This window comes from Stenotrophomonas sp. GD03958, assembly GCF_029839005.1.
Taxonomy (GTDB): domain Bacteria; phylum Pseudomonadota; class Gammaproteobacteria; order Xanthomonadales; family Xanthomonadaceae; genus Stenotrophomonas; species Stenotrophomonas hibiscicola.
This window is the reverse complement of record NZ_JAOBZT010000005.1, coordinates 1-54,032: the sequence shown is the minus strand read 5'-3', so window position 1 is coordinate 54,032 and position 54,032 is coordinate 1. Positions and strand designations below refer to the sequence as shown.

General features: G+C 61.6%; 63 protein-coding genes and 3 pseudogenes. 14 read left to right on the top strand and 52 right to left on the bottom strand.

Annotation, left to right across the window (positions count from 1 at the left end; genetic code table 11):
* Positions 1–27: 27 nt before the first annotated feature.
* The 8 genes from N5C25_RS02840 to N5C25_RS02805 form a co-directional block, all read right to left on the bottom strand.
* Positions 28–255 carry a hypothetical protein gene (locus tag N5C25_RS02840; protein WP_005410158.1) on the bottom strand — a complete coding sequence of 76 codons (228 nt, stop codon included), beginning with the start codon at positions 253–255 and terminating at the stop codon, positions 28–30.
* Between the two features lie 227 nt (positions 256–482).
* A complete protein-coding gene (locus N5C25_RS02835) occupies positions 483–686 on the bottom strand; it encodes a hypothetical protein (protein WP_279936367.1) in 204 nt (67 codons plus the stop codon).
* Between the two features lie 137 nt (positions 687–823).
* Positions 824–1,348, bottom strand: coding sequence for a hypothetical protein (locus tag N5C25_RS02830; protein ID WP_279936366.1), 525 nt, complete (start codon positions 1,346–1,348; stop codon positions 824–826).
* An 87-nt stretch (positions 1,349–1,435) separates the two neighbouring features.
* Positions 1,436–4,474 (bottom strand): TraM recognition domain-containing protein, encoded by a 3,039-nt coding sequence (locus N5C25_RS02825; RefSeq protein ID WP_279936365.1) that lies wholly within the window; start codon positions 4,472–4,474, stop codon positions 1,436–1,438.
* Between the two features lie 24 nt (positions 4,475–4,498).
* On the bottom strand, positions 4,499–4,831 hold the full coding sequence (locus N5C25_RS02820) for a hypothetical protein (protein ID WP_006375352.1): 333 nt from the start codon (positions 4,829–4,831) through the stop codon (positions 4,499–4,501).
* A gap of 65 nt (positions 4,832–4,896) precedes the next feature.
* Positions 4,897–6,078: a hypothetical protein gene (locus tag N5C25_RS02815; protein WP_279936364.1), complete on the bottom strand. Its 1,182-nt coding sequence runs from the start codon at positions 6,076–6,078 to the stop codon at positions 4,897–4,899.
* A 61-nt stretch (positions 6,079–6,139) separates the two neighbouring features.
* Complete coding sequence (locus N5C25_RS02810; RefSeq protein ID WP_279936363.1) at positions 6,140–6,775, bottom strand: hypothetical protein; 636 nt, start codon at positions 6,773–6,775, stop codon at positions 6,140–6,142.
* A 28-nt stretch (positions 6,776–6,803) separates the two neighbouring features.
* Positions 6,804–7,205 carry a hypothetical protein gene (locus N5C25_RS02805; RefSeq protein ID WP_279936362.1) on the bottom strand — a complete coding sequence of 134 codons (402 nt, stop codon included), beginning with the start codon at positions 7,203–7,205 and terminating at the stop codon, positions 6,804–6,806.
* A 765-nt stretch (positions 7,206–7,970) separates the two neighbouring features.
* Here N5C25_RS02805 and N5C25_RS02800 point away from each other — a divergent pair.
* Both N5C25_RS02800 and N5C25_RS02795 read left to right on the top strand, forming a co-directional pair.
* The gene (locus tag N5C25_RS02800) at positions 7,971–9,062 is read left to right on the top strand and encodes a hypothetical protein (RefSeq protein ID WP_279936361.1); all 1,092 of its coding nucleotides are present in this window, start codon (positions 7,971–7,973) and stop codon (positions 9,060–9,062) included.
* Between the two features lie 5 nt (positions 9,063–9,067).
* Positions 9,068–9,964 (top strand): HNH endonuclease signature motif containing protein, encoded by an 897-nt coding sequence (locus tag N5C25_RS02795; RefSeq protein ID WP_279936360.1) that lies wholly within the window; start codon positions 9,068–9,070, stop codon positions 9,962–9,964.
* A 224-nt stretch (positions 9,965–10,188) separates the two neighbouring features.
* Here N5C25_RS02795 and N5C25_RS02790 read toward each other — a convergent pair whose 3' ends face one another.
* The 3 genes from N5C25_RS02790 to N5C25_RS02780 form a co-directional block, all read right to left on the bottom strand.
* Positions 10,189–10,797, bottom strand: coding sequence for a hypothetical protein (locus tag N5C25_RS02790; protein ID WP_279936359.1), 609 nt, complete (start codon positions 10,795–10,797; stop codon positions 10,189–10,191).
* Complete coding sequence (locus N5C25_RS02785; protein ID WP_279936358.1) at positions 10,794–11,390, bottom strand: ParA family protein; 597 nt, start codon at positions 11,388–11,390, stop codon at positions 10,794–10,796. The genes N5C25_RS02790 and N5C25_RS02785 overlap by 4 nt, the downstream gene beginning before the upstream one ends.
* A 113-nt stretch (positions 11,391–11,503) precedes the next feature.
* Positions 11,504–11,968 (bottom strand): hypothetical protein, encoded by a 465-nt coding sequence (locus N5C25_RS02780; protein WP_279936357.1) that lies wholly within the window; start codon positions 11,966–11,968, stop codon positions 11,504–11,506.
* A gap of 329 nt (positions 11,969–12,297) precedes the next feature.
* Between N5C25_RS02780 and N5C25_RS02775 the strand changes: the two genes are divergently transcribed.
* Positions 12,298–14,082, top strand: a complete 1,785-nt coding sequence (locus N5C25_RS02775; protein WP_279936356.1) for a type 4 pilus major pilin — start codon at positions 12,298–12,300, stop codon at positions 14,080–14,082.
* Positions 14,083–14,244: 162 nt separating this feature from the next.
* On the opposite strand, the gene N5C25_RS02770 is transcribed toward N5C25_RS02775, so the two are convergent.
* The 13 genes and pseudogenes from N5C25_RS02770 to N5C25_RS02710 all read right to left on the bottom strand — a co-directional run bounded on the left by N5C25_RS02770 (position 14,245) and on the right by N5C25_RS02710 (position 22,039).
* Complete coding sequence (locus tag N5C25_RS02770; RefSeq protein WP_279936355.1) at positions 14,245–15,006, bottom strand: hypothetical protein; 762 nt, start codon at positions 15,004–15,006, stop codon at positions 14,245–14,247.
* The gene (locus tag N5C25_RS02765; protein WP_279936354.1) at positions 15,003–15,920 is read right to left on the bottom strand and encodes a hypothetical protein; all 918 of its coding nucleotides are present in this window, start codon (positions 15,918–15,920) and stop codon (positions 15,003–15,005) included. Before N5C25_RS02765 ends, N5C25_RS02770 begins: the two co-directional genes overlap by 4 nt.
* Before the next feature lie 87 nt (positions 15,921–16,007).
* Positions 16,008–16,447, bottom strand: a pseudogene (locus N5C25_RS02760) (DUF6573 family protein).
* 245 nt (positions 16,448–16,692) lie between these two features.
* Positions 16,693–17,256, bottom strand: coding sequence for a hypothetical protein (locus N5C25_RS02755; protein ID WP_279936352.1), 564 nt, complete (start codon positions 17,254–17,256; stop codon positions 16,693–16,695).
* Positions 17,253–17,783, bottom strand: a complete 531-nt coding sequence (locus tag N5C25_RS02750; RefSeq protein ID WP_279936351.1) for a hypothetical protein — start codon at positions 17,781–17,783, stop codon at positions 17,253–17,255. The genes N5C25_RS02755 and N5C25_RS02750 overlap by 4 nt, the downstream gene beginning before the upstream one ends.
* Positions 17,752–18,006, bottom strand: coding sequence for a hypothetical protein (locus N5C25_RS02745; RefSeq protein WP_279936350.1), 255 nt, complete (start codon positions 18,004–18,006; stop codon positions 17,752–17,754). Before N5C25_RS02745 ends, N5C25_RS02750 begins: the two co-directional genes overlap by 32 nt.
* 359 nt (positions 18,007–18,365) lie before the next feature.
* Positions 18,366–18,854: a hypothetical protein gene (locus tag N5C25_RS02740; protein ID WP_279936349.1), complete on the bottom strand. Its 489-nt coding sequence runs from the start codon at positions 18,852–18,854 to the stop codon at positions 18,366–18,368.
* Positions 18,847–19,131, bottom strand: a complete 285-nt coding sequence (locus N5C25_RS02735; protein WP_279936348.1) for a hypothetical protein — start codon at positions 19,129–19,131, stop codon at positions 18,847–18,849. The genes N5C25_RS02740 and N5C25_RS02735 overlap by 8 nt, the downstream gene beginning before the upstream one ends.
* A gap of 88 nt (positions 19,132–19,219) precedes the next feature.
* A complete protein-coding gene (locus tag N5C25_RS02730; protein ID WP_024956690.1) occupies positions 19,220–19,441 on the bottom strand; it encodes a hypothetical protein in 222 nt (73 codons plus the stop codon).
* A gap of 38 nt (positions 19,442–19,479) precedes the next feature.
* A complete protein-coding gene (locus N5C25_RS02725) occupies positions 19,480–19,983 on the bottom strand; it encodes a hypothetical protein (RefSeq protein WP_279936347.1) in 504 nt (167 codons plus the stop codon).
* A gap of 294 nt (positions 19,984–20,277) precedes the next feature.
* On the bottom strand, positions 20,278–20,760 hold the full coding sequence (locus N5C25_RS02720; protein WP_279936346.1) for an ABC transporter permease: 483 nt from the start codon (positions 20,758–20,760) through the stop codon (positions 20,278–20,280).
* Between the two features lie 59 nt (positions 20,761–20,819).
* Positions 20,820–21,182: a hypothetical protein gene (locus tag N5C25_RS02715; RefSeq protein WP_279936345.1), complete on the bottom strand. Its 363-nt coding sequence runs from the start codon at positions 21,180–21,182 to the stop codon at positions 20,820–20,822.
* A complete protein-coding gene (locus tag N5C25_RS02710) occupies positions 21,179–22,039 on the bottom strand; it encodes a hypothetical protein (protein ID WP_279936344.1) in 861 nt (286 codons plus the stop codon). The genes N5C25_RS02715 and N5C25_RS02710 overlap by 4 nt, the downstream gene beginning before the upstream one ends.
* On the opposite strand from N5C25_RS02710, the gene N5C25_RS20475 reads away from it, so the two are divergent.
* Positions 21,936–22,505: a helix-turn-helix transcriptional regulator gene (locus tag N5C25_RS20475; RefSeq protein ID WP_345781906.1), complete on the top strand. Its 570-nt coding sequence runs from the start codon at positions 21,936–21,938 to the stop codon at positions 22,503–22,505. The two genes, N5C25_RS02710 and N5C25_RS20475, sit on opposite strands and share 104 nt — an antisense overlap.
* A 46-nt stretch (positions 22,506–22,551) precedes the next feature.
* Here N5C25_RS20475 and N5C25_RS02700 read toward each other — a convergent pair whose 3' ends face one another.
* Positions 22,552–23,049, bottom strand: coding sequence for a hypothetical protein (locus N5C25_RS02700; RefSeq protein WP_141098664.1), 498 nt, complete (start codon positions 23,047–23,049; stop codon positions 22,552–22,554).
* A 118-nt stretch (positions 23,050–23,167) separates the two neighbouring features.
* Here N5C25_RS02700 and N5C25_RS02695 point away from each other — a divergent pair, with 118 nt between their 5' ends.
* A complete protein-coding gene (locus N5C25_RS02695) occupies positions 23,168–23,800 on the top strand; it encodes a hypothetical protein (protein WP_279936343.1) in 633 nt (210 codons plus the stop codon).
* Between the two features lie 162 nt (positions 23,801–23,962).
* Here the strand turns inward: N5C25_RS02695 and N5C25_RS02690 are convergent, their stop codons facing one another.
* The 3 genes from N5C25_RS02690 to N5C25_RS02680 form a co-directional block, all read right to left on the bottom strand.
* Complete coding sequence (locus tag N5C25_RS02690) at positions 23,963–24,160, bottom strand: hypothetical protein (protein ID WP_088375520.1); 198 nt, start codon at positions 24,158–24,160, stop codon at positions 23,963–23,965.
* 165 nt (positions 24,161–24,325) lie between these two features.
* A complete protein-coding gene (locus N5C25_RS02685) occupies positions 24,326–24,694 on the bottom strand; it encodes a hypothetical protein (protein ID WP_279936342.1) in 369 nt (122 codons plus the stop codon).
* A gap of 223 nt (positions 24,695–24,917) precedes the next feature.
* Complete coding sequence (locus N5C25_RS02680) at positions 24,918–25,085, bottom strand: hypothetical protein (protein WP_153643641.1); 168 nt, start codon at positions 25,083–25,085, stop codon at positions 24,918–24,920.
* Between the two features lie 241 nt (positions 25,086–25,326).
* Between N5C25_RS02680 and N5C25_RS02675 the strand changes: the two genes are divergently transcribed.
* The gene (locus N5C25_RS02675; protein WP_279936391.1) at positions 25,327–26,772 is read left to right on the top strand and encodes an EAL domain-containing protein; all 1,446 of its coding nucleotides are present in this window, start codon (positions 25,327–25,329) and stop codon (positions 26,770–26,772) included.
* 1,016 nt (positions 26,773–27,788) lie between these two features.
* On the opposite strand, the gene N5C25_RS02670 is transcribed toward N5C25_RS02675, so the two are convergent.
* The 5 genes from N5C25_RS02670 to N5C25_RS02650 form a co-directional block, all read right to left on the bottom strand.
* Positions 27,789–28,016 (bottom strand): hypothetical protein, encoded by a 228-nt coding sequence (locus N5C25_RS02670; RefSeq protein WP_279936341.1) that lies wholly within the window; start codon positions 28,014–28,016, stop codon positions 27,789–27,791.
* An 83-nt stretch (positions 28,017–28,099) separates the two neighbouring features.
* The gene (locus N5C25_RS02665; RefSeq protein WP_279936340.1) at positions 28,100–28,375 is read right to left on the bottom strand and encodes a hypothetical protein; all 276 of its coding nucleotides are present in this window, start codon (positions 28,373–28,375) and stop codon (positions 28,100–28,102) included.
* A gap of 53 nt (positions 28,376–28,428) precedes the next feature.
* Positions 28,429–28,656, bottom strand: coding sequence for a hypothetical protein (locus tag N5C25_RS02660; protein ID WP_279936339.1), 228 nt, complete (start codon positions 28,654–28,656; stop codon positions 28,429–28,431).
* 1,395 nt (positions 28,657–30,051) lie between these two features.
* Positions 30,052–30,621, bottom strand: a complete 570-nt coding sequence (locus tag N5C25_RS02655; RefSeq protein WP_279936338.1) for a response regulator — start codon at positions 30,619–30,621, stop codon at positions 30,052–30,054.
* Between the two features lie 15 nt (positions 30,622–30,636).
* Positions 30,637–31,572 (bottom strand): PAS domain-containing protein, encoded by a 936-nt coding sequence (locus N5C25_RS02650; RefSeq protein WP_279936337.1) that lies wholly within the window; start codon positions 31,570–31,572, stop codon positions 30,637–30,639.
* Between the two features lie 119 nt (positions 31,573–31,691).
* On the opposite strand from N5C25_RS02650, the gene N5C25_RS02645 reads away from it, so the two are divergent.
* The 4 genes from N5C25_RS02645 to N5C25_RS02630 all read left to right on the top strand — a co-directional run bounded on the left by N5C25_RS02645 (position 31,692) and on the right by N5C25_RS02630 (position 33,930).
* Positions 31,692–32,216 (top strand): EAL domain-containing protein, encoded by a 525-nt coding sequence (locus N5C25_RS02645; protein WP_279936336.1) that lies wholly within the window; start codon positions 31,692–31,694, stop codon positions 32,214–32,216.
* A gap of 568 nt (positions 32,217–32,784) precedes the next feature.
* A complete protein-coding gene (locus N5C25_RS02640) occupies positions 32,785–33,261 on the top strand; it encodes a chemotaxis protein CheW (protein ID WP_279936335.1) in 477 nt (158 codons plus the stop codon).
* Between the two features lie 117 nt (positions 33,262–33,378).
* Positions 33,379–33,612 (top strand): hypothetical protein, encoded by a 234-nt coding sequence (locus N5C25_RS02635; protein ID WP_125892000.1) that lies wholly within the window; start codon positions 33,379–33,381, stop codon positions 33,610–33,612.
* Between the two features lie 39 nt (positions 33,613–33,651).
* Positions 33,652–33,930, top strand: a complete 279-nt coding sequence (locus N5C25_RS02630) for a hypothetical protein (protein WP_125892001.1) — start codon at positions 33,652–33,654, stop codon at positions 33,928–33,930.
* Between the two features lie 212 nt (positions 33,931–34,142).
* On the opposite strand, the pseudogene N5C25_RS02625 reads toward N5C25_RS02630, so the two are convergent.
* The 9 genes and pseudogenes from N5C25_RS02625 to N5C25_RS02585 all read right to left on the bottom strand — a co-directional run bounded on the left by N5C25_RS02625 (position 34,143) and on the right by N5C25_RS02585 (position 41,348).
* Positions 34,143–36,346: pseudogene (locus N5C25_RS02625) on the bottom strand (methyl-accepting chemotaxis protein).
* On the bottom strand, positions 36,346–36,687 hold the full coding sequence (locus tag N5C25_RS02620; RefSeq protein ID WP_279936334.1) for a hypothetical protein: 342 nt from the start codon (positions 36,685–36,687) through the stop codon (positions 36,346–36,348). The pseudogene N5C25_RS02625 and the gene N5C25_RS02620 overlap by 1 nt, the downstream one beginning before the upstream one ends.
* Before the next feature lie 114 nt (positions 36,688–36,801).
* Positions 36,802–37,185 (bottom strand): hypothetical protein, encoded by a 384-nt coding sequence (locus tag N5C25_RS02615; RefSeq protein WP_251101718.1) that lies wholly within the window; start codon positions 37,183–37,185, stop codon positions 36,802–36,804.
* 183 nt (positions 37,186–37,368) lie between these two features.
* Positions 37,369–37,842 (bottom strand): BLUF domain-containing protein, encoded by a 474-nt coding sequence (locus tag N5C25_RS02610; RefSeq protein WP_279936333.1) that lies wholly within the window; start codon positions 37,840–37,842, stop codon positions 37,369–37,371.
* Between the two features lie 61 nt (positions 37,843–37,903).
* Positions 37,904–38,179 (bottom strand): hypothetical protein, encoded by a 276-nt coding sequence (locus N5C25_RS02605; protein ID WP_279936332.1) that lies wholly within the window; start codon positions 38,177–38,179, stop codon positions 37,904–37,906.
* 93 nt (positions 38,180–38,272) lie between these two features.
* Positions 38,273–38,707 carry a BLUF domain-containing protein gene (locus N5C25_RS02600; RefSeq protein ID WP_279936331.1) on the bottom strand — a complete coding sequence of 145 codons (435 nt, stop codon included), beginning with the start codon at positions 38,705–38,707 and terminating at the stop codon, positions 38,273–38,275.
* Between the two features lie 1,012 nt (positions 38,708–39,719).
* Positions 39,720–39,923, bottom strand: coding sequence for a hypothetical protein (locus tag N5C25_RS02595; RefSeq protein WP_049430716.1), 204 nt, complete (start codon positions 39,921–39,923; stop codon positions 39,720–39,722).
* A 203-nt stretch (positions 39,924–40,126) separates the two neighbouring features.
* A pseudogene (locus N5C25_RS02590) lies at positions 40,127–40,357 on the bottom strand (H-NS family nucleoid-associated regulatory protein); the annotation flags it as partial.
* Positions 40,358–40,670: 313 nt separating this feature from the next.
* Positions 40,671–41,348: a hypothetical protein gene (locus tag N5C25_RS02585; protein WP_279936330.1), complete on the bottom strand. Its 678-nt coding sequence runs from the start codon at positions 41,346–41,348 to the stop codon at positions 40,671–40,673.
* Positions 41,349–41,645: 297 nt separating this feature from the next.
* On the opposite strand from N5C25_RS02585, the gene N5C25_RS02580 reads away from it, so the two are divergent.
* Complete coding sequence (locus tag N5C25_RS02580; RefSeq protein ID WP_081352237.1) at positions 41,646–42,020, top strand: HNH endonuclease; 375 nt, start codon at positions 41,646–41,648, stop codon at positions 42,018–42,020.
* A 276-nt stretch (positions 42,021–42,296) separates the two neighbouring features.
* Here the strand turns inward: N5C25_RS02580 and N5C25_RS02575 are convergent, their stop codons facing one another.
* Positions 42,297–42,911 (bottom strand): relaxase domain-containing protein, encoded by a 615-nt coding sequence (locus tag N5C25_RS02575; protein ID WP_279936329.1) that lies wholly within the window; start codon positions 42,909–42,911, stop codon positions 42,297–42,299.
* 10 nt (positions 42,912–42,921) lie between these two features.
* Positions 42,922–43,647 (bottom strand): ankyrin repeat domain-containing protein, encoded by a 726-nt coding sequence (locus N5C25_RS02570; protein WP_279936328.1) that lies wholly within the window; start codon positions 43,645–43,647, stop codon positions 42,922–42,924.
* Positions 43,648–43,803: 156 nt separating this feature from the next.
* Between N5C25_RS02570 and N5C25_RS02565 the strand changes: the two genes are divergently transcribed.
* Positions 43,804–44,106: an ankyrin repeat domain-containing protein gene (locus N5C25_RS02565; RefSeq protein ID WP_279936327.1), complete on the top strand. Its 303-nt coding sequence runs from the start codon at positions 43,804–43,806 to the stop codon at positions 44,104–44,106.
* Between the two features lie 4 nt (positions 44,107–44,110).
* Positions 44,111–44,683, top strand: coding sequence for a hypothetical protein (locus N5C25_RS02560; RefSeq protein WP_279936326.1), 573 nt, complete (start codon positions 44,111–44,113; stop codon positions 44,681–44,683).
* Between the two features lie 506 nt (positions 44,684–45,189).
* Here N5C25_RS02560 and N5C25_RS02555 read toward each other — a convergent pair.
* The 8 genes from N5C25_RS02555 to radC form a co-directional block, all read right to left on the bottom strand.
* On the bottom strand, positions 45,190–45,948 hold the full coding sequence (locus tag N5C25_RS02555) for an abortive infection family protein (protein ID WP_279936325.1): 759 nt from the start codon (positions 45,946–45,948) through the stop codon (positions 45,190–45,192).
* 86 nt (positions 45,949–46,034) lie between these two features.
* Positions 46,035–47,105 carry a Shedu anti-phage system protein SduA domain-containing protein gene (locus N5C25_RS02550; RefSeq protein WP_279936324.1) on the bottom strand — a complete coding sequence of 357 codons (1,071 nt, stop codon included), beginning with the start codon at positions 47,103–47,105 and terminating at the stop codon, positions 46,035–46,037.
* Between the two features lie 242 nt (positions 47,106–47,347).
* Entirely contained in the window at positions 47,348–49,528 is a 2,181-nt protein-coding gene (locus N5C25_RS02545) for a fimbria/pilus outer membrane usher protein (RefSeq protein ID WP_279936323.1), read from the bottom strand.
* Positions 49,529–49,546: 18 nt separating this feature from the next.
* Positions 49,547–50,206 (bottom strand): fimbria/pilus periplasmic chaperone, encoded by a 660-nt coding sequence (locus N5C25_RS02540; RefSeq protein ID WP_279936322.1) that lies wholly within the window; start codon positions 50,204–50,206, stop codon positions 49,547–49,549.
* Positions 50,207–50,336: 130 nt separating this feature from the next.
* Positions 50,337–50,837, bottom strand: coding sequence for a spore coat protein U domain-containing protein (locus tag N5C25_RS02535; protein WP_279936321.1), 501 nt, complete (start codon positions 50,835–50,837; stop codon positions 50,337–50,339).
* 473 nt (positions 50,838–51,310) lie between these two features.
* Positions 51,311–51,745 carry a hypothetical protein gene (locus tag N5C25_RS02530; protein WP_279936320.1) on the bottom strand — a complete coding sequence of 145 codons (435 nt, stop codon included), beginning with the start codon at positions 51,743–51,745 and terminating at the stop codon, positions 51,311–51,313.
* Positions 51,746–51,758: 13 nt separating this feature from the next.
* Positions 51,759–52,055: a hypothetical protein gene (locus N5C25_RS02525; protein WP_279936319.1), complete on the bottom strand. Its 297-nt coding sequence runs from the start codon at positions 52,053–52,055 to the stop codon at positions 51,759–51,761.
* 258 nt (positions 52,056–52,313) lie between these two features.
* Positions 52,314–52,793 carry a DNA repair protein RadC gene (gene radC / locus N5C25_RS02520; RefSeq protein WP_252744577.1) on the bottom strand — a complete coding sequence of 160 codons (480 nt, stop codon included), beginning with the start codon at positions 52,791–52,793 and terminating at the stop codon, positions 52,314–52,316.
* A 270-nt stretch (positions 52,794–53,063) separates the two neighbouring features.
* On the opposite strand from radC, the gene N5C25_RS02515 reads away from it, so the two are divergent.
* Positions 53,064–54,032: hypothetical protein (locus N5C25_RS02515; RefSeq protein ID WP_279936318.1), on the top strand; the 969-nt coding region annotated here is incomplete at its 3' end.

Sequence of the window (54,032 nt, the reverse complement as noted above, 5' to 3'; positions counted from 1 at the left end):
CGAATCCGCGACCGTCAAGAGAACGTGTTAGCTGTTGAGGCGAGTAGCCACCGCAACACTGAAATGCCGAAGAATCTCAGTGTCATGCCAGAGCTTCTGCCCTGGGCTACTGCTGTCCAGTTCCTGAAGCACATTGTCCAAGCTTCTTCCAGCCAAAACCTGGGAATCCACATACCCCCCGACCAAGGCGAAAGAACTCAAATGCTCGGGAGCAACGTCGGGAAAACGGTGGAAGTTGGTGTTGTTGATATTCATCTGGTCCTCCTGCAGTGGTAAGCCGATGTGCCTCATCGGAAAGGTCCAGCTCGATCGCTGGTGAACTAATGGGCTAACGCGTTAAACGCTGTCGGGTGGGCCAAAGACGATCCAAACCAGCATGTAGAGAATCAGCGCGGGATAGAACCAGAAATCAAACCCCTCCCAGTCAAACCGGCGCCAACGCTTCCTGCACCTCGCGCGCAGCCTGAGCCAGCGCCGGCTACTCATAGGAAGGAACTCTGGACCACCACCCCGATGGTCACAAAGCCCACCGCCGCTATGGCCATTACCTTGAGCAGAACCGGAACGGCCGGGGGGTAGACGAGAACAGCGGCTGCGAAGGCCGCGGTCAGCAGGAACAAGCTGGTCAGCAGTGGAACCGCGTTTTCGAAAGCGAAGTCTTTGAGGGCATTGAACAACGTGGACATGGCGGCTCTCCTTTTGGTTTTTATGAGTAGGTCTCCCTACTCTTTACATAACCAGTAAAGCACCATCAAACTGGACGTCAAGACGCAAAAATGCCCGATTCTGCGAAGAACCGGGCAGATTTGAACATCGGTAAAGATCACTGTCGGAAGACGTTCGGCTGGGCCTGCTTCTGGTGCTTCTCCCAATCGTAATTGGCAGCGTAGTCCTTCATGAAAGCCGCCTCCTTCAACGAACTGCGGGCGTAATCAGCGTATCCCAGGCGACCGGGCCCGTTCTCCATCCGCTGCTCACGGGTCAACATGGGAGGGCTCTCCTCCCGCTGGCCCCCGCGTTGCTGCCGCCACTGCGCAACGGTCGCATGAACCACCTGCTCGTGCTTGTCGTCCGGCTTTGCATCACGAACGGCTTTGTCGGCCTCCTGGATCTTTGCCTGGAGCGCGGCGATCTGATCGGGCGAGGCCTTCTCTGCCCAATCCAGAACGCGCTGTCGGCGTTGCTCGATGGCGTCTTGGTCTTGGGCCACGTTCTGCTCGAAGTCGGCCCGGGCCGCGCTGTCCTTCTGGGGCGGTGGGCGATCGCCCAGAAGCCGCTCGTTGCGCTGCGCCTGGAGTGCTCGTAGCTCGGTCATTTCTTCGATGGGTTGGGAAAGGTTGTCGCTCATGTTTGTTTCCTCCGCTGGGGTGAATAGGTTCATCGTTGATCAATCCGCAGGTTTGGCAAGGGGGGTGAGCCCCCTTGCCTATCCGCATCAATCCGCATCGGGCAGGAGCTCTGCCAGGTCGAACCGCTTGATGCCAGCCCGGTTCAACGCCACAACGGCGTGACCGCGGGGCTCAAGAAGGGCGGAATACTCCTCGCGCAGGAACAGCGGCTGCACCTCGCGCTTGCCCCCGGTGGGCATGTCGATGTCGCGCGCGATCTCGTCTTGGCCGAGCGTGTCCTCCGATCCAATCCGCCAGCGGCGGCCCGTCACGGCGTCGATGCGCGAGGCCGTCAGTCGCCCAGCCCCTTCCATGCGCATCTCGTCGTAGGCGGACGCGTAGGCATGATCCGGGTCGTTGAGCACGGAGTGGCGCCAATTGTTCATGCCGCCTTGGTAGTCGATGCCCCGGGTGCGCTGTTTGAACGTGGTCAACGTTGCCTGCCCGAACCGCTTTTCCAGGTATTCGTGGGTGTTGTGCGAGCACTTCAGCGCGATCACCGACTGCATCGTATTGGCCATGAGATCCGCCTCGTTGACCGACCCAAAGGCGTTGACCAAGCTCTCAAAGCCTTGCGTTGCAAGCACGGGCATCAACCCCAGCGAGCGCGAAACGGAGAACAGGTTGATGTCATCGGCCGTCAACAGCAGGTGGGCCTCGTCCATCATCAGCATCACCTCGGTCTGGCCGGGCAGTGCTTCACGCCATTTATCACCGTATGCACCACGCCCTTTGATTCCGTTCATGACCCGCTGTTTGAGCAGACGCATCATCATTTCACCTGCCTCACCGAATTGGGTCGGGGGCAAGAAGAGGCCTACCATGGCTCCATAGAGCGCGTCGGAGACGTCCACCTCGCCCGTCTCAATCGAATGCCAGGGCATGTCCGTCTTGCTGTCACGCAGCTTTTCGCCTCGCAAGAGCTTCTCCAGCAGCCCTCGTGAGTTGAGCGTGAACGATTGCCTCTGTTCCGGATGCATCGCGGGAATCTCCAGGAACGCCCATTCCAGCGAGCTCTGCAGCTGAGACATGGGACGGAAGAGATCCGGGTGGATGGTCTGCGGAGCGCTCTCTTGACGAAGGCGGTGCTGTTGCAGGTAGGCCGCGTAGGCCAGCCGCCCTTCTTCGTCATGGCTCGTGTCCGCCTCTTCCAGGCCCAAGTATTTCACCACCTCCATCAGCTTTGCATTGGCACGAGGCGCGGGGCTGGCGGGAATCACGCGTTCCACAATGGACAACAACTTGGCGTGGTGGAATGGCGTGTATTGCCATTGCCTGTCGTCACTCACAGGGATTCGATGGATGGCGATCTGCTCGGCGATCCGCTCGAGCAAAGCCTCAGTCTCGGCCACGTCCTCGTCCAGCTTGCGCTGTTTGACCAGCTCAAGCTCCGCGTCCAACTGTGCACGCTCCAGCCCTTCCAGCTTGGCCGAACACCAAGACCTGTAAGCCATCTCGTGATCCACGAGCGCACGAAGAATGATGCCGGTGTGGTAGAGAAACGCGTCACCGCCGTCGGTCCAAAGCTTGGATTTCTCGTCCACGCGCCCACCGGCTGCACCGCGCAATGCCCGGACGATCTGATCGGGCGCCAACCCTTCGTAGGGCCCCACGCGCATTCCAGGCTTGACGACGATATCGAACAACCCTTCCAGATCCGCGATGATTGCTCCGTCTTTACCGTCGGCAATGAGAGCACCGCCAGCCAGCTTCTGCCGCGTCAAACGCTCCCTTACATTGCCTTGTTCCGACGCCACAGACGCCATTGCCAAGGCGGCTTTACGGAACCGACGAGCGATGGGTCGCAGTGCGGCATAGGATTTGCCCGAACCGATGGCCCCGAACACGAGCAGGCCCTGCTGGCAATCGCGCCATGAGAACATCATCACGGTGCCCAAGTCGGGCGAGTAGCCATAGCCCTTGTCGGAAAGGTGTCCCGTGGCGCGCCCAATGGTGATCAGCGGGGTCTTGTCCCGCAGGGCCGCCTCGGCTTGCTGCTCTCGCGCCTTGACGTGCGCATTGATCAGCGCCCCCTGGGTGGCCAGGTTGTTGTCGTTGTTCTGCAGGTAAAGCCGGGCAGCGTTTTGGACAAAGTTTCCTTCGGCGTATTGCATCGCATACATGCAGGCCAACACATAAGGCGCCGCCTCGCCCAAACCAAACGGCAGGACCTTGGCGACAACCAAGGTGGCAAAGATGAGGCCCACCCACTTCATCGCTTGAATGAAGCGCGCGGCCGTCCCGCCAATGACGCCCCGGTGCGGGCGTGAGGCCGCCGCCACAAAGCAAACCACAAACAGGATGCCGACCAAGCCAAAGGCCCACCACAGGTAGGTCTTGGCGATCTGGGCATACACAGCCATGCCGCCGGCTTGCATTGCCACCTCGGTGCCGCCATTGCTTTCCCCAACCACGAACTGAAGCGCCATCGGAACCCATTGCAGCAGCACCAGGGCTTTCAGGGCCTCCTTCATGCCCTCGCCTTGCTTGAGGGCAATGAAATAAGGAATGGTCAGCAAGAGAGCTATCACGCTTGCCCCACCAATCCGGACAAAGCTTTCCAGCGTCGAGGCGGCCTCTAGCTTGGTCCAACCCATAGAAACGATCAGGCTCACCAAGAAGGTTGCCAGAACGCCGATCATGGGGAAGGCGAGATACATCAAGGGAGTGGCCAGGCTGTCGCCGCCCTGCCCCATGTCGTTGCCCTGCAGGAAGCCCTCGGCACGCCGTCCAAGCTTCGTCGTGATGATCCGCGATTGGGTGTCACGCAAATCTTCCGGAACCTTCGGCCACCACTCCTGGAATTCGTCCTCGCTGCGTCCATCGGGCACCTTGAACACTTGGGCGTTCTCGTCCCAGACGGCGCCGCACTCCAGCGCGAAATCTCTGTCAGCGTCCGGCACATCGAGCTCTCGGCTGCGCACGCGATCGGTCACGTCAAAGCGCCCCACGAGGTTTTCATAGTCCTCGTTGGATTTGACGATGATCTCTTCTTTCACGCTCAAAGGCTCGCCGCTCTTCCGTCGGAACTTGCGGCCCAAGCCGCTCGTCCAGTCCAGAACGTTGAACAAACTGATTGCTGCCATCTCTGTTTCCCTCCCCCTGTTAAATCAACGAAGCCAATGCGCCAAGACGGCAAGCACCAAGCAAAGCGGCGCGCACGCCAGGAAGCCCGCTTTGGCCACCCAGCGCTCTGCGACCTGCTCAACCTTGCTCGCGTAGAGCCGATCCTTGGTCCATGCCTCATACGCGGCGTCGTCTCTGACCGGAGGCCTGCGATCGGCGCGCAAGTAGTAGAAAGTGCGGCGAACGCCTTCGCTCAGGTGGCCCATGCCAAACGATTCAGGGCTGCCAAGGAACAAGCGCCCGTGCAGGTTCAGCCACTTTGAGCCGAAATGAAGTTTTCCGGGTTCCCGGTATTGCGTGAACAGCCACTTGAACATGCTTCCCCCTTATTCGTGAGTAGGTCACTTCTTTCTAGATCGAATCCGCGGATGCGCAAGGGGGATCAGTCGATGCCCGACTTCTTCGCCCAGGCGTCCAGGTCAGCGTTGGCTTTTCGCTGCCAGTCGTTCCGCGGTTCGGCGGCTGGTGCGGGGGCCTTCTTCGGGGCGGTCGCACGTTTCGGCGAAGGCATTGGCTGGGGCGCAATTGGCGCTGTCGTCGTTACCGGGGGAGCGGTGACAGGTGCGGGCTTCTCGATCGTGGTTTCTGGCCTGGCCTGTTCTGAAAGCACTGCTGGAGCAGGCGCGATCAAAGGGGCTTCTACCACCACCGGCGCCTGCTCTGGAACAGCCGGGGTGGCCACCGGTGCCACGGGAGCCGGTGTGCTCGAAGGCATCTGGTTGTTCTTCCCAAGCAAGAAGTAGATCGCCCCCGCGGCCAAAGCCACCGCCACCACGCTAGCCAAGACCCAGGGCCAACGAAAGCGGGGCGTGCAATGCAATGAAGCTTGCGTTGCTTCTGGTGACTTGGCGTGGGGTGAGGGGCCAAGCTCCTCTGCAACAGTGGCGGCCAACTTTCCTTGCCCTGTCGAAACGCCATCGGTCACCTGCAGCTCCTTGACAGCATCTGCAGGCTGATACGAAGGGGCGTCCGCCTCCGGTGTAAATCTGGCGGCTTCCACGACAGGCCGCAGTTCCGTCACTCCTGGCTCAAGATTCGTTTCGCTCACGCCAACCGCTTCTGCTTCGACGGTAGTTGCCGCTGGCTCCCGGGCGGACAACGCATCGACCAGGTCCTCGGCTGCCATTTCGGCAAAGGGTGCTTTGCCCTCCCCCACCTCCCCATCAACAAGCACAAGGTCCTGAGCCATTCCGTCAACCACGAGAGAACCCGCGTCCTCTCCCTTCAAAGACTTTGTCGCCACCTCGGCTTCGCTCGGCTGGACGGTGGGTCCAGACTCGGCTTCTGTTACCTGAATTCTTTCCTCCGCGCTCCTTGCCCGCTTGGCGTCCACGGTCGCCTTGACCTCCTTCGCCTTTTCGGCAGCGGCAGCAACGCCCTTCTGGGTCAACTCGGCAGTGCGCTTGCCGAACACCCCAGCCCAGTGACTGGCCGCTTTCAGGTTCTCTTTCACGCCGTCGGAAACCAGCCGCTCTTCCTGCGTGGGCGAAGCGGTCGGGGTTGCGTTGGCACGCTTCAGCAATTCTTCGCGCTTGCGTTGCTGGATTCTTTCTTCTGGGGTCATGTCGGCTCCTGGGAATGGGGGAAGGAAGCCCGGGCATCGCAATACACCCGGGCGATTGGCGTCAGCGGACGTCAGGCACCGGGGTAACGACGATCACGGGCTCACCGCTGCCGCATCGGTCGTCCACCGTGACCTTGGACAGCGCGCCACGCTTGGCCAGCTCAACGATGGGCACCTGGCAGGCGGCCTTGTCGGCTCCCTGGAAGACCACCGTCAACCCGTTGCTGGACTTGTTCAACAGACCCGCGAACTTGTCGAGGAAGGCCCGGGTGTCGCTGCCCAACCGCTTCATGTCGGCGGGGTTGTAGTTCAACCGCAACGAATCCAGGACAGCTTCCTGCTTGCCTTCCACGGTTTGGGTCTTGGTGACCACTTCGGCCTTCATGCCAGCCGCACGGGCGGCGTCGGCGGCCTGCTCGGCGTGCTCACGCTGCTGCTTCACGTAAGACGCCGAAGCCCCCACTGCAGCACCGGCGGCGCAAGCGCCCAGGGCTTTGTCCTTCTTGCCCGTGAGCAAGGCGATGGCTCCGCCGGCCACGCAACCGATGCCACCGGCTTTGAACAGACGCTTCTTGTCGGCCTTGGGCTTGCCATCGTCCTCCGCGGCGTGGACCGCATCAGGGGCGGCCTGGGCGGAAACCTGAAGCGGCATGAACGCCGCCAGGCAGAGAGTGAGAGGAAGGGAAAAACGTTTCACGGGATGGATCTCCTGCTGTGGGGGAAAGTTAGGTGCGTGGAGCAGTCATGGGTCCGGTCGCGGGCACCTTGGCCGCACCAGAGCCTTTGGGAGAGGGTTGCGAGAGGGCCGCCGTCACGACCTTGCGAAGCGCTTCTTCGTAGCGCTGAATGGCAGTGCCCTGCTCCGCCTTCGTTTCGTCTCGCAGCCGCCGCAGGTCTTCCTGGAGCGCACTCCGGAACAGCGCGTTCTCCTCCCGCAGATCGTCGATGAGGCGCTCCAGCTGAGCGTTGGCGCTCTCCAACACGCTCACCACGGACGTGGCGGTGTTGTGTCGCTCCAGCGCCTCTCGCACGTAAGCGCTGAACCCACTGCCCGATTCACGGGCGATCCGCTGAGCAAGTTTCAGTTGCCGAGGGTCGAGGTTTACGTTTTGACGAACAAACGCCATCGGTCGAGTAACTCCGTTTCGGGATTACTCCACCGATACCGCGAATCTCGGAGTTGGCAAGGCCCCACGTCAGGAGCCTGAAAAACATGGGCCAAACGAGCTAACAAGCACTGACACTGTCTCCATTCAGTGGTGACATGGTCAGGCCTTGATTGCATTGAGGTTTCGGCAGGCGTTACACGGATTCTTGGGCGAAAAACGCACTCCCACTTCAGTGCGTCATGTGTATGACGACTCTAGGGAACCGTCAGGGCTCCTGCTTCTCTGCCACTGGCGACATTGCTTCCACCCACGTTGGGCTCTTGCAGTTGCTTTTCGGCGGCCCCTTGCGTGTTGCCCCAGGTGCGCTATTGGTGGTCTACGCCCCCTCGCCCCACAGGACCACCGCCCACGCCATGCCCACGCAACGCTCCCGCTCTTCCCCCCCTCACGCCCACCGATGCCCCACCCCGGGAATCCGTGCAAAGTTTTTCAGCCCACCGTTTCGCATTGCCCCGGATCCCCAGGACAGGTTGCCCTCGCCCACCCGCTGCACCGCCCCACGACACCCAAGCCACGTTGGTTTTAGTCAAACGTGTGCAGTGCCATTGGATGCACCGACACCGTGCTTTCCGAATCTTCCGTGGGCAGCCAAAGAACCACTGGAAGGAACCCGCAAATCCCTCGCACCAATTCGTTTTAGTCAAACGAGGGTGCGCGCCATGGCCTCCATTCACCGCCATTGGCCTTCAACGATCCGCCTGCTGTCGTTTCAGGAGTGCTCTCATGAACACCGCTGACCTGGACGCGTTTGCCCGTCGCGTGCTGGCCTTCCATGCCGTCCGTGCGCCTGCCACCCCACGCTGGGCGCTGGACGTGGCCCGCCGTTCCGAAAGCCCTGTGTGCGCTTTCTGCACCGCCCCCTTGGACTTGGACCGTAGCCATTCGTGGGGGCTCTCACCGCTCGTTCCGTTGAGCCTAGCCGGCCCAAGGGACACCGAGAACCTGCGCATGGCTTGCAAGCGCTGCATCACCGAGCGGGGCACCCGTGACCTGTTGGCCTGGCCCGAGTTGAGCCAGCGGCTGCCACCAGAACCCTTGGACGCCCTGCTGGCCGACCGGCTGCTTGTCCTCCAGCGCTCCGACAACCACCTGGTCGAGGTGGGGCGCTTTGCCAAGCCAGCCACCGTCCTTGCCCAGCTCCAAGAGCGCTGGATACACCCCCGGTTCGTCGTTCACGCCCAGAGGCATTCGGACGGCTGGATAGTGGGGTGGCCACTGGCCCACCGTGCCCATCTGACGCGAAACGACTTGGCCGCGCTCTTGCGCAATATGCACCAAGGCCAATGGCTGGAACACCCCGACGTGGTGGCCTTCCGGTTAACCGAGGATGTTTTTCAAGCGGCGGTGTGGCAGCTGATCGCCCTCCACGCGTTGGTCATTCCCCTGCCTTTGGGGACTGCTCTCCCTCCCGACCGCTCATTTGAGAACCGGTGGATGGCCCGGTATCCAAGCCTGCGCCAGATCCGACTGCGGCGACAGGGCACGCACGAAGCACCGTGGCCTAGCCAGGCCAAAGACCACATTCCGGCTTACAGCGACAGGCCCAACGCCGTTCGCATGCGGACCCAGCGTCAAGCCACACGTGAGGGGGAAACGAAGGCCCAGTGGTTGGAAGCAAGGCGGCGTTTGGCGAAGCGAGACGCGGGCGTGGCAAGTGGGACGCTGAGGGCATGGCTGCCTGGCGAACGGGCCGCGCTGCAGGCCGACGTGGACGATCTGGCGGCGGCGTGGTTGAAAGCCCGCAAGCGCCAGTCGAAAGGGCGCCCGGACACCAGGGATCCCTTACCATTGAGGCAAGCTCAGACAATCAATTGACCGACATGGACGAAAAGGATCAGGACAAGGGAAGCGACAGTAAGGCTAACCGGAACCCGTCGAAGCCTCAGCGGCGAAAGAAGAAGTGGAAGGAGCAATTCAACAAGCCTTTCAGCAGCCTGTTCACTATCCGCGCTGACGAAGATGCAAACCCACCGGAGTTGGAGGAATACCTGGTTCGCCAGCATTTGGAGAAGGGAACCAGTCAACTACGGATGACCAGCCGCGATCTCAGGTTGGCGCTGAAGGTCTTGAGCTTGGGCGAGCTGAACCAACTTTGGAGCATGCGCGAAAAGAAACTCAAGTATGTGGAGGACGCCGCACTTCTGTTGGCGCACATCCGGCACCGGTCCGGGATTGACCTTCAGTTGCGCCCTGCATCAGAGCTTTTCAGTCACGATGTGATCCAAGCCCTCCAGGGCGTCCTTGAGGAGAGCGGGCGATTGAGGCAGGAACAGCCACTGCCGCCGGCTCCTGATGCTGTCGCAGCAGAGGGAAAGCGAATGGAGCAGGTCCTCCGCGTGATCCGAGAGGGCCAGGCCGAGTTTCGCAAGCGCCTAGTCGCTCACTATGGAGCGGTGTGCATGGTCACCGGGACCGCCCTGGCCAGCGTCATCGACGCCGCTCACATCGTCCCTTACAACGGAGCTTCCACCAACGCTCTGAACAACGGTCTATTGCTACGAAAGGACATCCACGCGCTGTTCGATGCAGGCCTGTTGACCATCGGGCCGGACCTGGTCGTTTACGTCAGCGCGGGGGTGGACGATCCGTTCTACCGTTCGTTGGACGGAAAGGAGCTCTCGCTGGACGCTCCGCCCAAGATGTCCAAAGAGGCCCTGCGGCGGCGACTGGCGGGCAATGAATCGTCCGAGCTGGACAGTGCCAGCCTTTCTCAATGAGCCGACCCAAAGCTCCGGCTGATCGGACAAATCAAACCATTGCTCATGATGGGAAAGCCCTTCGCGTGGATCCGGAAATTCAATCAACGGTTCTCCGCGCCGTAGGCGTATGCCTGCTCCCGCCAGGGGACGCTTTTTCAGCTGCTTTTGCTCTGGCCACGGGACGATCCACAGCCACAAGAAGGCGGCCATAGCCGCTTTCTTCGTTCCCATGTTTGTGAGGGTCAGTAGATCTTCCCGTTCTTGCTCATCCCCAAGTTCCGCACTGCCACCCTGGCGGCCTTGCGGTCCTCCGCGTGCTCGTCCACCGGCGAGCTCACGATCAACAGCGTCTTATCCTGGATGAGCGACGCCGCGGCGTAGTCGGCCAACGCCACCATGGCGGTGGTCAACGCGACTTCACTGCCGGCGTCTTCCGAATCGTCGAAGCCAAACAGCTTGGCGATGTTCTCGCGGAGCTTTGGCGGGATCGTCACCATGGCCCGGTGGTGGCGCAGCCCGTCCTCCCGACGACGGTAGTCGTGCAGCGTGACCGATCGGGGCATGACCATGTGAACCCGCTTTCCTCCGACGCTGCCCGCCTTCTGGCTGTCGTCGTAGTCAAAGTAGGACTTGCGCTCCGGGTAGTCGCCCGGCCCGAGCAACAGGTGCTCCGGGATGCGGGCAATCGGAACGCCTGCCGCTTTGCTGGCCCGGCGGGGCTTGGCATGGGTCACGTCCTTGACGTCATCCAAGGTGCGCTTGACGGCCTTCTTCGTGCCAGCCTTCTTGGCAGGAGCTTTGCGAGTGGCCATGGGTAGGTTTGGGAGGGAAACCAAAGGAAGCTCCATCATGCCGCAGCCCTCCGGCCTGCACCAGCGGCCAAAGTATCGCGCACCCGGACAGCGAGGGAGTGGATCTCCTCCTGGGCCACCCGGGCCCAGCGGCCGTTGGCGTCGAACACGGTCTTCCCCTCCTCGTAGCAGTCCGCAAACAACGCTCGGTCCCGCACCAGGACGGCACCCGACATCTTAGGGTGCTCCAGGCGGCGTCGATGGGCTGCCCGCTTGTCGTTGGCCCGGTTGGCGATGGGCAGGTAACGCTTTCCCTTCTTTTCAAGAACATCCACGGTTCGCAGGAAGATGAGAAAGCTGGCCCCATCGAGCAACGTGGGCACCAGGTAGAGATCAGCCTCGGGGATCACTTCGTTGTCCGGCAGGCGTGGTGGAGTGTCGGTGATCTCCACGTCGAAGCCCGGGGAGCGCGAACGTCCGACACTGAACGGTGTTTCGTCCGACAGCGAGGCAAACGCACAGGCTCCGCCTTGGGGGTCCCGGTCGTTGACCAACACACGCAGGCTGGGGTCACGGGCATAGCACCCGGCAAGATTCAGGGCCAGCGTCGTGCGGCCGACGCCACCCTTGAGTGAGAAGTTGCACAGCCGCATAGGGTATCCTTTCGTGAGTAGATAGGGGTTCCTACCGAATCTACCCCGACGCCGCCATTGCGCAAGTGCATGTTTTTGCAACCTTTCGGGCCGTTCAGCCCTTTGATTCTTTTCTATTCTTCCAGCGAGGCGACTGGACGACGGCTGTCCCACCGCAGCGTGTAGGCGACGTTTGAAGGCGAGCAATGCAGATCGAATGGCTGAGAGGCCATCCATGCTTTGACAGACGGTGGCGTAGCGCCATGCAGCGCTTCAATGATCGTCCAGCGTTGCTTTGCCGGGCCGAACTCCGCAAACACGTCCGCCCCGGCTTCGGCCAGCATTCCGGCCATCTTGTCGTAGCACTGCCGCTTGTGGGGGTCATCCTGGTTCACGTGCCACCCCATGCAGGCCACGTGGAACGCGGTAATCCCGTTGGGCCCCACCGGGTGGTCCAAGGAAGGAAAAGCCGTCATGCCCCTCCACGCCTTCAGGCGTGCCTCGCGGACAGCCGCGATGGCTTCTTCGAGCTCCCAAGGGTTGCGGTGCTCGATGGCTTCCAGAAGTTGTTGAGCAAGTTTGTGGGCGGTCATTTCCATTTCAGCTCCTTGCGCAGCTGGCGCTCGAAGTGGCGTTGCTCACGCGCCAGGCGGGCTTGCCGGCGAAGCTTGCCTTCGGGCAGGAACGCGGGAGCCGTGGGAGGGATACATGCGAAAGAAGGGCCAGCAATGGGGCGGGCCAAGCGGGTGGGGTTTTCAATCATGGCGTCGGTCTCTTGGGTTTTTTAAATGACATTCATGAGTAGGTCACCCCACTCTCTTAATCCCATGCAACCAAACCACCGTGCAATGTCAAGATGAAAAATCCAACTTTTTTTGACTAAAAAACAGGGGCTTGCGGAATCCAAGGTGCATCGCATGCTGAATGCATGACGCACATGATCCGCCGCTGTTCGCCCACCCTCACCCGCCTTTCCAAGGGCGTGCGCAGCGCGCTGGGCTTCACCCTCACCGAGGCCTTGCTGGCGCTGGGCGTTGTGACCGCAGCCACGGGCGCGATGTTCCTCTTCTTTGGCCAGGTCGATGCAAAGGCGAAGGTGGCCAGCGAAACGCGCAACCTGCGTGAGCTGTCCCGACGTATCGAGAGCAGCTTTGGGATGGTGGGGACGTTCCGCGGAGTGAGCACCACCGCTGTGGTGGTCGATGGCTTGGCCCCCGAATCCCAACTCGGCGTCGGGGAAAGCGTCTTGACCAACGCATGGGGCGGCGCGGTAAACGTCCAGCCCTACACCGTCGATCGCTTCGGTGATTCGTTCTCCGTGAGCTACGCCGGACTTCCTCGCCAAGCGTGCGTGGACCTGGTCGCGGCCAACGCGAGCGGGGTGTGGGACGCGCAGGTGTCGGACGTGTCGGTGATTCGAAACACCGGCGGCCAGCTCGACGTCGGATTGCTGGGCCGCACCTGCGCTGACAAATCGCGCGTGGTCTTCGTCTACCACAGCGGCTTGTTGGGGGGCGAATGGACCGGATCGCCGCTGGTGTTGCCACCCGTCACCCCCTCGGTCACGCCTCCCGTTTCTCCACCCGTGGGAAGCCCCGTAGGACCCGTGGGACCGGTCGCGCCTTCCCCGCCGGTGTCGCCCCCAACCGCCCCGCCACCAAGCGTTCCTCCCACGACGCCCCCACCGGCCACTCCACCCTCTCCCCCGGTGACCGTGACGCCTCCGGCTCCGCCTACTTCACCGCCCGCCACGCCGCCACCGACAAGCACGGTGCTGCCGTGTCAGGAGTGGAGCGAAAACCGAACGATCAACTGCCCAGTGGGTCAGGTGGGCCAGGTGTTCCAGAACCGCCGTCACCACTGCGGAACCGACCCGAGCGTTTACGAGGCGTGGGCTGGGTCCACGACGGCCGGCAGTTGGACCACGACGAGCAGCAGCTGCGCGCCGTGCCCGGCTCCCGAGACGCGCAACGTGGGATGCCCTGCCGGTCAGTTTGGCGCGATTGGGCAGCAGCGCACCTTCACGTGCACGGGCACCGGTTCGTGGAACGCCTGGACGCAAACCAATACCACCTGTGTGGCTTGCCCAACGCCTTTCCCACAGGCGGAAACCCAGTGGATCACCACGGCGGCCGCTTGCCCGGCAGGCCAGAGTGGATCGCACACGTGGCAGGCCGAGCAGCGGCGGACGAGGATGGGGTCTTACAACTGCCCGGCCACCACGTGGTCGCTGCCAAGCCCGACGTTCACCACTTGGACAAATTGGGCGGAGACTGGGGTTCGTCGCAACGAGGCCAATACATGCACCGCCAACGCACCACCTCCGACGTTTCCCGAATACACCGGGCGATCTTGGCATTCGTGGGGAGACGGAGGGCACTACGGCTGGGCGATCTTCTGCAACGCTCCCCGGACCCTGGCCGAGCTTCAAGCCACCTCGTTGGCATGCACTTGGCAATACGAAACGAACGACACCCCCACGTTTACGCCAGAGCCACCTGGCGTGACCCGCCCAACACCGGCTTTGGAAGCCTGTGTCTACGCGCTGCGCGCCAACTTAACTCCGATGCCAGGTTACGGCTTCGTCAACCACCCCGGCACCGCGGTTTGGCCGGCGGCTTGCTCTTGCAGCGTCGTGGGTCCAGGCGCACGGTTCTACTGGCAAGACCTGGGAGCGAGCGACTGGGTGGGCTTTGAATTCAAGTGCCCCTGACGGCAAAGAAGGCGGGGGGCATCCCTCACGTTCGAAGTGGCAAAGCTTCGGATTTCCAAAACCGACCGGAGGCAATGCCCTCGCACCAAGCGTGCTTTTCAGAAGGCAGGTGGCTTGGCCACCTGCGGCGGCTTCTGGGCTCTTCGCTGTTGTGCCTCGAAGTCAAACCCCAGCCAAGGCTTTCCACATCGCCTTGCCTTGGGCTTCGTGAACCGACGCGTATTGCTGCGGATCCCAACTGGTTCCGGTCAAGAGCAGCCCCAGCTCTGCCACGGTGGCTTGGCAACGATCGCCAAAAGCCAGGACCTCATTGAAGGTCAACCCAAGCGTGTTGATGTCAAACGCGCCAGGCTCCTCGTCCAGCTTGCGCATTTCCAGGTGGGCGTGGTGCTTGTCCCGGAGCGTTTTGATCTTCTCAGCCACTGGGTCGGCCATCAAGAGCGCCATAGCAGCGGAGACCTTTTCCCAGCCACTATCGAAGCGCGAGTAGTTCTCGTCCCGATCGCTCTGTCTGAACTTCTCCTGGAAAACAGCCGAGCTTTCGGGCGGCAGGTCACTGATCGGTTCGTCGTGGAAGTGATCGAACATGCGCCCATAGCGCTCCCGGTAGTGCTCCTTGATCGCGGGATCTGCTTGAAGCTTTCGCCAGAGGTTGGTCAGGCTACCGGACCGCGAGTCGTTATCCAGAAAAAGCCGTGACTGATCGCGCACCAGGTCTTGTCCAAGAAGCGGCGCCAAGTGGTTCCAGGCATTGGCGCCCGGCGTCTTGTCCAGCTTGGCTTTCAGTCCTGCCTGAATCTCGGGATCTTGAATGAGTGGGGACAGAATGTGCCGGCGCTCGTCGAGGATGTGGCATTCCTGCGTGAGCACCCGAACGAATCCATCGATTTGGCGAATACGTTGCTCCAGTTCCTCAGGCTTCATTCTTGCTCCGCCTCCAGCGGCACTTGCTGGAACCGCACCTGCAGGCGTTTGATGAGTGCTCGAGTTTCCGTGTTCGGAGCGCGCGTGCATACCAGCACCGCCTCCCCGTTGGGCACGTGACGGATCGCCTTCTGCTCGGCCCGGAGAACGGCGCGGTATTTCACCGCTTGGTAGACGCCGCGCTGGAGCTCGTCCTCCGAGCACTTGCTGGTTTTAACTTCCACCGCCAGGCGATGTCTTCCGTTATCGAAATGCGCGTCCAGTCGGTCACCCGAGCTCAATAACTTCTCGTTGCTCCCCGTGGGGAAGCTCCCAAAGTCCACGAACTCTTCGGGATGGCTGGCCACCCACGCCTTCAACGCTTTGTGCTCATCGCTTTCTGGCCTGCCACCCTCCTGGACTTTAGGAAGGGGAAGAGGCGCATCCGCTGCCACCTTTTCAACCGCCCCGGCGGACGGGGTCAGCATGGTGGCTCCCAGAGCGCGGGCGACCTGGTCCCAATTGGGATAGGTGAAAACGTCTTCCATCGCCTCTCGCAAGTGCGCGCGGCGCTCTTCCTCGGTATCCAGCTTCTTTCCCGCGAAGTAAGCTGGCGAGATGGTGATCGCCCCCTCGCCAGGGTGTTTCGTGTTCTTGTTGACGACGATTGCGTGAAGGGGCGGGATGGGTTCCTTCCACTGCTCGCTGAGCCACTGCAGAGCCTGGGCCACTCCCCCGGCGACGGTGCCGTAGAGGTCTTTGCGGGGTTTGATCTCGTGCCCGAAGGTGTCGTGCAGCTCTTGGGCCAGGTCGCTGTAGGAATGGGCTTCGCCCTCCTGCGCCCACCGGATGAGGATGGGCAGCGCGTCAGGGATAACCCGGCTCCGCCAGGGTGTGCGTGCAAACTCCACCTTCGACCAATCGAACTCTTCCATCCCCTGCCCCTCCCTTGTCTTCCCGCTATGGTAGCGGCGGGACCAGCATGGGAAAACGATGAGGGCCGGTTTCCCGGCCCCCCTTTCTCAATCCTCGTTGGGCAGCATGATCGTCACCACCGGCTCCAGGGCGTCCCCGGGCCCACACAGTGCTTTCAAGGTAACCAGGCGGTGGGTGGACCGCATCAGGGTCGACCCGGTCTCCGGGTGGGCTTCGTTCGGCAACCAGTCGCCGGCATCGGGCAGAGCCACGTGGAGTTGGAACTGGAGCTCCGAACCGCTGCCCTGTTGCCGCTTGATGGCCACGTGGAGCATGAAAAGCACGTCCCAGAGCCGGCCGTCCACCGACTGGCCGCGCAGCTCCGACCCTCTGGGCACTTCGACGTAGCGCGCCCACCCAGCGCGCGTGATGGCCACGGCAACTTGAATCCGGCTTCTTTGGCCACGTCGGACACGTCCACCAGGACCCCGTCCTCGATCGCCTGGGCGCGGGTGTAGGAATGGATAAGGTCGAATTCGTCAAACATGGAGCGCACCTCGCTGGTGAGTAATGGCCCGGTCCAGGGCATCCGGTCCGGATGTCCTGGAATGGAAAACCCACCGCCCCACCGCTCGGCGCGGTCAGGGGAGGAAATGGAAGGGCTGGCGCGGCCCGCAGCGAAGCGAGGACCCGGGCCCTGGAATGGCCCTTGACCGGAGAAGCCGGGCGTTGGGGCCGCGCGCAGCGCAACGGGCTTGAATGGCGTGCCGCTGGCGGCACACCGACTGGCCCTCAATCGGCCCGCCTGAATCCTCCAAGGAGGCGCTGCCACCAGGACCGGGGAACCGCTTCCACGTTCTCTGGCAATGGAAACGTCCTGTCCCAGTCCAACTCGACTGGATCGCCGCCACTGGTGCGCACGAAGCCATGGGCCTTCAACGCCTCAATGGCGACGCTGGACGTCGCGTAGCACCGTGCGAAGACCCTGCCCTCCCTAGATGAACTGGCCAACGCGTGGCGCACCAATGCCTTGAAGCAACCACGCCGGATGAACTCTGGTCCCGTGCCGGCGAGATGGAGCTCGTAGCCTTCGCGATCATGCATGCAGATCAGAAACGCCGCCGGCTGACCCTCCCAGGTCGCAACCCTCACGTCGCCGTCAACCCTGCAAACCTCTGGTCGATTGTGTCGCAGCTTCATCATCGTCAAGAAGCCGACATGAAGCAGCCCTTCCACCAAGGGAACCGCTTGGGCGCTGAGGGTTTCGCGGAAATGCCCTTGCCGTGCTCCGTCGCGAAGCAGAGCAACTATCCATGCGGCATCTTCTGCAACAGCGGAACGAATGGAAATGGTCATACGTATGAACAAACCTCGGGAACGTTGTTCATCCAACCACTCTGCGCCGCGGACGCTTGAGCGGTGAGTGGGCCCAAACCTCGGATGAAGCGAAGAGACGCAAGTTGGACATCGTCTTGAGGCCAATACGGGCCATCAGGGGAAAAGACGAAGTGGTCGCCCTGTAGGGCCCCGCAGGTGGTGCAATGGTGGGCCAGGTAGGTTTGCCCGGAGGTTCGAGTAGTGGCGAAGCGAAGCCAAGGGGCGTGCCCGGCAACGAACGCAGCGCCCCCCTCGTCCAAGCGCTCGATGTAACGCAACAAAGCACCCTCCCCCTGATCCACCAACCCCTCGTCGTCGTGCTCCTCGAACGAGGGCACCCAGATCGCGGCGGTGGGCGTCGGCGCGTGGCAGAAATGGCACTCGGTGTGGCCGAGCAGCAGGCCGTAGGCCGGGGCTTGAAGGGTGGATGGAGCGGCAGCGTGGGTCATGAAACCATTTTGCCCTGCCAGGGTGTCAGCCGGTGAGACCAGCACGCGTTGAATCATGGGTGTTTCGGAGCGTTCCCCTCTGTGAACCCAGCCACGCCATTTGCTTGTATTCGTCTTTGCTGAGCAACTTGGACACTCCCAGCCACTGCACCAGGTGGTAGTGCGTGATCGTTCGCGGGTAGCGCTGAATCCCCTCGTGCAACAGCTTTGGCAGGTAACACACAGAGCCATCGCTGCGCTCGTAAGCGTAATAGCGGTGGCGGGTGGCACGCGTGGTCATGGCGTTTCCCTCAATGCGCCCAGAGGGCACGGTCGATGCAGCATTCAAGGCGCTGGGCCAGCCAAACGCTGAAAGGAAGGGCGATGGGGGCAGCGATGGCGAGAAGAGAAAGGGTCATGTCGGCGGTTCCAGTCGGTGGAAAAAGCGTTGCGTTCTTCCTGATCCCAAGGTAGATCGCCTTAGAGATTTGTCCACGGTTGTAGTGGACAAAATCTTGACTAATTTCTAGAACTGCGGAGCTAAGGCCGCAGTTATTCCTAACATCACTTCTCGCGCCGAAGGCGTCACCTGCTCTTTTCCACCGCTGCTTCTGCAGAAACCGGCGCGCAGCGACCGGTGGCGGCGTTGGGCGGTTGGCTCTACAGCCTTGCCCGCTTTGCTCTGACACTTCCCCGGGCCGCCCATGCCTGCTCCAGGTGGACCGCGCGTCGTTCGGCTTCCACCCTGGCCACCACGTGCGGCATCGCCGCGTTCAGCGATGGCGTGTTCCAGAACGGACTGCCCCGGTGAGGGTTGCCGCCCAGCCGCAACAGCAGCAACGCCGTCTGCTCAAGTCGGCTGCGCTCGTCGGCGTCGTCGCTCAACTGGTAGTCCGCCGCCAGCTTTTCCAGCGGGCGCTCGCACCAGTGGTTCCTCTCTTGAGGGTGCGCACCAGCTTGCAGGAGGGCTTCGACGATGCGGGGCCAGGCAAGTGCGGAATGGAGCGCAGGACCTTCGTTGAGGCGCCACGCGTTGGGGTTGGCGCCCTGCCGCAGGGCCTGTAGAGCGCGGAAAAGACTTCCATCGACGCACGCGTGAATCAGCTCAGCGCTCGGACTTCCTGGCGGTGGTGGGCGGCGGTCACCCATGGCGGCTGCCCCGAACCTGGTTCCGAAGCAGATGTCCTTGGACGTAGTCCCGGATGATCTGGCGCACCGCTTCTGCGGTGGAAATCCCCGCGTTCACCGCGCCCTGCTCCACCGCCTCCAATACGCTGCGCTGCAGCGAAAGGTGGGCCAGCCGCACGTCCCGTTCCCCACCCAGCCGACGCCTGCTCAGTGGGTAAGGTTTGGCGGCATACATGGCGAGCACTTGGCGCACGGCTTCGTTTCGCGTGACCTGCACGCGCGCGGCGGCCGCCTGCAAGCGCTCCAGATCACGGGAGTAGCCCCGGGAGGACGGAAGGGTGACAAGTTTTGGGGAAGGGACAGGTTGAAGCACAGCGCGCTCCGGCTTAGGACGCCGCGTCCAACGGCTTGGCAGCCGCCTCTCGGACCACCGCGATGGCACGCCAACGGTTGATCGCAGCGCCGGCGAAATACAAGGCGTCCACCAGTTCTTGCGCGGCCCCCTTCTCAAGCAGGGCCCGGTTGCAGGAGGCGAACCCTGCAAGGATTCCGTAGCGGTCCGCGTCGTCTTTGGCTTTGTTCATGGCTTCCGCAATTTGAACGTTCATGTCGAATCTCCTGATTTTTGCTGGTGGGTGATCGGCGGTTACAGGCGCACGCGCTGACGGGGAGCTTCCAGGACAGCCGCCGGAGCTGGAGCTTGGTTCTGCGCCTCTTGGCGCGGGTTCCACACCTCCCCACCGATGATCATGCTCGGACCACCTGCAGCAGGAAGGACCTGCGAAAGCCTGGCTTGCTTCGCTGCGGCGTTGAGCGCACGCGCGGTGTCCTCCTCCATGCTTTTGGCTTCGTAGATCACCGGCCCCTTCAAGTGCCCCTGCGCTTCGTCCACAAGGGCGGCAAGGGTTCGACCGAACTTTGACTTTGGCCCCTGGTTGAGAGCATCGACGTCCCAACGCTCGATCACTTCGAACGCCTTCTCATGACGGTGGCCAGACCTGTTGAGCTCGCCAAGCGCCGCTTCAGCGTCTTTCACGTTGAAGCGAATGGCGGAGAGCTTCACCGGGTGCGCGTAACCACCGCCACTCGATGCCGATTGTGTGATGGCGACCGCTTGGTTTCCGTCGCTGACGATGTGATGAATTTTCATGTCGATTTCCTTGATGGTTTTCGGAAGGCGCGATTGCCTATCCACAACTTCAAGGTAGATCGCCCCATGATTTTGTCCACTGCTTGAGTGGACAAAACTTTGACTAAAAGCAAAAACTGCGGAGCTAAAGCCGCAGTTATTCCTAACATCACTTCTCGCGCCGAAGGCGTCACCCGCCTTTCTTCCATCGCCGCTTTTCAGAAGCCGGCGCGAAGCGACCGGCGGTGGCTCTGGGCTTTGTTCTTTGCACAAAAATGGCCCCCTCGCGGGGGCCCCAAAGGACATGGACTGATCTTACAGGCTGGTGGAGCGCCAGAGCTTGCCTGCGATGCCACCCACGATCAGCGCCACGGGCATGAGCGCCGTCAGAGCCATCGGGGGCACGGAGGTGAAGAAGTTTCGCTCGCCCTCTTCCAGGCTCGGGTAGAGCAGGCCCACGGCAACGCTGACCAGCTGCAGGGCAACGACGAAGAGCAAGCCCACCAGGGCGCCCTTTCCAAAGCCACCTTTGCGCTGCGAAACCGGGAGCCCGCTGGCCCTAGCCGCGCGCACACGGGCCGCTCGCCAGTTCAACACGTAAAGCATGGACAACAGGAGCAGCACGGCCGCCCCACCAGCAGCAGCCAACCCGGCCTGCCAGCCGTAGCCCACGTTCTGGCCGATCTCTTGGGCCCCGGCAAGAAACAGCAGGCCCGCGCCCCCAAGGATGACGGTGGCCGGTGCCAGCAAGCCCCACTGCATGTGACCGGCCGGGGTGTGGTGAGCGTTGTAAGACATGGGACCTCCTTAGATGGGTGTTCCCTCAATGCATAGCGCGATTCCGCGCGTCGGCAAGGTCAGCCTTTCTTCTGGGCTCCGACCGGCACCCAGCCGGTGGGTTGCTTCTCAAAGACGAAGTCGTAGGCCGGCGGCACGGGAACGGGATCGGGTTTCAACTGCTGGCCGCCCTGGAACCCGACCACGTCCAGCGTTCCACCGGTCACGCACGTGGCACGCTGGGGACCAGTTGAGGTGCAATCCGCGGTGAGGTCTTTCCACCCCCGAACCTCGATTCGTTGGCCCATTTCGCTGGAGAGGTTTGCATTGGCATGCGCCTCGTAAGCGTGGGCGACTTGTTCGATGGTGGGAAGATCAGCTTTGCTGCTGCAGGCAGCCAACCCTGCGGTGATCAGGGTGAGGGAAACGAAGGTTGCTTTCATGCCGGAGCTCCTTGCGTTTTGGTCAAATCAACGTCGATGGTTTCGTCGCGGTATCCGAGCCGAACCCTCTCTATCGTCACGTCCATTTTTGGCACCGTTCCCTCCACCCAGACCCGGTTGACGGAGAACACCACCAGGTCGTCTCGGTAGCTGCGACCTTGTCGCGCCAGGTTGGCGGCCTCTTGGGCATTCATTCGGATCAGAAGGTGGAAGCGGCCGGCGTTGGGTGGGCTGGACACCCCTCCGGCGGTGCGGTGCACCCACGGCACAAAGCCCTTGCCGGTGACGCTTTGCCCGGCCCCGGACACCTGAGGCATGGGGATGAATCCTTCCAGCACCCCACGGTCGGCCCGGTAGGCAACATCGCCCAAGGCTTGGAAGGTGGGACGAATGCCAAATCGCCGGATGCCCTTGAAGCGTTCCAGGCGCGCGTCGAAAGCCGGCCCATAACGGCGCTCGATGGCGGCCGGATCATTGCCCGAGATGCCGTTGGCGCCGTGGACCTTCGTGTCCATCAACCACCACTGCCGCAGGCACCACTGGCGCTTGTCGGCCTCGATTCGATACGCCGAATGGGCCATGGCGAGCAGCTGCATGTCGCAAGTGTCCACGCCACCACCGCCTACGGCCGTTACCCCGGCCCGCAGGTGCTGAACCCCTTCCAAGCCTTCCTGATCCAGGTCCCAGTAGGTCCCGGGCGGCTCAAGGTAAGGGCTCCGCGACCTCTCGCTGACCACCTTCGGCGTGCCTTGGATGGCTCGGCCGATGTGGCGAAGCAGGTCCGATTCGGCCCGGGCCTGCTCAGCGGTGCACCAAAAGATTGCAACAGTCCCAGCTACGCACAGCACCTTCTTCATGCTTCCCCCTGTCGGATGTGCACTTCTATTTGCCATTTTGGCAAATGCAAGCGATGCTTGGAAGCATCACACTGGCGGGCCGATCCATGCGTTCAGCTTCCGACCGATGCCAGCTCCGCTTCCTGTGTCCAATACCTACGGCCGCCGCCTCCGTGAGGCTCGTTTGGCCCGGGGACTGAGCCAGGCAGACCTTGGGGCAGCTTTGGGATTGGAGGACCAGAACTCTGCGGCACCGCGCATTTCTCGCTATGAGAGAGGGGAGCGCATGCCCGACGAAACAACCATGGAACGCTTGGCCGAGGAACTGGGCCTCCCCGTGGCTTATTTCCACGCCGCGTCCGACGTGCTGGCGGAAGTGATCTTGGTGGTCTCCCGGCTCCCACCCGAACGCCAGCGTGAATTGCTGGCGCGGGTGAGAAACTTCGCGGAATCTTTGGAGCTATCGGAACGGGCAACCAAGACGTAGTCCCGCAGCACCGATCAGTCGATCAGGGCTGCTGGCCGACCTTGTCCTACTTCTTCCCGTAGATTTCCCAGAGCTCCTCGCCAACCTTCAGAGTGCCCTTTGCCCAATCTGGCAACAGGTCACCCAAAGCCTCACGGAAGCTTCCAGAAATCGAGTGCGTGGCGTCGCCTGCTCGTTTCCCTGGTCCAATCCAGCGGCGAATCCATTCTTTCCTGCCGTTAGGCTCGCTGGGTGGAGAAGAGCCAACAACTCTGAGAGCATGGCGCTGCAACGCGATAACCGCATCAACCTCAGTGCGGAGCGCCCTAGCCAGGGCCGGAGCATCCTCCCTTCCATCCAATGCAGATGCCAACGCCCGAAGGAAATTATCCGAGGCGAGCGCAGCCTCTGTTGCCTCTACCCACACATTCCCATAGCGCTGAACTTCGTCCGGCAATCGCATCAACCTGAGCCGTGACAACTGCACCCCGTTTCGAAAAAGTTCCTCAAGCTTTTCCTCCCAGCTCATTTCCTCAAGCGGTGTTGTGTTTGCTTCTTCGCTCATAACCGTCCTTTCCTTGGGTGGTGGATCGTTATACCAATCGGCCGGAGGCACGGGTAGCTTGAGCATCCCATCGCACTAAGGCCGCGACTTAAACGTCTCCACGCCGCAGCTAGCTCTCATGGCGGTGCTGAAGCGGCGAATTCTGCGACCTCCTTGGGTGCCAATGGCCAATAATGCAAAGATCGGTCCTGTTGACACCGATTCTAAGAGGCCTCAAGATCGGTTCTATCAAGACCATTTCAAGGCTGATGCTATGCAGACAGCAGTCACCACGTCGCGCGCAGCGGCAATCATAGGTATTGGATATGAGGGACTTCGGAGCTACCTAAAGCGAGGACTGCTGGGTAGAAGTGGACTGATCCCCCCATTGGTTTCGAAGGATTCGCCTGCTCCAGACCAGAGCGCGGCTCGCGCCTCTTGGAAGCGCTTTGGATTCACAGACCTCTGCCTCATGCGTTTGGCAAAACAGCTGATCGATATGGGACTGAGCTTTGATCAGGCCAACTCCATCGTTTCAAATGAAGAAATGCGTTCGTTTTTCAGGAAAGGTAGTGTCACCCCAGACGCCGTGGTCATGTGCTGGCCACCTTTCCAGGAATACATAGTCTTCGTGGGTGAAGAACGACGATACCTAGCCGATCACTTGGCGCAGGCGAACGGAACGGCTCTTGTGATCGAACTGAAGGCTATTGCCCATACCGTCACGTCGAAGCTCAAGGAAATCTGGAATGAGGGCGTTTCGACTCTTTAAGGCGAACGGCCTGCGCTCTCCGACTTTTTTCCGTCAACGATTGAGACAGCAGCACGCGAACGAGTTCGCTGAAGTGCATTCCCTCCCCGACTGCCGCCTGTTCCATCCGGTCTTTCAGCTCCCGTGGCACGCGAACGGCCATCTGCACGTAAGGTGGCCGGCTCACGTGGACAGCCTCGCCAGGGTGAGCACCCACCCCAGCACTAGCCCAGTCAGGATTTGGGCGCGCGAGCGGTAACGCACACGAAGCGCCCCGCTGACGTGGCGGGCATTGGCCCAATGGATACCGGCCAGGCCCAGCACGGTGGCCAGGAATGTTGCAGCCAGGACGGCGGCCATCACCGCGCCGACGGTGGTCATGCCAGCGCTCCGGCCATGGTGGCTAGGACGAACCACTGTCCAGCGATGAGGGCGTAGCCAATGAGCAATCCCTCCAAGCCCGCCCAGCGCTGGCCCGGGGTGCGCAGCAGCGCCGCACTGTCGTTGAGCAAGGACCACCCGGAGAGAACGGACAGCCACTCAAAATCATTGGTCGTAGCGATCATAGATCGAGCCCTCCCCTCCAGCGGAATTGATGGTGGAGGGCAACATGACCTCCTCGTTTTTCACGCGTCCGAACGCGCTGGCAAACACGTCCTTGAGCGAGGTGCTTTGGGCCGCGTCCCGTTCAGCTTGGCGCGCATACTCGTCCAGCCCAGACGGGAACACCTGGCGTGTGCCGTTGACGGCGCCGCGCAACCCGCTGGCGTTGGGCATGCTCGCCCCAAAGGTGCGGTTCCACGTGTCGGAAAACCGGTCCAAGCCGTCCATGCCCATGAACAGCAATCGCGCCAGCACCAGCACAACCACGGCGTTGACGACAAGCCGCTTCGTCAGTCTAAATCCAATGAACATGTTCCCCCCTTTCGTTTCGTTGGTCGGTGTCAGACGCACGCATCGCGAACGTCATACGTTTGGGATACACCGACACGCGAAACCCACAAAGGGGGTTATTCTGACTAAAGCTAAAAATTGGGAGAAAAGCCCGATCACGCTGCAGGCGCGGCTGCACTTGCCCGTCAGCCGGCGCTCGACTGGGGCAGTGCTTTGAACGGTCCGAGTGACCAAATTGGCAGGGCTAAATCGGGCCCAAGTCTTTGACCACCGCCTGGCCAGGCTTCAAAAAGCCCAATAGCAACCGTCCGCCGGCGACGGTCCGCCCCATGCTGGCGTTGAGGTATCGAGCCTGGAGCTGCGCTGCCACCAGCAGGTCCTGGGTGGCCATGCTGGCGATCGCCGGGCTCACGGCCTATTGCTGTACAGTTCAGACGCAGATGCATGGTTGTTCGATCGAGGCTTGCAAGCCAGTGGAGCTGGGGCTGAAGTTCATGGAAAGCTTGCCGATAAACCTGTAACAAGGTAAATGAGGCGAGAAGCCAAGCGAAGCGATGGCGCGTTTCAGATCGGGGGTTGCTTTGAGCGTTCGAGAAAATCGGCGTCGCTACGTCTTGACCGTAATAGGAGCCACGGCGGTGTGCCTCTTGGCGATGCTCGCGGTCGCCCAAGCCATCCTCTACGTGCGTGACAAGGAAGGGGCGGAGGCAGTGGCGGAAGCCGCGGTGACGCGCGCGGAGGCCATATCTCGTAACCGGCGCGTAGCGGCCGAACAAGCCTCTCGCATCGGACAGCCGCCTTGCTCCGACACCGACATCGACTCACTAAAGGAGATCGCGTTCCACTCCATCTACATGAGCGACATCGGTCGCATCCGAGACGGACGCCTTGTCTGCAGCGCTCTCTGGGGGCGCTCGCGCCCCTACACCCTCCCCGCCCCACGCTTCTCCAGCGGCGCTGTCCGGCTTTGGCACGCGTCGGATCTCGTTGGCTCCCCCTACACCGGGTCCAATCTGATCGCCCAAGGCGACACGTTCACCGTGTCCTCCCCGTCTGCCTTCGAGAGCTTGGACCCTGCGCGCAGCAGCTCCATCAGCATCGAAACGAAGGACCGATCGTTTACATTCCGCACCTTGTCCCCGACCAGCCGCGTCGGCACCCCGTCTCTCGTCCAAGCTCAACATTGCAGCCGGGTGGCCGACGTTTGCGCGTTCGTTACCAGCCCTAGGCACGTGGTGTCCGAACTGCCCTCGGCGTTGCTCACCACCATCCTGGCAGCGGGTGCCTCGGTAGGGCTGTTGCTCGCGTTCTTGCTGATCAAACACCAAATCACGGCTCGGCAAACCATCCAGCAACGGTTGGTGCTTGCACTGAAGCGCAGCGAGATCGAACTGGCCTACCAGCCACTGCGTCGAATTGGCACGCGGGAGCTCGTGGGATTTGAAGCGCTCAGCCGCTGGCGCCCGCCGGGAGACGATGAAATCCCGCCGGCCATCTTCGTGCCCATCGCCCACCGATTCGGCCTGAGTCCTGATCTTTTTCGATACGTGCTGGCCCGTGCCATGAATGATCTCGCCCCCGCGCTGAGGGAGCATAGGAACCTCTACGTAAGCATCAATGCCGAGCCCGTGGACATGGCCCAAGAGTGCGTCGTTCGCTACATCGGCAGCGTCACCAACGATTTTGGCGTGTTGCCAGAGCAACTTCGCATCGAGATCACCGAGCGGGAAGAACTCGTGTCCGCTGCCGCAAAGAGCAACATGCAGGCCCTCTCAGTTCTGGGATACCGGTTCTTGATCGACGACTTCGGGACCGGCAGCGCCAACTTCTCCCACCTCGCCCAATCGCCATTTCGAGGAATCAAGATCGATCGCATGTTCGTGGCCGCTATCAACGAGGACTCCCCCCTGCGGCCCGTTTTGCCAGGGATGTATCGCATCGCACGTGAGCTTGGGCTGGATGTCATCGCAGAAGGCGTCGAATCAGAGGCGCAAGATTTGCTGCTCTACCGGATTGCTCCAGAGGCTATTGGCCAAGGGTGGCACTATGGCTGCCCTCTCTCACCCAAAGACGCGCTCGCCGCCATCCAAGTTGGGTAGCCCTCGCGCACGGGTCGACCCGAGCGCGTTCACTGGCGCTTGACGTTCGCCCTAGCAAGATGTCCGTGCGTCCGATGGACGCGACAATCGTGAAAATCTCCGCTATGGCGCTGACCCCAGTTGGCGCCGCCGAACCCAACGGGGTGACTCCCCCTCCCCTAGGTGACGCCCCGGCAGTTCAGGGCATCGTCGTGATCGGCACCCCTAGCAACTGGCCCATTTCGGCCAACATGCGACTCTGGGCCAACGGATGACAATCAACTTAAAGCGGTGATGGGAAATGCCTAGCCTCTGGTCTGGCTTTTTGCTGCTGAGCTGACTTGCTCATCCCGTTTCAAGGGCGCCACGCGACCCGCTTCGCAGTGCGCAAGACGTCAGCACAAAGCGTCCCTTTGCGTCCTATTCCTGCTATGGCAATAGTGGGATTGGGCCGCACTTATGTGTCGAGCGAGCGAGAAGTGCGGAGGAGGCCGTAGCTGAATTATGCAGAATTCACCCTTTCTAGGGGGTCCGCTCAGGCCCCATTCATCTTGCCCGCCATTGGAATTTTTTTCATCGATAACGCTGAATTGGTGCTGCGGTCCGATGACACTCGCCAGGCGGTGGCACACGAGCGAGGTTCGAAGAGCTCTGTCAGCCAACCTATCACCCGCGCAGGGCGATCCCTGATCGAAAAGTGAACCGCTGCGTGCTGGCTTGGAGAGGCCGATTTACGGTGCAGTGAAGCTGAACGCTCGTCGGTTTCTTACGCTTGAGCTTTGGGCCAAACTGCTGCTGGGCCGCGACTGGGTTGCCAGCCAACGGAAGCGGTGCACGCGCGAGGGTTAGTACGCCAAACCCAGCGCGGTGCACCTGGCATCGGCCCACCTAATACCATGATCGTCGAGAACCATGTGCCCCCCGCAGCCAGGCTCAAATGCAGACTTTCTCCTTGGTTTGCGTCATGAACTGAGGTTCGTGGCTGAGCAAAGCGACGCTTTGCCCTGATCATTAGAGACTTCCCAGATCGAGAACGGTTACTTCGCCTTTGAGAGCATTGCCGCCAGCGGGCGACCGTCCGCCATTGGCCGCTCGCTGTCGCCGTTGAGGTATGCGGCTTGCAAGCGTCCTGCTGCCATCAAGTCCACTCGCCCCATGCCCGCAGGCTGATTCAAGGGCTCGCCTGGCGACGCCCGCCCCCCCACCAGCGCTTGAACCACGGCAGGGTGGCCGTCTTCGGACTTGGCATAAACGGTGGCGATCATGCGCTGATCGTGCGCCGACCAGCCGCCTAGGACCAACTCGGTGTGCATAGCGCTAAGGGAATTGCCAGCGGCTGCAGCCGCGCTCACGTAGCTTGTGGCCAGAGGCGATCAATCACGCCGCCGAGCTCGCGGGACAGCCGGTCCAGCGTGAAGCCCGCTCGAAAACTGGCCTGGAGGCAGAGGTCACAGATTGCGAGGAAAAACTGTGCCGAACCCCGCGCGGCCAAGACGGCATTGTGCTGAGGGAGCAGAAGCAACTTGGCGCCCTCTGAGTGCGCTCCGGTGTGAGCGTCTCGCGCCAGGATATCGACCACCACAGCCAAGTGACCGGCACTCAGCAATACGTCCAGAATGCTCATCTGCCATCCTTGGGATCGATACGGTGCATTGAAGCTTCCCGCGTTAGGTCAGCCTAAGGGATCCTAAGAATTTCAGAAGCGATCCGTTCCCCCGCTTCCAAGACTTGGAGGCACGAAGGCGCCTTGATTTCCAGACCCCAGCGCCCACCCACGCCGTTCACCTCGACACCGAGGAGGACCCAGCGGCTTTCGCTGAGCCGCCAGATCTCGCAGGTGTAAACGTGCTCTCCCACCGACAAGGTGACCCGTTCTAAATCTTTGCCCGGCTTGGAAGTACCCATGGCCCTCGAACCCTGACTGTTCAATAGCAGTGTGCACGCGAACGCCGCTGGCCTCAACTGATCGCCTTCCTGCGACGCGGGGAGTCACACTCAAGCGAAATGCCCCCCGATGGATCAGACCCAGTCCTCATTGGATGCCGGCGATGTGACCGTGACCTGCCCAACCTGGGGTGGCCGTCATGGCGTTGAAAGGGCGGGACATAGTGAGGGGGCCGCGCCCACCGCGTTCGGGGCATCTCCGGCCGACTCCACCGCTGAAATGGGCCCGATCTGCAGCAGAGCCAAGGCCGCCAAGCACGCCTGCCGACTGGCGAACGTCTCCCGGGGAGCCATCAAAACATGCCCGCGTGGCGCCACCAGCCGCCAGCGCCAACCTTCCGCCCCGGTGATCCGGGCCCAAAATCCCACCCGGTGGTATACCTCAACGTACATAGCTGCCTTGCGTGATCAATCTGCGATGCTAGCGCCATCGAACCGAGCTCGGCCTATCTTCCGGCCGGGCGTTTAACTCGTCTTTTGAACAACGCGCTCAGGCGTGCGTCGCTAGAGCCTGCTCCGGCCCCGGGACGCCCCGGCTCACAGGCTCATCCAGCAGGTTTGAGCCCCCAGGACGTCCGGGAAGAGACCGCAACAATTGACTCGCCCTGTGGACGCTTCCTCCCCTACCCCCCTCCGCACCCAGCACGTAGAGAACCCGCCCCTCAAACTGGGCGGATGCCAGCTCAAGCCCCTCCACGTCTGCCAACTTCTTCGTCAGAAGAGCTCGCCACGACGCGGGCGGTTCGGATTCAAATTCGACGATCACCGCGGTATCACCGCACTCCAGCGGCATGATTTCGACGCGAAGGGCGTGGGGCGACGCTGCCGGCAAATCGGGGGCGGATCGGGCCATAGTGGGAGTGTCCAGGCGGGAGGGGGTGGGGATTGAGTATCCAGCCCTCGCGGCAAAACCGCGTCAAGGCGCGACGGCGCCCTCGCCTTCCCGTGATTGCCGTCATCACAGGGATGCACCAGCGCTTTACTCCCAGTCCTGCATGATTCCTCGAATTTTTGATCAACCAGGTTTGCTATGACTGCCTCTCGTACCCTCGCATCCTTCTTGTAGAGCACGACGTCGCCATCCGCGAATCGATGCAGGACGTTCTCAAAGACAGCGGCTATGACATCACTGCGGTCGGAGACGCTGAAGCGGCTGTGGAGCGCTTGGCGCAGCAACCCGCCTTCGATCTCCTCATCTCCGACGTGGGCCTGCCGGGGATGAACGGGCACGATCTCGCCAAGCACGCCATGGCACGCCACCCTTCCGTGAGGGTCCTGCTGGTCACCGGTTACGCGGGCGTTTCCGGCGCAGACCCACACTTCCTCGAAAACGACGTTATGCTGCTCAAGAAGCTTTCACGCTGCTGGAGTTGCTGGGAACGGTTCGTTCGACGCTTTGACGGCTTCCAGCAACAACTCGGTCACTCTTCTTTCCAACTCCCCCGCGGCGAACGGCTTGGTGAGTATCTCCATGCCAGACTCAAGCTGGCCGGCTCCTACCGCGACGCTTGCTGCATAGCCGGTGATGAATAACACCGGCAGTGTCGGACGGCGCTGCCGGCCCGCGTCCGCCACCTGCCGCCCATTGAGCGAGCCCGTCAGGCCCACGTCCGTAATCAGCAAATCAAAGTGCTTTTCGCTGGCATGCACAGTGAGGGCGTCGCTGCCGTTTGCAGCCGCCTTCACGCGGTGGCCCAAACTGCTCAGCACCTCTTTCACCAGCGTGCGCATGGCGGTCTCGTCTTCTACCAGAAGGACCGAGCGACCAGGCGACGTGGCTGGGGGAAGCGCGGGCGTTTCCTGGATTCGGTCATCGGTATCAGCCGTGCTTTGCGGCAAATAAAGGTGCATCGTGGTTCCCACCCCAGGGATGGAGTCAACCGCCACCTGACCGCCGGATTGGCGCGTGAATACGTAGATCGGCAAGCCCCACCCCGTGCCCTACCCGATCGGCTTGGTCGTGAAGAAGGGCTCGAACACCTTTTCAACAACGCTGGCGTCCATGCCGGTTCCCGTGTCTCGGACCGACAAGCGAACATAGGGTCCAGGCGTCAGCACCAAACGCTCCGCCAGTCCGCCATCGACGTGTGAGAGCTCAGCCTCAATCGAGATGCGCCCTCCATCCGGCGTCGCATCGCGCTCGTTGATGCACAGGTTGAGAAGGGCGTTTTCCAGCTGCGGAGCATCCACCCGCACGACGTCCTCCACTTGATCCGACCGCGTCTCGATCTCAATGGAGGGCCCGATGGAGCGGGCCAGGATGTGGAGCGTCCTGTTCACCATGGCCGACACGTGGATGGCCGACGGTGCCAACGTCTGCCGGCGAAAGAACGCCAACAGTCGTTGGGTTAACGCTGCAGCTCGGTCGGCCCCCGTTCGAGCCATCTCCACGTAGCGACCCAGGTCCTCCAAACGGCCTTGGCCAACGCGCATCTCCAACAGCTCCAAGCCCATGGAGACCCCGGTGAGCATGTTGTTGAAGTCGTGGGCAATGCCGCTGGCCAGTTGGCCGGGGGACTCCATCTTCTGGCCCTGTCTCAGCCGTTCCTCCATCGCCATCAGTTCGTCAGTGCCGGCCTGCACCCGCTCTTCAAGCGTTGCGGTCAACTGCTGCAAACGCTCTTGAGCCACGCGGCGATCGGTGATGCCGGAGGCTGCACCGAACCATTCGCTGACGTTGCCTTCGCTGTCCATCAACGGGACTGCCCGCAACTGGATCCAGCGGACGGAGCCGTCTGGCAACAAGGCGCGGTGTTCTACCTCCAACGGCGACGCCAACTCCGGGGCATGAGCAATGGCCAATTCCACCGCGGGCCTGTCCTCGGGGTGGATCAGCTGTTGACGCCAGTTGCCCCCAGTGGCCTTGAGCTCGGTCATGTCCCCTTGGCGATAAATCTGCTCCTGCTGCCAATCGGGGGAGATTGAGTAACGCGACTGGGTGGCCGCGGCCACCAGTGCCCCCAGGGGCCGCTCGCTTGCGCCTAGGATTGGCACAATTGGCGCAATGGAAGCGTGCTCGCCTTGCGTTGAGCCTTTCCATCAACCTCTCCGCTCGGAATGTCGCGCGGCAAGGAATGGCCGATGAACTCGTGGCCAAAATCCACGCGCAGGGGTTGGATTGCCAGGACGTGGAGGTCGAGATCACCGAGGGAGAATGGCTGCGGGTCAACTCGCTGCCGGGCGAGCAACTCAAACGGATGGCCTCGTCAGGCATTCGGCTCGCGGTGGATGACTTCGGCAGTGGCTACAGCAATTTCGGATACCTAACCGAGTTGCCCATTCACACGCTCAAGCTCGACAAGTCGCTGATAGACGATATTTCCGAAGACCAACGCGCATTGCTCAAGGTCCAAGCGATCGTCGGTCTGGCCCATGATCTGCGCTACTCGACCGTCGCTGAAGGAGCCGAGACGAACGGTCAGGCCGCCAAGCTCCAAGGCCTTGGGTGTGACGAAATTCAAGGTTTCGCGCTTTCCAGACCCATCAGCGCCATTGAGTTGGCCGAGCTCCTTGCGCCCTGACCCGAGGGAGTTTGATACTCGGTCTTCCAGCCGACGAACCGTCCCGAATGGAAGCACGCGGAAGGATCCTGCAGCGTGCGTATCGCTTTCAGGAAGTCTGCGAGATCGCTGAGGCCGCTGACTGCCTCTGGCCTATTTCAGGACCCTACCCGTGGCTAATACCGGCTTTTTTTTGCTTCGCTTTGTCAATGGAGAACTGACCTCCGACGGCGCTCTGGCGCGTCTGCATGCTGTTGAGGCCACTTGTAGCAGCTGTGGTCTCACCTCGCTGCTAGCACCGGGCGAGGGCCTGACGGACTTGGAAGGCGCCGGTGTGATGGTGTGCCCACACTGCCAGAACCACCAAGCGGTGAGCCGGATGAGGTTGGAAGAGTTCATGAAGCGAATGGCCGGCACGAACGCTACAGCCACCGCTAACCCATCGTCTTCGGACGACGGGCAGGTCTTGTCAGAGTGAGGCCCTTGGCCTGCCAATCTGAACGCCTCGGATTTCCTAGGGCATGAATTGCCACGGTGGACACATTAAGGGCATGATGCGATCGCCCTTTGGTCTTTGCCCACAGACACCATGACCGTTCCCCTGCCTTATGATCCATTTCTGCAGGCCTCATCAGAGCCATTGCTGGAGCTGGTGATTGTACGTGTGGGCTGCGATTTGTTCGGTGTGGATGTCGAGTCGGCCGTGGAAATACGCGGACCAGAGACGCTGACCCGAACCCGGGACCGCCAGTTTGTAGTCTCGATCAGAGGGCAAGACGTCCCTGTGGTTGATCTGGGCTTGATCACCGGAGGCGATGCAGTCGGGACGGGTTGTCCAGCAATGCTGTTGGTTCAATCCGCGGTTCAGCTGTTCGCTCTTGCAGTGGACGAAGTCTTGGTCATCGAGAGCCTGTCTGCCTGGCGTGCCGAGCCTGCCGCTCACAGCGACCGATTCGCTGAGCTCTGCCCGCAGGGCGTGCAGCTGGAAAACGGCAAACGCGTCGCCGTCATTGACCTTGGTCGTGCCCTATCCATTCAGCAACGGCTGGAGATCGATTCAGGTTGATTGCCCAATGCTACACGGTGCTGCCGCTTTCAGTTGCAACCGATTCGTGCGCGTTCCAAGTTCCACGCTTTGCGGTAATCTCTGGCTGACAACGCGATTCCGTGCATGAGGCGCTCGATGGAGAAATTCGACGGAGCAACGTGGTTCCCACTGGACAGGTTTGAAGTCGGCATTGACGCCGAAACAGCAGTGGTTGCACTCGGGCTTTACCAAGTTCGCAACGCGGCCGGTGACTCGACCATGTGCGGCTCGACGATGACTCCGACGCAAGCGGAGCGAATTGGCAATGCCCTTTTGATCGCCGCCAACCGTGCTCGCCTGACGATCCCGGGCTCAAGCAGCAGCCACTGATCCTCTTCTGTGTTGATGTGCCTGCTCGCGGAGGGCTTGGTGAACGACGAGGTCAGGGACGCATTTTTGCGTCTTCAAGAAGCAATGAATCGCATGCATATACGTGTTGCGGCGCTGGAAGCGGCCACAGTGCTCCTGCTTCGCACGAACGCCGGCAACGCCAACGTCGCAGACGAGTTTGAGCGCAGCATTCGGCACTACCTCCAAGGGATGGACCAGCACCGGGACCATGTCTTCGCGTTCGAGGAGATCGTCGAGCCATGGCTGGGCATCCTGAGGGAACCATTGGCTGGCATTCCCCCGTCTCCGAGCCGCTGAACTGCCAAAGCGGAGCGGCCATCGGGCGGCCGTAACCTCGGCCAATGCCATTGCCGCCTCGCCGCCTCACGGCGCAAGGCGCCGAGCTTTCGGCGCGCTTGCGGGTCTGAGGCCGCCATCCAGGCGGCCTCACCCACGGTGACTTCAGCGGCAACTTCGGTCAACCATGCCCTCCGAGCGACCATGCGTTCGCACTGGCCTTGGAAGGGCGGTTAGAACTCCTGCCAGTGCGCTGCGTCCGCAGATACCTGCCGTGCGGGACGAGCTGGCAATGCCTTCGGCGGGGTTGGCTTGCCCGCGTAGGCGGTTTGAGAAAGGCGGGAGCCGTCCACAGCACTTGGCTTGGCCAAGCTTGCACTGGCCGTGGCTGGCGTCTTTCCCTGCGCGCGTTCATTCGCCTTGAAGACCGCGACGGCGGTTGCCAGCTGTACCGACTGGTCTTCCATGGATCGGGCAACGGCGGTCGCTTCTTCCACCAACGCGGCGTTCTGCTGGGTCGTTTCGTCCATCTGAGAAACAGCCTGGTTCACTTGCTCGATGCCCGACGCCTGCTCCTGAGAGGCGGCAGATATCTCACCAATGACGTTGGACACGCGCTCAACCGAGCTGACAATCTCAGACATCGTCTGGCCAGCCTGGTCAACCAGCGCCGATCCTTGAGCGACCTTGGCCACAGAGTCCTCGATTAGCCCTTGATCTCCTTGGCTGCAGAGGCAGAGCACTGTGCCAACGTGCGCACCTCGGAGGCCACCACGGCGAACCCTCGACCCTGGTCCCCGGCTCGAGCCGCCTCCACGGCCGCATTGAGTGCGAGGATGTTGGTCTGGAAAGCAATGCCATCGATCACGGAGATGATGTCCCCGATGCGGCGCGACGAGGCTTCGATACCCCCCCCCATCGTCTCCACTACTTTCCCGACCACTCCACCGCCCAGCCCGGCCACGCGCGAGGCCCCACTGGCCAACTCGCTGGCGTGCATGCTCGGCGTTTTGGCGCACGGTGGAGGTAAGCTCCTCCATGGACGCCGCCGTCTCTTCCAAGTTGGCCGCTTGTTGTTCGGTGCGTCGCGACAAGTCGCCATTGCCCGCGGCAATTTCCGTCGACGCGGTATTGATTGCCGTGGATGCCTGCTGGATGCGGGAGACGATATCGGTCAGCTGAGCCACGGTCGCGTTAGCGTCTTCGCTCATCGTCGCAAAGACGCCGCGGAAGTCGCTTTCCATGCGGTGGGTCAAGTCGCCAGAGGCAATGGCCTGAAGCAAGGTGGAGACGGCGCTGAGGCTGTGGTCAGCTGTCTCCATCAGACGGTTGAGGTCCGAAACCATCAATTCAAAGTCGTGCTGGAACGCAGACGTGTTACCGCGGGCGGAGAAGTCGCCGTCGGCAGCCGACACTGCCAACCGCTTGATCTCCGTGTTGATCGCCAGCAGACTTGCTTTGGCAGCGTCCATCGATTCGTGGAGCACGCCCGGGAGCCGGGCAGGCGTCGCGCGTCACGCCGCAGGTCACCGGCCGCATACTCGTTGAGCACTTGGATGGCATCCAGGATGGCCTCAAGGTGCTCGAACACCATTGTGTTCATGCCCTTGGCCAGCTCGCCGTAGACACCGGGCAGGTCCTCCGGAATCCGGTGCGAGATGTCTTCGGCCTCGTGAAGCTTGACCATGACCTTGGTGTCGTTCGAAAAACGCTCCAAGGTGGCAACCATTTGACGGAGGGAGAGCAGCATCTGGCCCGCCTCATCGCGGCTCTGGTAGTCGGTTCGCACGTTGAGGTCGCCATTGGCCACGCTGCGGATAGCGGGCAACGCCTCACCAATGGGCCGGGTGACCGAACGGCGGATCGCCCACCCCAGCACGCTTGCGACCAAGTACAGCACCGCCAAGAACAAGCCTGTGATCGACATGAGGTTGTTGAGGCTTGCTGCGTTGGTTGCGAGCTCAGCCTTCATGCCGCGAAGGTTGGCGTCGAACAGCGCCACGCGCTTTGCCCTGGATTCTGTCACCGAGATCGTCTGCGCGGCCTCGGCATCGCCAGCGAGGAGCGCAGCGTGAAGCTGATCGTGGATGACAAAGTAATCGCTCAACGCAGCGCTGACCGGCTTGAACAACGCGGCATCTTCGCCATCGGCGAAGGACCGCAGGTATTGCTTCACCAGCTCGTTGATCTTAGCCTTGCCCGCCACGATCCGCTGTTCGTATTGCTTGACGGCCTCAGCGGAAGTGGCTTCGCTGACCTGGGAGGTTTCGTAGATGGGGAGATCGCCGAACTGCGCACGCATCTCTCCGATGGCATAGCTGCCACGCGCCCAGACGGACTCAATCCTGGACAACTCCTGCTTCGAATGTGACGCACGGACAACAGTGAAGATGCCCAACGCCAAGGTCATGCTGGTCGTTATGGCGAATGCCAGCATCAGTTTTTTGGAGATGCTTTCGACGTGGCTTCGTCGGCGCACAGGAAGAACACGGCGTCGCCGTGGCTTGAAGCACTCAACGCGCTATGAATGGAGATAAGCGCGGCGAAAGGAGACCTGACGAAGGCCTCCTGGTAACTGTGGCCTTTGATCTCGCTCGCCGTGGCCAACAGCGCGCGCTTGGCCTGCTCCGCTCGATCAGAAAGCGGCCGATTGCTGGAGTCGGGAAATCCAATGGCGAACGACGTATTCAGGAGCCAGTCCTTGAACGCTGTCTGCAGGACAACGATCTGGTCGCCGTCTTGAAAGTGACGGTGCTGAACGACAGTGCTTCTGATCATGCAAGTAGCGCGCATTGATGGGCAGCAGCGACGTTCGCTTCCAGCGTATCCACTGTAAAGAGGAAGGCTTGCGGTCCAATGCACTCCAAAGGGCGGATGCATGTTGCAAGTCAGCTAGCGCACGTGCGCGCCTGCCGGTTCGCCTCTGCAATCTTTGCCAAGCGCCTCGATCCAGGAAGCGATCTGTTTGACGCCGTAGGGCTTGGACAAAACACCCCGATCCCGGTGCCGGCTGATCACATCGTTCGGATGAAGCGTGGAGGTAAAGAAGAAAGCGATGCCATCGCGCCGAAGTTCGTCTGCCAACTTGTATGCACTGCGCCGGGCGTCAGGGCTGGCGGGCACATCCAGAATGACGACGTCGACGTGCCCCGCTTGCGCTGCGCGCAAGGCTCCTGAGCTGAATTCCAAGCATTCGACGTCATAGCCGAGCTCTCTTAGTTCGACTCCAACCACCTCACAGATGGAGGTTTCAATGTCCACGAAGAGAACATTCATGTGGATTGCCGTTCCACAAGGTCGGGTCAAATTTTCCACACGGTCAGCAGCTGGTTCAAGCTAGTTGGGACGACTTCTGCTTTCGGCAGACGGAATCTGCTCAGCTTTGCCAACGCTTCATCGGGAGCGCGAGAGGAGCTCCCAGCATCCTTCCGCCGGGTGACAGACCAGTCGCCACGATGTTCATTTCGCCTCCCCTTCGCTGAGTGGTTTCGAGAGGGGCCCCACGTAGACGGAGGCAGACGGCCCTCCCGTGAAGCGCACAAGGAGATCCATCGCCGTAGCATTCATTGCTTCCGCATCGCCCCGCTGCGCGAAGCCGGCCCAGCCCGCCATCGCGATGCTCTGCAGCTGGCCCTCATTGGCCTCAAACAATCGCATTGGCCACCGCGGCAGCCGGCGTTGCGAGACACGCCCGCGTGCCAACTCGATGAAGTTCAGGTGGCTGCGCGCTTCGGATGCCCTGGCGTATGCAACGCGAAGGCCGTCCGGTGCGCCTTCCATGTAGGACAGGAAGCGGGCCCCGTCGTACAACGTCACCCCGGTCACGCCGGCCTGTCTGTTGAACCGCTCCGCGTCGGCTATCAACTCAACCAGCCGCCCAAGGCTAAGGTAGGGGCTCGCCTCACTCACAAAAACCACCGCACGGTTTGGCATGACACGCTCCTAAGATTGCTTCAGACCCAACAACCTGACGGGTCGGGAAGAGCAACAAGTGCTACACGGCAACCTTTGATTTTGCCTTCCAGGCGCCTGTTTCCAGATCCTTCCGCAGCACCCAGTCCTTCGCCGGAATCTTTGCCCCACGGGCGGTCAGGTAGTCCGGCATGAATAGCATGATCTCCCCCCCTTGAATCAGACAGCTGGTCGAGAGGACCACGCCGTCACTGAGCTCGACCAAGCAGGTGGTTCTCTCGCCCAGTTCAGCCAGCTCGCCTGTCAGGGACGCGGTGGCCCCTGGGTAGATGTGGCTGTGAGTAAATTCCAACCGCATGGCATGCCCCTGTCGAATGCCTCAAATTCATGACTCCCCTGCTTCCACTGTGCAACGTGAATCGGGCGGCCTACAGAGGAAATCCGTTACCCATCACTGCGGAACGTCATCGAGACGATTGCCGACCAATGCGGCAAGCCGCTCGATCCCCGTTTCTGGGATGAATTTCCCTCCGAAGCGTTGGGAGAAATTCACCCAGTTCGACCTCATCAGTGCTTTGAGCTCGGCTTCTGAAATCCGCAGGAAGAGCAATGCATGCGCAGGGAACCGCAACTGCTGGATGGAGCCCCGCGCCAGCTCAACGATTTCGGTATGCAGGGTGAAGGACTGGGTGTAAACGGAGCTCGCAGCCACCGCACTCGCTGTGCCTTCCAAATACGTTAAAAACCTGCTGCCGTCGAAGCATACAACTGCACGCGAGCCGCACTTGGCATTGAACTCTCGGCTTGCACGCATGACTTCGGGCAAGCGCTCCTCACCGATCTCTTCCACAGCCGCGCTTACGAACACCACCGCACACTTAGACATTACGGGCTACCTTTCACTCGGCACCAGTGCAAGCCGGCCAACGTGGATCAGCTGTGTACAAAACGCAGGCCAGCTTGAATTTCAGTTTTCAGTTGCGCTATTCCTGAACCTTTAAGAGTGCTCCATGGCTAGCCCCGTCCCCGACTCAAGTTGGCTGCAAGAGCGATGACCTCGCTAGGGATCACGGCCCCGAGGTGCGCGAGAACCGCGGCTTTCGTCACTCTTGTGGCTCCGTGGGCGGCGCGAACTGCGAGCTACGAACGATGGACAGGATCAGTATCCGACAGCGGCAGCGGTGAGAGCAACGCCTGCGCGCCGCCCGTCATTTCGGCCGTCCGGGTAGATGGGCTCACCGCACCACAAACGGCCGATCTGTAAGCGAAACAAACCGAGCGGGTTGTGTAGGGCTTAAATCCTTTGGCGGCCCGCCAGGCTCAGCCGAAGCGATCATTGCTCCGCCGATTCAGGCCCCCGGTGCACGCGAGACAGACGCCAGCCACCGTGCGACTTGAAATAGCCGGTGTCGCCCGTAAACGAATAGCGGACTCCGGCCCAAATCGATGTCGCTACGGAGCTGTGCCAATCGCGAGCCTTCCGGTAGGCGTAGTGAAACGAACGCATCATCTCGCTCTCCTACGGCGCAACCATTCCCGGCAGGACGGCGGCTTGAAGAGCGCGATCACAAGCTGGAGCAGCGCCAGACCAGTTGCGCAGGCCAAGATAACCATAGCAAGACGCAAAAGTAGTTCCATGATGGGATCCTACAGGCCCGCGGGTGGCAGCAAGTCAAGGCGCCCGGGCCATTGGCGCTCAGCAATCTCCTGTTCGCTTGGGGTGAAGATCGCCATAACCGCGTGACAGTGGCGTGAAAGTCGTGTGGCGATCGCAAGTAGCTGGCGCATAGCGAGCTGCCGTCCGGACGCAGGTTGGCCCCGTGTGCGCAGCCATGACCGCAGCCCCCAACAGGTGCACCTGGGTGCGCCCGTTGTCCTGCCACCCTTTGGGCAGCGATTCAATGGCCACCAAGGCTTCTTGCCCTGACAGGCATTGGATGCAGGTCAGGTAGGGCCATTAGGCACACTTCCTCGCGCAAGCGCCTGCCTGCGGGCTTCTCGTCCAATCGCCCCTCGGCACTGTCCAGCAGCACGTGGGCGGCCGCGATGGCGTTGCCTTGCGGCGAGAGCCGGCTCTTCTTCTTGGGGAACAGGCCGCGCATGATCAGGCCTTCTTGCTGGCCTTCTTGGCGACGGCTTTCTTCGCAAGTTTCTTGACGGCCTTCTGGACGGCCTTCTTCACCGTCTTGCCCGCCTTCTTGGCAACCTTGGCGTGTGCCTTCCTCACCGTGCCACCAGCCGAGGGCAACTTCGCACCGGGGTTGGCCTGAGCCCACGCCTTGCCCTGTGCGGACTTGCCCCATTGCGTGAAGACCTTGGGAGCCAAGCCGCGACCTGCCCAGGTCTCACCGGTTGAAAGGCGATACTTCGGCGCCACCTTCCCGGGCTTGCGCCCTTCGAGGGGACCCGCGGCAGCCTTGGTGGCACGCGCCGGCTTGGCGTCGATCGTTTCCCCGATGAGCTTGGCCACCTGCCGCCGCTGGGCCGGACTGAGGACCTTCGCATACTTCTGGAGGACCGCCAGGGCTTTGGGCACCTCACCGTCGCGCTTCTCGACCACCTTTTTCTAGGCTTCGAGCTGTTTGCTTTCGGCGTTGAGAGACTTCAGGGTGGTCAGGGCCAAGGGAGCGCCCCATTAGGGAATTCAAAGGTTATAGCCCATCGACCCTGGCATGGCCACTCGAACGGGCGCCGGGCAAGCCCTTCTCTGCAAATTAAACGCTGTGAGGGTTACAGCTCTCACAGTTGAAGCTTCCGTTGGCTGCTGCAAGAACGGCAACTCTTGCAGCAAGGATGCTCCTGGATCGAGAAAAGGTTCCGACCAATTATGCGCGCTGAAACACCCTACACTACGCCTTCCCCCCACCGTCAAAGGTCGGTGGGGCAGGCGCCGTTTCACCCAACACCTGAACCAAGCCCATGTCGCGCAGCATGGTGACGATCTCGAGTTTCTTCTCCGCAACCCACTGCGGCCGGGTAGCCATTTCTTCCTCTGGCACCCGCTTTCCGGCGAGTTCCACGGTTTCGAGAGAAGCATGGAGCGGCATGGACGCGCTGAATCCCAGCAGGTCCACCACCTCGTCAGGGGACGTGTCGATGACGCCGGAACGACGGATCAGGGACTGGTAGCCATGGTGGACGTAGCCGTGCATCGTCTTTTGAGACTGCTCCCAGGTATCCAACAAATCCGCGTAACGCTTTTCACCGGAACGCTGGATCACCCTGCGGATCATCTTCTCTGGGGTTGCAGTGTCATGGCCCTTCTGGAACCGCGCCAGCTCTTGGTCATCGGCCCATTGCAGCCACAGCCCGCGCACGAACGCCTCAAAGGCAGGCCGCATCAATGCCGTCGCAGAGCCCAACAACCCATGTTTGACCAGGAGCATGGCTGACGATTGGTGCTCGTGCACCACCGCGAAAGCCACGACCGCCATGTGGTCTGGCTCCGGCCCATGCAGGATCAATCCATAGAGTTGCTCCTCGTTCCAACGCCGCACGTGGTCGGCCCACTCCAGTGCCCGCTGCACGCGCGGCTCTTTCAACCAAACGGGCCATGCGTCCGGTGCTGCTCCGCCCTCAGGCATCGGTCTCCTCCCCGCTGGCCGGAACCGGACACAACGTTACCGAGGCGTCGAGCAGATCATTGGTTTGGTCAAAGGTGGTCATGGCCCATCTTGACACCCACTACCCTGGGGCGCGATAACTCCCTTGCCGCGAGGGGAAATACCCCCGGCGTATTGCCTGCTTAGCTCAAGGCAACAGGTTCCCGATTCGATCGCACTAGCGACGACGGGATGGTTTTTCCTGTCTTTTGAGATCTAAGCATGCCCAAACTCCAACGGTTGAGAACCGAGGCTTTCCTCGCCCAGAAGGGCCGGTGCTGCTATTGCAGCGTGCCGATGTGGAACGCCTCTCCCGATGAACTAAAGCCGTTCGGCCTGCGCGCCAAAACGGCCACGCCGCTCCGTTGCACCGCCGAGCACCTGGTCGCCCAGCAAGAGGGCGGCAAGGACGTGGCCGGCAACATCGCTGCCGCCTGCTGGCTCTGCAACACACGCCGGCACAAACGCAAATCGCCGCCCTCCCCCGAGGCCTACCATGCCTTCGTGCAGAAGCGCCTGGCGAAGGGGAAGTGGCACCCGCCGGTGGTGGCCAGACTACGTGTCAAAGCACCTGGAACGCCACCACCCGACGGATGAGTTCCGCCACGCTCACGTGCTGCCGCTGCGCCTCGCGGCGGACGCGGTCGGCCAGGTCTCGGGAAGCCCGGATAGGCGACAAGCGGTCGTCCCTGGGGCCGGCGACGGGAGAGCGCAGCAGCTGGGGGCGCGCCAGGTAGGCGGTGAGCCATTGGCGCACGGCTTCGCTCTCGCTCACCCCGGCTGCTCTAGCGCGTGCGGCCAATGCCTGGCGCAAGGTTGAAGAAAGGGACACTTTCGGCAGCACGGCCGTCAAGGGAGGCTTGGGCGTCAGCGTCACAGCCTCTGCCTCGGTCGGCCCACAGGGGCTGGGCGGAAGAAGCGCTCCAATCGTTTGGTCTCCAGCAACGCTTCCATGAAGGCACCCATGGCGTGGGTGTAAGCGTCCTCGCTGGCCGCCAACCGCAAGCTCAGCGCAAGCCGTTCCCACTTTCCGTTCGGTGCGCATGCGATGGCGAACAACCAGTGGTGCGTCCAGTCATCCTCCAACCGATCGGATGCAACGAAGAGCACCCGGTGATCACGCTGGAACGGCAGGGACGACAGCGCATGGTCAACCGCATGGCGGTGGGCAGCCTGTAGCCGTGCCCTCTCGACGCCGTCGGTATCCAACAACGCGGCGCACCCTTTTGGCAGGCGCAACGAAACGCGGTAGCCCGCCGCCCGGGCGTGGTGGCCCTCGCCTTCCCACAACCGCTGTTGCCCATCGAGCTCCTGGCCCATAGCAAAGCGCCGCATGGCGTCCTCGGTCACCGGCCCACCGGGCTTCAACTGGGTCAACCACGCACCCCCCCAGCGCAACGCGGCCAAGGGCGCGTCCAGCAGTTCTGCGAAGGAAAACCCATCGGCGAACACGTCCCCCCGGCAGAGGCAGGTGAGTTGCAGGTTCATGGGATCACCCTCATAGCCGTGCCCTACTATTAGGAACGGCTTTCGTTGCGCCAGGGAGAGTCGCATCCAAACGCAGGGCCTCTTGTTCCGTTTCCCATCTGCATAGGCGATCGCGTATTTCCGGACGTTGCTGTTCGAGCCACGCATCGGGACGTGGCTCTGCATTGACAAACTGCAACCAAGCCTTCGAACGCGGATTGGCCCCTGCCTGCAACAACAGGTCGAGCAGCTCCACGTTGCCCGCCAGATAGGCGAAATAGATAGGTGACCGCCTTATCTCGCCACAGTCGTAATCCGCGTCCGGATCTGCGCCAGCTTCGAGCAGCACGCGACAAACCTCGAGCCACCTTCGCCCATTTTCTTCCCATGGACTGTCCTGCATAACAGCAAAAATAAGTGGCGTTATTCCATCTTTTCGCTCCCGAGCGTTCACATCAGCGCCATCTGCAATCAACTGCTCAAGCTCCCTCAGCTGGAACCCTCCTTCGCGGTCGAATAGCTGAAAGATGGGTGGCATCCGGCGATGTCTCCTCCATTTACCCATGCGTTTCTCAATGACATAGCGGGGGATCAGGATTGGAGAGAGCAGCGTCAATACAAGGAACTCCACGCGAACCTTCCAGATCGGCTCTTGAAATAGATTTGGTGGGTCACGCAAATCCTTTAACCATCCCCGCACACCCTTTTTTATACTTGCCACGAAATTCATGTCAGCCCCCACGGAATACATTTGCATCCCTTCATATCCATGCAAGCAGAAAGGGACATCCTGTCCAGAGGGCTTTACTGACTAAAGCGAAAAAATGCTGGGGTTGTACGACAGTTTGCCAAACTGTCACCCTCCCGTTGCGCGTTTCCGCTACAGCGGAAAATCAGTGGGTCAGGAGGACGCATGGCCAACACCGACTTACTCGCTGCAATTCAACAGCGCAACCCCGCCCAGGTGGCCCTGGCGATCGGGCGCGGGGCCCAATCCAACGCGCACGACGTCCGTGGCTACTCGCCGTTCCACGTCGCCCTGCTGACCGCTGACGCACCAACGGTTCGGGCGTTGCTGGACAGCGGAGCTGATCGGTTGGTGAGCACGAAGTTGGCCCAGGCCCGGAACATGGGCGCCAAGACCTTGGTCGCGTATCGTCACGTGCAAGCGCGACCGCGGAAGGCTGCGTGGTGGCAGGAAGCTGGACTAAGATGAGTCCATGCCCGTATCACCCGACAATGCCTATCGGCTATTGAAAGCCTTCGGAATGCTTGAGTTCCAGCTTAAGCAGACCAGCGAATTCTTTCAGACCAAGACCCCAAAACCACCCATCTGGAAGGTGTTCAAAGTCGGCTCATTCGAGATCGAAGTGCGCCTCAGCGCCTTGCCAGCACCTGCCCCCGTTCCCGTGGTAGACGTGGACTGGAACAAGGTGGATCGAGCGGTGGCGCGCTTGGGGCAAGCATTCGTCGCACTCGTTCCCCTTCCCACTCAGAGAAAGCTGCTTGCTCCACCACGCAATCGGCCGAAAAGGGAGCGCATTGAGTTTAACCAGACGGGCCGACCACGGGCGACCTACCAGCCCGTCAACCTGCCCCATAACGACGCCGAAGCCTTGGTCGTTGCGATGCGACGCGTTAGAAACAACCTTTTCCATGGCGGCAAGGAAGATCCGCTGGAGGAAACGTATTTCGGAGAAGACAACGATTGGGCGGTGGCCGCCGCAGATGTTGCGGATGCTCTGTTGGATCTTCTCGACCGCCAGTTGCTCCGACCCGTTCAAGCGCCCTGACCCACTTCAGTCTTCCTTGGTCGGTGGGCAACGTGGGAACCGACTGCAGGAGTGGAACACCTCCTTTGTCGCACGATAGACGCGCTCCACCAGCACACCTTGACCAAACACCTGCAGGCTTAGCGGCCTCCCATCGCTGGCCTCCGGCGGCTTATCGTAGAGAGACTAGATGTAGAAGTTCAGGCATCAGGGAATAACCTCGACCGTTGGCAGTACCACCACTCTCGCCCTCGGCCTCGATAATGAGTTACTCCCTCACTCACGTCGACTTTCATCAAGGGAACCTGCTCGCTGGCATCGACTTGCGCGCTCAGGCGCTCATGGGGGTCATGGACCGGGCAAATGGGAAGTCTGCGCGGGGCCCCTAGGCATGGCCTCGGCTGCACGCCGGATGCGTGGGGGTGTTGCACTACCCCAACTGGGTCATGAACCAGAAAAATTCGTCTCCCGCCTATGCCACCCGGTGGAATCAGGCGGCGCGGGCACAATGGCAAGCGTGAAGGCAATTAAAACGGGATGTCAGTATCATCGGGAAGAACCGTTTCTTGCTGCCGCGCTAGCTTCCATCGTTCCTCACACGCCTTGATGAATCGCACAGTGCTGGCAACGTTGCTAGCGATCAGCAGCGCCTCGTCGTAGGCGAGCACTGGATTGTCGTGAGCCATCGTGTGATTGTTCCTAACGTAGTCGTATTGGCCGAATATCGAAGTCGCGCCATTTAGGATGTGCTCCGCCATCTTGGACTTGAGGAGACCTTCCTCCTTGACGCGCTTCACGTATCCACCCATCAGACCGCCCAACGGCACCGAACGGTCCCTAGGTATACCGTGCTCCTCGCAGAGCTTCCGAAGAAACTTGACGAGAAAGGTGTGTAACCGGTCCAAGCCTTGTTCAGGCTCGTTTCGCTCGAAACACTCCCTTGCGGCCTTGGCCACCTTTTGGAAGTCCTCCGAGTCGCCTTCGATAGCCTCTATATCCGCCACTGCCTTCGCTTGCGCCAGACGTGTCCCTACAGCTTCGCACTCCTTGAACAGAGCCTGCCGCTCTAAGGCGGGATGACCGACATCCCCACAATGCTCTAGCAACCCCAGAATTACCCGACCCACCACGAAATCATCTTCCTTGGTCCAGAAACAGCGCAGATGGTTGGCTTTCGACGAGCCATATTCGCTGTACTTCCCTCCGTAGATGTCCAGATAAACCACCTCTTCAAAGAACCGAGCAAATGTGCTGTTCGAAAAGTCGAGAACGTAACCACTGCTCATTCCGAACAAATCTTCAAGTTTTCGTTTTTCCCGGGGAGCTAACGTAGACATAGCGGCCAGACTATTGGTGTGAGGGGTGGGACTTCTTACCAAGGAATGTCGTCATCATCAGCTGATGTCTCAGCATCTTCATCCCCATCGCTAGGGCTCATCATCTCAATCAGGCGCTCTCCTTGAGCCAGCAGGTGATCGTAGGTCATCACGGATATCCCGTGCATGCGCTGATTGAGGCCGTGGAGCGCACGCTGTTGCTCATCGGACCACTCATTGGACCGCCCGATGACGATGGTGGCCCGCGGGTGGTAGGCGACTACTTCTTTGTGATCCAGCAAACCGTGCCTGGCTGCCTCATGAAGGAGGTCCAGGTAGCGATGACATTGCCCGATGGCACGGGATACGTCCGCTGAGAAGTAGTGGTTCTTGTGGGCTGCATCGTAGAGCAGCACATCCTTGTCCGGTCGCTTGAGCTCGACGATGTCCCGATAGCCGGCAATGACATTGGGCAACATCAGATCGAGATTGTCACCGGTGGTAATGCCTCTAACCTCATCCCGGACCACGTAGGCGCTGCCAAAGGCCCAGCAGTGCTTTTCGCACCAGGCCTGGTAAGTCTGTTCGACCGCCTCTCCCCGGGTGAGGTTGGAGCGCAGTTCGGCCACCGCTGATCGCATCTCGCTCAAGCGGATTGACCCACGCAGCGCCGTGCTTAGCTCATGCGTGAGTTCAGTGCTGGACAAATGACCCAGCAACTCTGACTGCGATAGAACCTTTGTCAGGGCACCCACCAGTTCTTGAGGATCATGGCCCGTCAGGTTGGCCTCGCCGTTGGCCACCCGAATCAAGATGAACTCCCCCGTTTCCGACTGAGCGGCAAGGGGCAGATGTGTCTGTAGGTATTTAAGGAGCTGGAGGGACGAAGTTTCCGACAACGTCAGGGTCTTGGTCTTGTCCTCGATAAAGGGCTGGCCTTTCGACTTCACGAAGCCTTCTAGCTTCAGCGAGAAAGTGGTTCGACCATCGCTATGGGGGATGAACCAAGCTAACGCTTGCAGCTTGCTCTTGCTGGTCTCGTTGAGAACCACGGGTGGTGCGTAGTCCACCTTGCCACTGCTGGCCGTCTTTCTGAGGACTTTCTGGACTTCCCTTGGCTTTTCCATGTCTGTTCCCCGTCTATGTCCCGATCGCCGCCTTCCGTTGCTCGGTGCCGCTATTTCCCGCCTCTTGCTTTAACAGAGCCATCCGGTGGATTCCGCAGCCCTTGCCCTTGGTCGCCCGGAGATCGTCCACGATCCACTTATCCGCCCTGTATCCGTCCCAAGTATCGTTCACCCCCATGGTAGAGGGCCACTTCCGCAGCACCTGCTGCATAGCAACACTTTTTTTCCAAAGGCTCTCCCCATCAGCGGCAAGCCACCTCGGCCACCGTTTGCGCAGCCCCAAGGTCCGCAGGCAGCTGGGCCTTGCAGACCCCTTCCACCTCCACCGTCTGGCCGGGGCGCGGCTGCTCCAGGTAGAGCACACCGTCGTAGCCCACCTGGGTAGTCTCGGTCGCGGTCTTGGCCACCGTGCCTGCTTCGATGGCCGGGCCCGTGAGGCGGAAGGTGCGTGCGGTCTCGGTCAGGACCGGGAAGGTAAGGTGCATGCCGGCCTGGCGGCCCGCGGTGGCGGTTTGCTCGATCTCGGCCAACTGGGTGCCCAGTGGCAGCGCCCGATCGTCTACGCGAACCTCCGTGGGCACCATCGGGGTCACCTCGCCCACCACCAAGCGGCCCTGGGCGTTGGTCTTCCCCACCAAGCGGCCACCCACCCTCACCGGCACCCCGGCTTGGCCGGGCACGTCCACCACGGCGAAGGATTCGGCCGGACCCAGGAATGTCACGCCCTGGCGTTCCAGGTGGACGGCACCGGTCATCGAACCGGAAGTCCAGGTGCCGTTGGGCCCGTGCTCGGCGTTGATCTGGACCCACCCTGCCCGGGTGGTCCAGTTGGCGTTGGCCCGGGCCGTCTGGCCGGCCGCTCCTTCGTCCACCGAAGCGGACAAGCCGACAGGGGTTCCCAACACCGTGGGACGGGCGCGCCCTTGGACGGCCCAGGCGGTGGCATCGGGGGCTTGCCGGGCCCTAACGCTCACGCCCTTGCCCCGGCCGAAATCGTAGCTGTAGCCCACCTCCACCCGGGTTTCCTTGCGCTCCAGATCCCGCAAGGCGGAGACGGCCACGGTGTGCCCGTTGCCACGCCAGGTCAGTCCGGCGTCGGCATAAGCGGTGCGAAAGCGTGGCGTGCGCACGTCCGAATAACTGGCCCGAAGGGACCACTGGGGCGTGGGCCGCCAGAACACCGAGCCCCGGGTGCGCTGCTCCACCTCCACGGCACCGTGGGCGCGCAGGCGCCAGTAGTCCTGTTGGCGCTCGTGCTCCAGGCGCACGCCAAACCTCGGGCCGCGGTAGTCGTAGGCCACGGCCTGGCGTTGGCCGCCTTGGGTGGACATGCCCACTTCCAGATCCAGCGTGCCGTAGGTGCCAAGCACCGTGGTGGCCCCCACCGCCACGTTGGCCTTCCCGCCCGATGAGGTTTGGGCGGTGCCGCGCAGGGTCCACCGGTCGTTGAGGCCCCACGCCAGCGACCCGGTCGCGCCCAATGTCCCGTAATCGCTCTCTCCTTGGCGCACCCGGCCAGCGGCGACTTCCCACGTGGTGAGCCCTTTGCGGAGCAGCGTGGGGGCGACGTAGAAGCGCTGATCGCTCACCACCGTTTCGCGGCGGTAAGAGTCCCGCACCACCACTTGGGTTTGCTGTGCACCGGTCCCCACGGCGCTGCCATCGGCGGTGAACGGGCCATTCCCCACCCGGCCTTGCAGCACGCGGGCGCGGTTGGCCAAGACCTCGACCGTGGCCGGATCGAGCGCCACGCCGCCGAGCATCGGGACCGGATACGTGGGCGTCAACGGGTCCAACGCCCGCGGGTCCTTGGCCACGCGCACCCCTCCCAGGTTGACCGGCGAGGACGACGGACCAGCGAACACATCGCCGGCTTGGTAGGTCACCAAGCGGTTGGGATCGTCTTTCTGCCAGCGCGTCACGCCGCGAACGTAGCCGGTGCCGGCCGTGTCGGTGTTGACCTGTCCGCTGGTGCTGACAACGCCCCAACGCCCCGCCTTGCGGACCTCGTGGCCCAGCGAGAACGCCTGCTGTTGCTCGGACACCATGCCTGCCACGCTGTAGTTCACCAGCACCCCGGGAGCGGGCGGCGCGATGGGGCCGCGCTCGGCGCGGTCACGGGCCACGCGTTGAGCTTTGAGCCGGTCGGCTGGCAGGTCCAAGGCGACCGTGGCGGTGGCCTCGTCCACGGCAAAGCCCACGCCCAGCGCCTGCGCGCTCACCGGCTCCGTTTGACCGGCGGGAAGTTGGAGCCCGACCTCGCGCCAGGTGACCGGGTCGGCGAACCATTGGCCGTCTTGCTGCCAGAACGTGAGTGGATCCGCCTTGGCCTTGCCGCCGATGACCGGCACCAGGAACGCTGGCGCCACGCCATCGGGCACCGCTGCGCTGGCCGACGATGCAGCCAGCAACAACAACGCCAAGGCGTGGCCACGCATCGATCACCGCCCCACAGGGACGGTGACGGGCTGGCCGTTGACGGTGATTGAAAGGTTTTCAGCGCGCTGCCCCGGCTGGGTCTCGTAGGTCATCGAGGCCCCCGGCAGGGTCCAACCCAACGCACCCTCACGCCACGGCTTGCCACCAGCCGGGCCGATGGACGACACGCGGGCGGCGGTCTGGCCGTGGTTGGTCAGGCGGTAGCCCTTGGCCACCGCTTGGACGGTCACCTGGGGGATGGGTGCGTTGGTGGCTTCAAAGGCCACGGGCAAGTCCTGGTTGACCAGCAACTGGACGCCCTGGGCGTTGGGGTCTTTGAGCTGCATCAGCAGCACGCGGTAGTAGCGCCGCTCGCCCAGCGCGCCCACCCGCATCAACCGGGCGGTGCGCTTGGATTGGGGCGGGACGTCCACGAAGGTAGGCGCCCCCACGATCTCAGTGGTGGGTGAAAACACGTTCTGCCCCGTGGCCTGATTCCACCCCACGGCTTTCACCTGGTAACGCACCGAGGTGTCCCCGCTGTTGTGCAGCGTCACGGCAACGTGCTTGGCCGAGGTATCGGCCATCAGGGTGGTGGGGCCAACGGAGATGGAACCGGCGGACGCCGAAAAGGACAGCAAGGACGCGGCGGCCACGGCCAAAAAACGTTGAGAATGGGTCATGGGGTCTCCTTTGGGGGTGTCTCCATTCAAGCTAGATCGGAATACCATTCCGTCAACCCATACCTACTCATCTTTGCGGCAACAAAAAGCCCCCGGGGCAAGCTGGGGGCGTCGGGACAACCGATGGGAATCAGTTGTAAATAGCGGTGACGGTGACCGTGTCGGTGTAGTTGCCGCCCACGGCCTGCTTGAGGGCCAGGAAGCGCACCGCGTAGTTGTAACTTTGGACGGTGCCGTCGCCAACGCCGGTGAACGCGTCGGTGTCATCCCCCCAGACTTGGCTTCCCTGCGGGTCCTTGAAGAAGCCGTAGGGGATGTAAGCCCCGGCGCCGTTGGTCACAGCCCGGTAGGTCTCATACCCGGAAAGCAGGCCGAAGTTCTGCCCCTGGCCCGGCGAAATGGAGTAAGTCGTGCCCGCATTGCACACGATGCTCAGCCCGGAGGTGCGGGCGGCAGCTTCAGAGATGCCCGACCAGTCCATGCCTTCGATGGAGGTCACGGACAGCTGGCAGGTGTTGGTCAAGGTGCCCTGAATCGTCAGGTCCGCGGTGGTGTCGGCGGCGAACGCGGGCAGTGCCAGCGAAGCCAGGGCGATGGGCAGAAGGACGCGAAGGAAGGTCTTGCGTGTCATGGGTATCGTCTCCTTGAGAGGGATTGAGTGGGGATGAGTAGCCCCAGAAAGGGCCATTCCCTTACCGATACCTCGAATCTGAAAACGCGCAAGGGGGTCCATTGCTATCTAGCCGCCTTTGCCTCGTTAGTCTTCGGTGATAGAAGGACTTTTATCTGACGCGCCTCGCTCATCTAGGAATGCCCTCCACTCGTCGGTCTTGACGACTTTCGCTACCGCCTCTTTAGTAGCGGCTTCCCAGTCGACTCCAGACCCAATACGAAAGGGCCTCATAAATGAGCGTATCCAAGAATGACCGGCTGAAAACTCCCCATCCTTTTGTTGAACGTTGTGAAAATTTTTCATGGCTTGCCTCCTCTTAATTAACCAGCGGACCGCGCCGGATACCGGTTCGGGTGGACTGTCCCCGAACTGGGCTGGGTAGATCTGGATGCGCACTAAAGTGGGCCATGTAGGGCCCATTGAGCCAGCGGTCAGAGCCTGGGGCGTTTGCCACCGGCCGCTGACTTTTTCCATAACCCATCCAGCTCACGCGCACGGTGCTGAGCCATTGCCTCCTGAATCAGGCGCTGAAGGACGAACGCAAACGCGTCAGTCACAAAAACGCCCACGCCGATCCCGCAATCATCCGGCAAGCTGGAAATCTGTTTTATCGATGGCTGGTAAATGACCTCGTCGAGCTCAGGGGGCAACGGGTCCACGAACGTGCCAATGAACGCGCATACCTCGGTTTCGGCTGCCTTGCAGCGGTCGGCGTCAGTGAGCAGCGCCCGCAAGTCGGCAAGCGTGGGAAGCCACACCGTATTGAAGAGCGGGCCACCCACCGAGGGACTGACGAAATGGATGCCGTGAAGCACGGATGCCCTCTCACTCTTTCCGAGCTCTCCGTCTCCCCAATAACCGTTCATCCGAGGAGCCACGTCACCCATCATTAGCCAGTTCTGCGCGCCGCCCCTGCTCTTCTCGCCAGCACTTGAGCAGGTGTTTGTAACCGGGCTTGGCTTGAGAGACGTAGAAGGATCGGCCGTTAACGTAGACCTTCCCGCCGTTGTGGAGTTCGACGGCATGAACCGCACTCCAAGTGGTCGCCCAGCCCAGGCTGTCCTCTTCTTCAAAGCTCACGGGCTCCAAGGAGACCGCTGCATAATCTTCAATCAAGCCGGGATTCAATCCCAACGCGATCATCTTGGTTTCGTTGGTTGTGACGGTTGCGCTCATTTGACACCTCTTGTCTTGGTCGGCGGCATTGCCTATCCCTGAATTCAAGGTAGATCACCCTGAAAATTTGTCCACGGCCTTAGTGGACAAAATCTTGACTAAAAGCAAAAACTGCGGAGCTAAGGCCGCAGTTTTTCCTAACATCACTTATCGCGCCGAAGGCGTTGGTGCTTTCCCTCCATGCAGATGCGTTTCAGATGCCGGCGCGCAGCGGCCGGCGGCGACTTCCGGCACAGGCTTCTTCTCCCACGGGGGTGGTCACACCCACCCCCGTGAAGCCATCGACACGTGCGAGGTGCCCGCGATCACCAGGTGATCCAGCACTCGGATGTTGAGAAGTGCAAGGGCCTGCTTGAGGCGGTCGGTGATGGCGAGGTCGGCCGCGCTGGGCTCGGGGTTTCCGCTGGGGTGGTTGTGAAAGAAAATGACCGCGGCGGCGTTGTGGTCCAGTGCCTTCTTGGCGACGATGCGGGGATGGACTTCGCACCCGTCGATGGTGCCTTGAAAGAGGTGCTCGGTGGCCAGGATGCGGTGGCGGGTGTCCAGGAACACCGTGCCAAACACTTCGTGATCCAGGTGCGCACAGCGGGCAGTGAGGTAGTCGCTGGCGCTGTTGGGGTCGGTGATGGCCCCTTGGCGTTGCAGGCGGCGCTCCAGAATGTGCGAAGCGGCCAGGAGGATGCCCTCTTCGTCCATGGCCAGCTGGTATTGGGCCCGAATGTCGTTGGCTCGCTTCATTTGCTTTCTCCACCGGCGCGGGATGCGCCTCGTGGGGACCGGCGGGCGAAGCGTTGGACGAATCCGCACCCGGGAGTGAGCAACGCCAGGAGCGCATCGAAGGGCCGGAACAGCGTGGAGGAGGCCTGTCCTAGCGGCTGCGTCAGCGGAGCCAGGATTCCCAGTGAAAGAGGCCACCGCCCGGATGGGGAATTCAATCGAAGGATTGAAGAACGGGCTTGAAGGCTTGAGGATGAGGTATCTGGCCCCGCAAACCGTCACGAGACCCCGATGGACTACCCTGACCTTGCCCCACTGGAGGAAATCTCCGGTCCGTTCGCCCTTCTTTCGAAGGGCCCAAAATTCATCGCCGCCTGGCTTGCCAAGCGCACTGAGGAGCGCTATCGGGAGTTCACCCGTGCCGCGCTTGAGGGTCAGGTGTTCCCCGAGAACGCGGAGGCCATGACCTCGGAAGATTTTCTGGCCATGCTGCGGGCATTGGAGATGGACATCGAGGCCGAGAAGGCCACCGTCTATGGCCGCCTTGCCTGTTCAATCGCTACCGGCAAAACCGCAGGCCATCTCAAGCGCCACTTCATCAAGGCGCTGAGCGACTTGTCGTTTGGCCAGGTCGATCTACTGCGGCGCGCCTTGATCGCCGAGCGCCACCAAATCTTTCCAGGGAGAGGCGGCGGAAATTTGAACCCTAAGGAATTCTTAGGACTGCACGGGAAACCTGGATTCAATAGGCAAACCTTTGAGCGATGGGCCCTCATTGATGAAAAGGGACTGAGCCTGATGGGCCGGAAGTTCGTAGAAGCGTGCTTCGCCGGCGGAGAGCTAGAGCCCTCTGCGGTAGGGTTTCAAGAATGGGCGAAGGGCCAAATCCACATCGTCTGCAATGAAATGGATACACCAGCCTGCTATGACTTTCTGTTAAAGCTCGACGAGGTGGGCCACGCGAGAGCAATTCATGTGCACCATGGCGCCGCCGTTCGTGGGCGTTCCAACCGTCTGCTGACACCCGGGCCCGTCATGGTGATTCTGCTCACCGACAACCCTCAGCTTTTCGCAGACGAGTGGACCACGGTGGAAGACACCATCCGAGGGCGAGCTCTGACGGTGGTGGCCACGACCGATCCGAACGCGCCGGTGCCCGCCGCCATGGAGGCCTTGGAACGCATAGATGCATCACCGGGCCGGGCTGCAGAAGCCGTGACAGCGATACTGGAGCGCTTTGAAGCAAAAGGGTTGCGGGGC

Bases quoted from the DNA above. Each gene is read 5' to 3' on its own strand.
- N5C25_RS02840 (WP_005410158.1), bottom strand. From the start codon at position 255: ATGAATATCAACAACACCAACTTCCACCGTTTTCCCGACGTTGCTCCC.
- N5C25_RS02835 (WP_279936367.1), bottom strand. From the start codon at position 686: ATGTCCACGTTGTTCAATGCCCTCAAAGACTTCGCTTTCGAAAACGCG.
- N5C25_RS02830 (WP_279936366.1), bottom strand. From the start codon at position 1,348: ATGAGCGACAACCTTTCCCAACCCATCGAAGAAATGACCGAGCTACGA.
- N5C25_RS02825 (WP_279936365.1), bottom strand. From the start codon at position 4,474: ATGGCAGCAATCAGTTTGTTCAACGTTCTGGACTGGACGAGCGGCTTG.
- N5C25_RS02820 (WP_006375352.1), bottom strand. From the start codon at position 4,831: ATGTTCAAGTGGCTGTTCACGCAATACCGGGAACCCGGAAAACTTCAT.
- N5C25_RS02815 (WP_279936364.1), bottom strand. From the start codon at position 6,078: ATGACCCCAGAAGAAAGAATCCAGCAACGCAAGCGCGAAGAATTGCTG.
- N5C25_RS02805 (WP_279936362.1), bottom strand. From the start codon at position 7,205: ATGGCGTTTGTTCGTCAAAACGTAAACCTCGACCCTCGGCAACTGAAA.
- N5C25_RS02800 (WP_279936361.1), top strand. From the start codon at position 7,971: ATGAACACCGCTGACCTGGACGCGTTTGCCCGTCGCGTGCTGGCCTTC.
- N5C25_RS02795 (WP_279936360.1), top strand. From the start codon at position 9,068: ATGGACGAAAAGGATCAGGACAAGGGAAGCGACAGTAAGGCTAACCGG.
- N5C25_RS02790 (WP_279936359.1), bottom strand. From the start codon at position 10,797: ATGATGGAGCTTCCTTTGGTTTCCCTCCCAAACCTACCCATGGCCACT.
- N5C25_RS02785 (WP_279936358.1), bottom strand. From the start codon at position 11,390: ATGCGGCTGTGCAACTTCTCACTCAAGGGTGGCGTCGGCCGCACGACG.
- N5C25_RS02780 (WP_279936357.1), bottom strand. From the start codon at position 11,968: ATGGAAATGACCGCCCACAAACTTGCTCAACAACTTCTGGAAGCCATC.
- N5C25_RS02775 (WP_279936356.1), top strand. From the start codon at position 12,298: ATGACGCACATGATCCGCCGCTGTTCGCCCACCCTCACCCGCCTTTCC.
- N5C25_RS02770 (WP_279936355.1), bottom strand. From the start codon at position 15,006: ATGAAGCCTGAGGAACTGGAGCAACGTATTCGCCAAATCGATGGATTC.
- N5C25_RS02765 (WP_279936354.1), bottom strand. From the start codon at position 15,920: ATGGAAGAGTTCGATTGGTCGAAGGTGGAGTTTGCACGCACACCCTGG.
- N5C25_RS02755 (WP_279936352.1), bottom strand. From the start codon at position 17,256: ATGACCATTTCCATTCGTTCCGCTGTTGCAGAAGATGCCGCATGGATA.
- N5C25_RS02750 (WP_279936351.1), bottom strand. From the start codon at position 17,783: ATGATTCAACGCGTGCTGGTCTCACCGGCTGACACCCTGGCAGGGCAA.
- N5C25_RS02745 (WP_279936350.1), bottom strand. From the start codon at position 18,006: ATGACCACGCGTGCCACCCGCCACCGCTATTACGCTTACGAGCGCAGC.
- N5C25_RS02740 (WP_279936349.1), bottom strand. From the start codon at position 18,854: ATGGGTGACCGCCGCCCACCACCGCCAGGAAGTCCGAGCGCTGAGCTG.
- N5C25_RS02730 (WP_024956690.1), bottom strand. From the start codon at position 19,441: ATGAACGTTCAAATTGCGGAAGCCATGAACAAAGCCAAAGACGACGCG.
- N5C25_RS02725 (WP_279936347.1), bottom strand. From the start codon at position 19,983: ATGAAAATTCATCACATCGTCAGCGACGGAAACCAAGCGGTCGCCATC.
- N5C25_RS02720 (WP_279936346.1), bottom strand. From the start codon at position 20,760: ATGTCTTACAACGCTCACCACACCCCGGCCGGTCACATGCAGTGGGGC.
- N5C25_RS02715 (WP_279936345.1), bottom strand. From the start codon at position 21,182: ATGAAAGCAACCTTCGTTTCCCTCACCCTGATCACCGCAGGGTTGGCT.
- N5C25_RS20475 (WP_345781906.1), top strand. From the start codon at position 21,936: ATGGCTCGGCCGATGTGGCGAAGCAGGTCCGATTCGGCCCGGGCCTGC.
- N5C25_RS02710 (WP_279936344.1), bottom strand. From the start codon at position 22,039: ATGAAGAAGGTGCTGTGCGTAGCTGGGACTGTTGCAATCTTTTGGTGC.
- N5C25_RS02700 (WP_141098664.1), bottom strand. From the start codon at position 23,049: ATGAGCGAAGAAGCAAACACAACACCGCTTGAGGAAATGAGCTGGGAG.
- N5C25_RS02695 (WP_279936343.1), top strand. From the start codon at position 23,168: ATGGCGGTGCTGAAGCGGCGAATTCTGCGACCTCCTTGGGTGCCAATG.
- N5C25_RS02690 (WP_088375520.1), bottom strand. From the start codon at position 24,160: ATGACCACCGTCGGCGCGGTGATGGCCGCCGTCCTGGCTGCAACATTC.
- N5C25_RS02685 (WP_279936342.1), bottom strand. From the start codon at position 24,694: ATGTTCATTGGATTTAGACTGACGAAGCGGCTTGTCGTCAACGCCGTG.
- N5C25_RS02675 (WP_279936391.1), top strand. From the start codon at position 25,327: ATGCTCGCGGTCGCCCAAGCCATCCTCTACGTGCGTGACAAGGAAGGG.
- N5C25_RS02670 (WP_279936341.1), bottom strand. From the start codon at position 28,016: ATGATCGCCACCGTTTATGCCAAGTCCGAAGACGGCCACCCTGCCGTG.
- N5C25_RS02665 (WP_279936340.1), bottom strand. From the start codon at position 28,375: ATGAGCATTCTGGACGTATTGCTGAGTGCCGGTCACTTGGCTGTGGTG.
- N5C25_RS02660 (WP_279936339.1), bottom strand. From the start codon at position 28,656: ATGGGTACTTCCAAGCCGGGCAAAGATTTAGAACGGGTCACCTTGTCG.
- N5C25_RS02650 (WP_279936337.1), bottom strand. From the start codon at position 31,572: ATGACCGAGCTCAAGGCCACTGGGGGCAACTGGCGTCAACAGCTGATC.
- N5C25_RS02640 (WP_279936335.1), top strand. From the start codon at position 32,785: ATGACCGTTCCCCTGCCTTATGATCCATTTCTGCAGGCCTCATCAGAG.
- N5C25_RS02635 (WP_125892000.1), top strand. From the start codon at position 33,379: ATGGAGAAATTCGACGGAGCAACGTGGTTCCCACTGGACAGGTTTGAA.
- N5C25_RS02620 (WP_279936334.1), bottom strand. From the start codon at position 36,687: ATGATCAGAAGCACTGTCGTTCAGCACCGTCACTTTCAAGACGGCGAC.
- N5C25_RS02615 (WP_251101718.1), bottom strand. From the start codon at position 37,185: ATGAATGTTCTCTTCGTGGACATTGAAACCTCCATCTGTGAGGTGGTT.
- N5C25_RS02610 (WP_279936333.1), bottom strand. From the start codon at position 37,842: ATGCCAAACCGTGCGGTGGTTTTTGTGAGTGAGGCGAGCCCCTACCTT.
- N5C25_RS02605 (WP_279936332.1), bottom strand. From the start codon at position 38,179: ATGCGGTTGGAATTTACTCACAGCCACATCTACCCAGGGGCCACCGCG.
- N5C25_RS02600 (WP_279936331.1), bottom strand. From the start codon at position 38,707: ATGTCTAAGTGTGCGGTGGTGTTCGTAAGCGCGGCTGTGGAAGAGATC.
- N5C25_RS02595 (WP_049430716.1), bottom strand. From the start codon at position 39,923: ATGCGCGGCCTGTTCCCCAAGAAGAAGAGCCGGCTCTCGCCGCAAGGC.
- N5C25_RS02580 (WP_081352237.1), top strand. From the start codon at position 41,646: ATGCCCAAACTCCAACGGTTGAGAACCGAGGCTTTCCTCGCCCAGAAG.
- N5C25_RS02575 (WP_279936329.1), bottom strand. From the start codon at position 42,911: ATGAACCTGCAACTCACCTGCCTCTGCCGGGGGGACGTGTTCGCCGAT.
- N5C25_RS02570 (WP_279936328.1), bottom strand. From the start codon at position 43,647: ATGCAAATGTATTCCGTGGGGGCTGACATGAATTTCGTGGCAAGTATA.
- N5C25_RS02565 (WP_279936327.1), top strand. From the start codon at position 43,804: ATGGCCAACACCGACTTACTCGCTGCAATTCAACAGCGCAACCCCGCC.
- N5C25_RS02560 (WP_279936326.1), top strand. From the start codon at position 44,111: ATGCCCGTATCACCCGACAATGCCTATCGGCTATTGAAAGCCTTCGGA.
- N5C25_RS02555 (WP_279936325.1), bottom strand. From the start codon at position 45,948: ATGAGCAGTGGTTACGTTCTCGACTTTTCGAACAGCACATTTGCTCGG.
- N5C25_RS02550 (WP_279936324.1), bottom strand. From the start codon at position 47,105: ATGGAAAAGCCAAGGGAAGTCCAGAAAGTCCTCAGAAAGACGGCCAGC.
- N5C25_RS02540 (WP_279936322.1), bottom strand. From the start codon at position 50,206: ATGACCCATTCTCAACGTTTTTTGGCCGTGGCCGCCGCGTCCTTGCTG.
- N5C25_RS02535 (WP_279936321.1), bottom strand. From the start codon at position 50,837: ATGACACGCAAGACCTTCCTTCGCGTCCTTCTGCCCATCGCCCTGGCT.
- N5C25_RS02530 (WP_279936320.1), bottom strand. From the start codon at position 51,745: ATGAACGGTTATTGGGGAGACGGAGAGCTCGGAAAGAGTGAGAGGGCA.
- N5C25_RS02525 (WP_279936319.1), bottom strand. From the start codon at position 52,055: ATGAGCGCAACCGTCACAACCAACGAAACCAAGATGATCGCGTTGGGA.
- radC (WP_252744577.1), bottom strand. From the start codon at position 52,793: ATGAAGCGAGCCAACGACATTCGGGCCCAATACCAGCTGGCCATGGAC.